The sequence below is a fragment of the Mesorhizobium sp. 131-2-1 genome (assembly GCF_016756535.1).
Classification (GTDB): Bacteria; Pseudomonadota; Alphaproteobacteria; order Rhizobiales; family Rhizobiaceae; genus Mesorhizobium.
In genome coordinates, this window is sequence record NZ_AP023247.1 from 2,751,203 (window position 1) to 2,806,783 (window position 55,581).

The 55,581-nt window shown below is 64.8% G+C and carries 54 protein-coding genes, 1 other RNA gene and 1 pseudogene (2 of these 56 only partly in view); 32 read left to right on the forward strand and 24 right to left on the reverse strand.

What is annotated here, in order from left to right:
• The 8 genes from ftsZ to JG743_RS13240 form a co-directional block, all read left to right on the forward strand.
• Window positions 1-361, forward strand: partial view of a cell division protein FtsZ gene (ftsZ, locus tag JG743_RS13205; protein ID WP_202300791.1) — the end only. It extends 1,301 nt beyond the left edge of the window; the window shows 361 of its 1,662 coding nt (coding positions 1,302-1,662); its start codon lies off the left edge, out of view; its stop codon occupies window positions 359-361.
• Window positions 362-699: 338 nt separating this feature from the next.
• Window positions 700-1,647, forward strand: a complete 948-nt coding sequence (lpxC, locus tag JG743_RS13210; protein WP_202300801.1) for a UDP-3-O-acyl-N-acetylglucosamine deacetylase — start codon at window positions 700-702, stop codon at window positions 1,645-1,647.
• 216 nt (window positions 1,648-1,863) lie between these two features.
• The gene (locus JG743_RS13215; RefSeq protein ID WP_202300803.1) at window positions 1,864-2,733 is read left to right on the forward strand and encodes an outer membrane protein assembly factor BamD; all 870 of its coding nucleotides are present in this window, start codon (window positions 1,864-1,866) and stop codon (window positions 2,731-2,733) included.
• A gap of 8 nt (window positions 2,734-2,741) precedes the next feature.
• Complete coding sequence (gene recN / locus JG743_RS13220; protein ID WP_202300805.1) at window positions 2,742-4,415, forward strand: DNA repair protein RecN; 1,674 nt, start codon at window positions 2,742-2,744, stop codon at window positions 4,413-4,415.
• Between the two features lie 288 nt (window positions 4,416-4,703).
• Window positions 4,704-6,911 carry an NAD-dependent DNA ligase LigA gene (ligA, locus tag JG743_RS13225; protein WP_202300807.1) on the forward strand — a complete coding sequence of 736 codons (2,208 nt, stop codon included), beginning with the start codon at window positions 4,704-4,706 and terminating at the stop codon, window positions 6,909-6,911.
• Complete coding sequence (locus JG743_RS13230; protein ID WP_202300809.1) at window positions 6,911-7,603, forward strand: DUF2461 domain-containing protein; 693 nt, start codon at window positions 6,911-6,913, stop codon at window positions 7,601-7,603. Before ligA ends, JG743_RS13230 begins: the two co-directional genes overlap by 1 nt.
• Window positions 7,604-8,043: 440 nt before the next feature.
• A complete protein-coding gene (locus JG743_RS13235; RefSeq protein WP_202300811.1) occupies window positions 8,044-8,772 on the forward strand; it encodes an AzlC family ABC transporter permease in 729 nt (242 codons plus the stop codon).
• Window positions 8,769-9,065, forward strand: a complete 297-nt coding sequence (locus JG743_RS13240; protein ID WP_202300813.1) for an AzlD family protein — start codon at window positions 8,769-8,771, stop codon at window positions 9,063-9,065. Before JG743_RS13235 ends, JG743_RS13240 begins: the two co-directional genes overlap by 4 nt.
• A gap of 3 nt (window positions 9,066-9,068) precedes the next feature.
• Here the strand turns inward: JG743_RS13240 and JG743_RS13245 are convergent, their stop codons facing one another.
• From JG743_RS13245 to JG743_RS13255, 3 genes are all read right to left on the reverse strand, one after another.
• Window positions 9,069-10,913, reverse strand: coding sequence for an aminopeptidase P family protein (locus JG743_RS13245; RefSeq protein ID WP_202300815.1), 1,845 nt, complete (start codon window positions 10,911-10,913; stop codon window positions 9,069-9,071).
• Window positions 10,914-10,998: 85 nt separating this feature from the next.
• Window positions 10,999-11,871 (reverse strand): 50S ribosomal protein L11 methyltransferase, encoded by an 873-nt coding sequence (locus JG743_RS13250; RefSeq protein ID WP_202300816.1) that lies wholly within the window; start codon window positions 11,869-11,871, stop codon window positions 10,999-11,001.
• Window positions 11,872-11,880: 9 nt separating this feature from the next.
• Window positions 11,881-12,459, reverse strand: coding sequence for an SCO family protein (locus JG743_RS13255; protein WP_202300817.1), 579 nt, complete (start codon window positions 12,457-12,459; stop codon window positions 11,881-11,883).
• 213 nt (window positions 12,460-12,672) lie between these two features.
• Between JG743_RS13255 and JG743_RS13260 the strand changes: the two genes are divergently transcribed.
• The 4 genes from JG743_RS13260 (at window position 12,673) to JG743_RS13275 (ending at window position 15,230) form a co-directional block, all read left to right on the forward strand.
• Window positions 12,673-13,170 (forward strand): cytochrome b, encoded by a 498-nt coding sequence (locus JG743_RS13260; protein ID WP_202300818.1) that lies wholly within the window; start codon window positions 12,673-12,675, stop codon window positions 13,168-13,170.
• Between the two features lie 79 nt (window positions 13,171-13,249).
• Window positions 13,250-13,738, forward strand: coding sequence for a CreA family protein (locus tag JG743_RS13265; protein ID WP_202300820.1), 489 nt, complete (start codon window positions 13,250-13,252; stop codon window positions 13,736-13,738).
• A gap of 121 nt (window positions 13,739-13,859) precedes the next feature.
• The gene (locus tag JG743_RS13270) at window positions 13,860-14,501 is read left to right on the forward strand and encodes a DapH/DapD/GlmU-related protein (RefSeq protein WP_202300822.1); all 642 of its coding nucleotides are present in this window, start codon (window positions 13,860-13,862) and stop codon (window positions 14,499-14,501) included.
• Window positions 14,502-14,771: 270 nt separating this feature from the next.
• Entirely contained in the window at window positions 14,772-15,230 is a 459-nt protein-coding gene (locus tag JG743_RS13275; RefSeq protein ID WP_202300827.1) for a low affinity iron permease family protein, read from the forward strand.
• Here JG743_RS13275 and JG743_RS13280 read toward each other — a convergent pair.
• Complete coding sequence (locus JG743_RS13280; RefSeq protein ID WP_202300829.1) at window positions 15,217-16,077, reverse strand: SDR family NAD(P)-dependent oxidoreductase; 861 nt, start codon at window positions 16,075-16,077, stop codon at window positions 15,217-15,219. The genes JG743_RS13275 and JG743_RS13280 overlap by 14 nt on opposite strands.
• Window positions 16,078-16,208: 131 nt before the next feature.
• Here JG743_RS13280 and JG743_RS13285 point away from each other — a divergent pair, with 131 nt between their 5' ends.
• The gene (locus JG743_RS13285) at window positions 16,209-16,490 is read left to right on the forward strand and encodes a hypothetical protein (protein ID WP_202300830.1); all 282 of its coding nucleotides are present in this window, start codon (window positions 16,209-16,211) and stop codon (window positions 16,488-16,490) included.
• 132 nt (window positions 16,491-16,622) lie between these two features.
• On the opposite strand, the gene JG743_RS13290 is transcribed toward JG743_RS13285, so the two are convergent.
• Window positions 16,623-17,198 (reverse strand): TMEM175 family protein, encoded by a 576-nt coding sequence (locus tag JG743_RS13290; RefSeq protein ID WP_202300831.1) that lies wholly within the window; start codon window positions 17,196-17,198, stop codon window positions 16,623-16,625.
• 157 nt (window positions 17,199-17,355) lie between these two features.
• Window positions 17,356-18,828, reverse strand: coding sequence for an MATE family efflux transporter (locus tag JG743_RS13295; protein WP_202300832.1), 1,473 nt, complete (start codon window positions 18,826-18,828; stop codon window positions 17,356-17,358).
• A 311-nt stretch (window positions 18,829-19,139) separates the two neighbouring features.
• Here JG743_RS13295 and JG743_RS13300 point away from each other — a divergent pair, with 311 nt between their 5' ends.
• Entirely contained in the window at window positions 19,140-19,946 is an 807-nt protein-coding gene (locus JG743_RS13300; RefSeq protein ID WP_202300833.1) for a L,D-transpeptidase, read from the forward strand.
• Window positions 19,947-20,024: 78 nt separating this feature from the next.
• On the opposite strand, the gene JG743_RS13305 is transcribed toward JG743_RS13300, so the two are convergent.
• Together JG743_RS13305 and JG743_RS13310 are read right to left on the reverse strand one after the other, a co-directional pair.
• Entirely contained in the window at window positions 20,025-21,491 is a 1,467-nt protein-coding gene (locus JG743_RS13305; RefSeq protein ID WP_202300835.1) for an esterase-like activity of phytase family protein, read from the reverse strand.
• Between the two features lie 323 nt (window positions 21,492-21,814).
• Window positions 21,815-22,840 carry a LacI family DNA-binding transcriptional regulator gene (locus JG743_RS13310; RefSeq protein WP_202300837.1) on the reverse strand — a complete coding sequence of 342 codons (1,026 nt, stop codon included), beginning with the start codon at window positions 22,838-22,840 and terminating at the stop codon, window positions 21,815-21,817.
• A gap of 196 nt (window positions 22,841-23,036) precedes the next feature.
• On the opposite strand from JG743_RS13310, the gene JG743_RS13315 reads away from it, so the two are divergent.
• The 5 genes from JG743_RS13315 (at window position 23,037) to JG743_RS13335 (ending at window position 28,027) form a co-directional block, all read left to right on the forward strand.
• Window positions 23,037-24,068 carry a Gfo/Idh/MocA family protein gene (locus JG743_RS13315; protein ID WP_202300848.1) on the forward strand — a complete coding sequence of 344 codons (1,032 nt, stop codon included), beginning with the start codon at window positions 23,037-23,039 and terminating at the stop codon, window positions 24,066-24,068.
• The gene (locus JG743_RS13320; RefSeq protein ID WP_244673134.1) at window positions 24,065-24,973 is read left to right on the forward strand and encodes a sugar phosphate isomerase/epimerase family protein; all 909 of its coding nucleotides are present in this window, start codon (window positions 24,065-24,067) and stop codon (window positions 24,971-24,973) included. The genes JG743_RS13315 and JG743_RS13320 overlap by 4 nt, the downstream gene beginning before the upstream one ends.
• Window positions 24,974-25,091: 118 nt before the next feature.
• Complete coding sequence (locus JG743_RS13325; protein ID WP_202300852.1) at window positions 25,092-26,099, forward strand: substrate-binding domain-containing protein; 1,008 nt, start codon at window positions 25,092-25,094, stop codon at window positions 26,097-26,099.
• Window positions 26,100-26,186: 87 nt separating this feature from the next.
• Entirely contained in the window at window positions 26,187-26,984 is a 798-nt protein-coding gene (locus JG743_RS13330; RefSeq protein WP_202300854.1) for an ATP-binding cassette domain-containing protein, read from the forward strand.
• A complete protein-coding gene (locus JG743_RS13335) occupies window positions 26,981-28,027 on the forward strand; it encodes an ABC transporter permease (RefSeq protein WP_202300856.1) in 1,047 nt (348 codons plus the stop codon). The genes JG743_RS13330 and JG743_RS13335 overlap by 4 nt, the downstream gene beginning before the upstream one ends.
• A gap of 9 nt (window positions 28,028-28,036) precedes the next feature.
• On the opposite strand, the gene JG743_RS13340 is transcribed toward JG743_RS13335, so the two are convergent.
• From JG743_RS13340 to JG743_RS13355, 4 genes are all read right to left on the reverse strand, one after another.
• Window positions 28,037-30,700, reverse strand: a complete 2,664-nt coding sequence (locus tag JG743_RS13340) for an ATP-dependent helicase (RefSeq protein ID WP_202300865.1) — start codon at window positions 30,698-30,700, stop codon at window positions 28,037-28,039.
• A 130-nt stretch (window positions 30,701-30,830) separates the two neighbouring features.
• Window positions 30,831-32,111: a flavin-containing monooxygenase gene (locus JG743_RS13345; RefSeq protein WP_244673135.1), complete on the reverse strand. Its 1,281-nt coding sequence runs from the start codon at window positions 32,109-32,111 to the stop codon at window positions 30,831-30,833.
• Between the two features lie 134 nt (window positions 32,112-32,245).
• Entirely contained in the window at window positions 32,246-33,886 is a 1,641-nt protein-coding gene (locus tag JG743_RS13350) for a helix-turn-helix transcriptional regulator (protein ID WP_202300867.1), read from the reverse strand.
• Window positions 33,837-34,106, reverse strand: coding sequence for a hypothetical protein (locus tag JG743_RS13355; RefSeq protein ID WP_202300869.1), 270 nt, complete (start codon window positions 34,104-34,106; stop codon window positions 33,837-33,839). Before JG743_RS13355 ends, JG743_RS13350 begins: the two co-directional genes overlap by 50 nt.
• 14 nt (window positions 34,107-34,120) lie before the next feature.
• On the opposite strand from JG743_RS13355, the gene JG743_RS13360 reads away from it, so the two are divergent.
• Window positions 34,121-36,433 carry a glucose/quinate/shikimate family membrane-bound PQQ-dependent dehydrogenase gene (locus tag JG743_RS13360; protein ID WP_202300872.1) on the forward strand — a complete coding sequence of 771 codons (2,313 nt, stop codon included), beginning with the start codon at window positions 34,121-34,123 and terminating at the stop codon, window positions 36,431-36,433.
• Window positions 36,434-36,441: 8 nt separating this feature from the next.
• Here the strand turns inward: JG743_RS13360 and JG743_RS13365 are convergent, their stop codons facing one another.
• The gene (locus tag JG743_RS13365) at window positions 36,442-36,879 is read right to left on the reverse strand and encodes a hypothetical protein (RefSeq protein WP_202300874.1); all 438 of its coding nucleotides are present in this window, start codon (window positions 36,877-36,879) and stop codon (window positions 36,442-36,444) included.
• Window positions 36,880-36,903: 24 nt separating this feature from the next.
• Entirely contained in the window at window positions 36,904-37,056 is a 153-nt protein-coding gene (locus tag JG743_RS13370; RefSeq protein ID WP_202300876.1) for a hypothetical protein, read from the reverse strand.
• A gap of 147 nt (window positions 37,057-37,203) precedes the next feature.
• Between JG743_RS13370 and JG743_RS13375 the strand changes: the two are divergent.
• A pseudogene (locus tag JG743_RS13375) lies at window positions 37,204-37,317 on the forward strand (dienelactone hydrolase family protein); the annotation flags it as partial.
• Between the two features lie 15 nt (window positions 37,318-37,332).
• Here the strand turns inward: JG743_RS13375 and JG743_RS13380 are convergent.
• Complete coding sequence (locus JG743_RS13380) at window positions 37,333-38,268, reverse strand: EamA family transporter (protein WP_202300878.1); 936 nt, start codon at window positions 38,266-38,268, stop codon at window positions 37,333-37,335.
• 89 nt (window positions 38,269-38,357) lie between these two features.
• On the opposite strand from JG743_RS13380, the gene JG743_RS13385 reads away from it, so the two are divergent.
• A complete protein-coding gene (locus JG743_RS13385) occupies window positions 38,358-38,843 on the forward strand; it encodes an Lrp/AsnC family transcriptional regulator (protein WP_202300880.1) in 486 nt (161 codons plus the stop codon).
• A 101-nt stretch (window positions 38,844-38,944) separates the two neighbouring features.
• Here the strand turns inward: JG743_RS13385 and JG743_RS13390 are convergent, their stop codons facing one another.
• Complete coding sequence (locus tag JG743_RS13390; protein ID WP_126053941.1) at window positions 38,945-39,142, reverse strand: hypothetical protein; 198 nt, start codon at window positions 39,140-39,142, stop codon at window positions 38,945-38,947.
• Window positions 39,143-39,289: 147 nt separating this feature from the next.
• Window positions 39,290-39,775 carry a thioesterase family protein gene (locus tag JG743_RS13395; RefSeq protein WP_202300882.1) on the reverse strand — a complete coding sequence of 162 codons (486 nt, stop codon included), beginning with the start codon at window positions 39,773-39,775 and terminating at the stop codon, window positions 39,290-39,292.
• Window positions 39,776-39,876: 101 nt separating this feature from the next.
• Here JG743_RS13395 and JG743_RS13400 point away from each other — a divergent pair, with 101 nt between their 5' ends.
• Entirely contained in the window at window positions 39,877-41,295 is a 1,419-nt protein-coding gene (locus JG743_RS13400; protein ID WP_202300891.1) for an FAD-binding oxidoreductase, read from the forward strand.
• Window positions 41,296-41,298: 3 nt separating this feature from the next.
• Window positions 41,299-41,856: a hypothetical protein gene (locus JG743_RS13405; RefSeq protein ID WP_202300893.1), complete on the forward strand. Its 558-nt coding sequence runs from the start codon at window positions 41,299-41,301 to the stop codon at window positions 41,854-41,856.
• 34 nt (window positions 41,857-41,890) lie between these two features.
• Here JG743_RS13405 and JG743_RS13410 read toward each other — a convergent pair whose 3' ends face one another.
• Window positions 41,891-42,859, reverse strand: coding sequence for a Dyp-type peroxidase (locus JG743_RS13410; protein WP_202300902.1), 969 nt, complete (start codon window positions 42,857-42,859; stop codon window positions 41,891-41,893).
• Window positions 42,860-43,080: 221 nt separating this feature from the next.
• On the opposite strand from JG743_RS13410, the gene JG743_RS13415 reads away from it, so the two are divergent.
• Entirely contained in the window at window positions 43,081-47,112 is a 4,032-nt protein-coding gene (locus JG743_RS13415) for an AsmA family protein (RefSeq protein WP_202300913.1), read from the forward strand.
• On the opposite strand, the gene JG743_RS13420 is transcribed toward JG743_RS13415, so the two are convergent.
• The 4 genes from JG743_RS13420 to JG743_RS13435 all read right to left on the reverse strand — a co-directional run bounded on the left by JG743_RS13420 (window position 47,109) and on the right by JG743_RS13435 (window position 48,898).
• Window positions 47,109-47,339 (reverse strand): ribbon-helix-helix domain-containing protein, encoded by a 231-nt coding sequence (locus tag JG743_RS13420; RefSeq protein WP_202300915.1) that lies wholly within the window; start codon window positions 47,337-47,339, stop codon window positions 47,109-47,111. The two genes, JG743_RS13415 and JG743_RS13420, sit on opposite strands and share 4 nt — an antisense overlap.
• 4 nt (window positions 47,340-47,343) lie before the next feature.
• Window positions 47,344-47,538, reverse strand: a complete 195-nt coding sequence (locus JG743_RS13425; protein ID WP_202300917.1) for a DUF4169 family protein — start codon at window positions 47,536-47,538, stop codon at window positions 47,344-47,346.
• Between the two features lie 18 nt (window positions 47,539-47,556).
• Window positions 47,557-48,090: an SspB family protein gene (locus JG743_RS13430; protein WP_202300919.1), complete on the reverse strand. Its 534-nt coding sequence runs from the start codon at window positions 48,088-48,090 to the stop codon at window positions 47,557-47,559.
• Window positions 48,091-48,208: 118 nt separating this feature from the next.
• The gene (locus JG743_RS13435) at window positions 48,209-48,898 is read right to left on the reverse strand and encodes a TetR/AcrR family transcriptional regulator (protein WP_202300922.1); all 690 of its coding nucleotides are present in this window, start codon (window positions 48,896-48,898) and stop codon (window positions 48,209-48,211) included.
• A 187-nt stretch (window positions 48,899-49,085) separates the two neighbouring features.
• On the opposite strand from JG743_RS13435, the gene JG743_RS13440 reads away from it, so the two are divergent.
• A complete protein-coding gene (locus JG743_RS13440) occupies window positions 49,086-50,291 on the forward strand; it encodes a multidrug effflux MFS transporter (protein WP_202300924.1) in 1,206 nt (401 codons plus the stop codon).
• A 184-nt stretch (window positions 50,292-50,475) separates the two neighbouring features.
• Here JG743_RS13440 and ssrA read toward each other — a convergent pair.
• Window positions 50,476-50,837, reverse strand: a transfer-messenger RNA (tmRNA) gene (gene ssrA / locus JG743_RS13445).
• Window positions 50,838-51,002: 165 nt separating this feature from the next.
• Here ssrA and JG743_RS13450 point away from each other — a divergent pair.
• Together JG743_RS13450 and JG743_RS13455 are read left to right on the forward strand one after the other, a co-directional pair.
• Window positions 51,003-51,314: a DUF2853 family protein gene (locus JG743_RS13450; RefSeq protein ID WP_202300926.1), complete on the forward strand. Its 312-nt coding sequence runs from the start codon at window positions 51,003-51,005 to the stop codon at window positions 51,312-51,314.
• 147 nt (window positions 51,315-51,461) lie between these two features.
• Window positions 51,462-52,256, forward strand: coding sequence for a thymidylate synthase (locus tag JG743_RS13455; protein ID WP_202302611.1), 795 nt, complete (start codon window positions 51,462-51,464; stop codon window positions 52,254-52,256).
• A gap of 97 nt (window positions 52,257-52,353) precedes the next feature.
• Here JG743_RS13455 and JG743_RS13460 read toward each other — a convergent pair whose 3' ends face one another.
• A complete protein-coding gene (locus JG743_RS13460; protein WP_202300928.1) occupies window positions 52,354-52,560 on the reverse strand; it encodes a TOBE domain-containing protein in 207 nt (68 codons plus the stop codon).
• Between the two features lie 159 nt (window positions 52,561-52,719).
• Between JG743_RS13460 and modA the strand changes: the two genes are divergently transcribed.
• The 4 genes from modA to JG743_RS13480 form a co-directional block, all read left to right on the forward strand.
• The gene (gene modA, locus JG743_RS13465; protein WP_202300938.1) at window positions 52,720-53,514 is read left to right on the forward strand and encodes a molybdate ABC transporter substrate-binding protein; all 795 of its coding nucleotides are present in this window, start codon (window positions 52,720-52,722) and stop codon (window positions 53,512-53,514) included.
• Window positions 53,515-53,530: 16 nt separating this feature from the next.
• Entirely contained in the window at window positions 53,531-54,235 is a 705-nt protein-coding gene (gene modB, locus JG743_RS13470; protein ID WP_202300949.1) for a molybdate ABC transporter permease subunit, read from the forward strand.
• Entirely contained in the window at window positions 54,232-55,344 is a 1,113-nt protein-coding gene (gene modC / locus JG743_RS13475; protein WP_202300951.1) for a molybdenum ABC transporter ATP-binding protein, read from the forward strand. The genes modB and modC overlap by 4 nt, the downstream gene beginning before the upstream one ends.
• A 79-nt stretch (window positions 55,345-55,423) precedes the next feature.
• A protein-coding gene (locus JG743_RS13480) for a winged helix-turn-helix domain-containing protein (protein WP_202300953.1) crosses the window boundary here: on the forward strand, window positions 55,424-55,581 show its start. The gene runs 184 nt beyond the window's last position; the window shows 158 of its 342 coding nt (coding positions 1-158); the start codon lies at window positions 55,424-55,426; its stop codon lies off the right edge, out of view.

Genomic DNA, 55,581 nt, shown 5'->3' on the forward strand with positions numbered 1-55,581 from the left:
CGCGCCCCAGCGCATGCCGCGCGTCGAGGACTTTCCGCCGGTGGTGAAGGCCGAGGTGGAGGCCAAGAGCCGTCCGGTCGACCATGAGAATGGCGGACCGATGGGACTGCTGAAGCGCCTGACCAACGGGTTGACGCGCCGCGAGGAAGAGCCTGCCCGGCTGCAGCCGGCGCAGCCGCGCGAGCCCAAACTGCGCCAGGCCGCACCGGAAGTGCGCCGTCTCGCCAGCCAGGATCCGCAGCTCTACGCGCCGCGCCGCGGCCAGCTCGACGACCAGGGCCGGCTGACGACGCAGAGCCGGGCCGTGCAGGAAGACGACCAGCTGGAGATCCCGGCATTCCTGCGCCGCCAGGCCAATTGACCGTTAACGGTTCGTAACAGTTGTTAACAGGCAGACAAGCGATTGTTTGCCTGTTAATATATTAAGTGCTGTAAAAACAAGATGTTGCAAGCGCTTCCTTGCGTCCGATCGCGGTTACAGAGGGTAAGAAACCGTGATTTGGACTCTCCCAGCCGGGCCACTATCTTCGCCCGGAGCACTATCGGCTTGCCGGGATTCGGGGAGTTGGCCCTGCCTGCCGATCATATCAAGAGCCGCACGGCCTTGTTTATTTTGCCGCATTCATGCGCACGCCAGGTGATCCATTTGGCCGCAAAATACTCGGGGAGCCGATAAAGCGGACGCAGGCAGTATGGGCCATGGGGTTTGTCTTGCACGACTATCAGACGACACTTAAATCGCGCGCGACTCTTACGGGGACCGGCGTTCACAGCGGCAAGCCCGTCACCGTCAATTTCCTGCCCGCGGATGCCGATACCGGCATCGTCTTCCAGCTTTCCAATGGCGGCGAGAGCCGCGAGTTCCGCGCGCTGGTCTCGGAAGTCGGCGCGACCGACCTCTGCACCATGCTCGGCGATCCGGCGGGCGACCACATCGGCACCGTCGAACATCTGATGGCCGCGGTCTTCGGGCTTGGCGTCGACAATCTCGTCATCGAGATCGACGGCCGTGAGGTTCCGATCCTCGACGGCAGCGCCGTGCCCTTTGTCGAGGCCTTCGACCAGGCGGGCATCGAGACGCTGCCGGTCAAGCGCCGCTACATCCGGGTGGTCAAGCCGGTCCGCATCGAGAATGGCGCCTCATGGGCCGAGTTCAGGCCCTATGACGGCACGCGCTTCGAGATCGAGATCGATTTCGAGAGCCCGGCCATTGGCCGCCAGCTCTTCGCATCCGACATCAACCCCGACATTTTCCGCCGCGACATCGCGCGGGCCCGCACCTTCGGCTTCATGAAGGACGTCGAGCGTCTCTGGGCCGCCGGCTATGCGCTCGGCGCGTCGCTGGAGAACTCGCTGGTGATCGGCGACGACAACCGCGTCATCAACATGGGCGGCCTTCGCTACACCAACGAATTCGCGCGCCACAAGACGCTGGATGCCATGGGCGACTTGGCGCTTGCCGGCGCCCGCTTCATCGGCTGCTTCCGCTCCTATCGCGGCGGCCACAGGATGAATGCGGCGGCCTTGCGTCGGCTTCTGTCCGACCGGTCTGCATTCGAGATCGTCGAAACCACACGTCGCGAGCGTGGCCGCAGCGCCGAAATGATTGCCGTGAGCGCGCCACTCTACGCGCCCTGGATGATCTGATTCTTAACGATTTTCTGGCTTTGTGGCGCCCGACCGGTGTTGCATGGATGCATCATCGGTGGGTGAAATCGTCCCATTGCGGCGCCAGCGCCAAACCGCCACAAAAATGTGCGATTGGCCGGAGATAGCGTTGCCGGGCACGGCGGTTATGGTTTATGGCTGCTGCCCCAGAGCGAAATGACGACTGAAATGACGCCGAAAGGGCGGAATCCAATCATGTTCTTCAAGCGAGTTGGTCAATCGAAAGCGCCGCACCGGGCTGTTTTCCTGGCGCTTTCGGTGGTTGTTCCATCGCTCTTCCTGTCGGCCTGCATGTCCTCCGAGAAGGACGTCGACCTGTCGACCTATGTCGATCAGACCGAGCCGGCCGACGTCCTCTACAATCAGGGCCTCGCCAATCTGAACGCCGGACGCCTGCAGGAGGCGAGCCGCAAGTTCGACGCCGTCGACCGCCAGCATCCCTATTCGGAGTTCGCCCGCAAATCGATGGTGATGGGCGCCTTCGCCGACTACCGGCAGGGCAACTATGACGAGGCGATCGGCTCGGCCAAGCGCTATCTCACGCTCTACCCGTCGACGGACGACGCCGCCTATGCCCAGTACATCATCGGGCTGAGCTACTACCGTCAGATCAAGGACGTCACGCAGGACCAGAAGGAAGCCCGTCTCACCGTGCAGACGATGCAGGATCTGGTGACGCGCTGGCCGACGTCGGAATATGTCGACGACGCCAAGGAGAAGATCCGCTTCGCCACCGACCAGCTCGCCGGCAAGGAGATGCAGATCGGCCGCTACTATCTCGAGCGCCGCGAATACATCGCCGCGGTCAAGCGCTTCCGGACCGTGGTCGAGAACTATTCCAACACCCGCCATGTCGAGGAGGCGTTGGCGCGCCTGACCGAAACCTACTACGCCATGGGGCTGACCTCGGAAGCGCAGACCGCCGCGGCGGTGCTCGGCACCAACTATCCCGACAGCCAGTGGTACAAGGATTCCTACAAGCTCCTGCAGAGCAACGGGCTTGAGCCGCGCGAAAATGCCGGGTCGTGGATATCCAAGGCCGGGAAACTGATCACCGGCGCCTGACGTCCGCGATGCTGTCCAGGCTGTCGATCCGCGATATCGTCCTGATCGAGAAGCTGGACATCGACTTCTTGCCCGGTCTCTCGGTGCTCACCGGCGAGACCGGCGCCGGCAAATCCATCCTGCTCGATGCGCTGTCCCTGGCGCTCGGCGCGCGCGGTGATGCGTCACTTGTTCGCCACGGCGCCACGCAGGGTCAGGTCATTGCTGTGTTCGATGTGCCGCGCAACCATCCGGCCCGCGCGCTGCTTGCCGACAACGCCATCGAGGATGATGGCGACATCATCCTGCGCCGGGTGCAGACGGCCGATGGCCGCACGCGCGTCTTCGTCAACGACCAGCCGTCCAGTGTCACGCTGATGCGCGATGTCGGCCATGCGCTGGTCGAGATCCATGGCCAGCATGACGAGCGCGCCCTGGTCGATCCGGGTGCGCATCGCGAATTGCTGGACAGTTTCGGCGGCCATCTCGGCGCCGCGCGCGCGGCCGGCGAGGCCTGGCGCTTCTGGCGCGGCTGCGAGCAGGATCTGGCAAAACACCGCGCCAAGGTTGAGGCCGCCGCGCGCGAAGCCGACTATCTGCGCGCCTCGGTCGCGGAACTGGCGAAGCTCGATCCGCAACCGGGCGAAGAGAGCGAGCTTGCCGAACTGCGCGCCCAGATGATGCGGGCGGAGAAGATCGCCTCGGAAATCCATGACGCGCAGGACGTGCTTTCGGGACCATCCTCGCCGTTGCCGCAGTTGGCCAGCCTGCTACGGCGCCTGCAGCGCAAGGCGGGCGAGGTGCCGGGGCTGCTCGACGACGTCGTGAAGTCGCTTGACGAGGCGATGCTGTCGCTCGATGCGGCGCAGTCCGGCGTCGAGGCGGCACTGCGCGCCACCGAGTACGATCCGCAACGGCTGGAGAAGGCGGAGGAGCGGCTGTTTGCGCTGCGCGCCGCCTCGCGCAAGCACAGCGTCGCGGTGGACGATCTGGCGCAGTTGCGCGATACGATGGCGGCTGATCTCGCCGATCTCGATGCCGGCGAGGAGCGCCTGCATGGGCTGGAGAAGCAGGCGGCCGCGGCGTGCGAGGCCTACGACATTTCCGCCGCGCAACTGTCATCGCTTCGTCACGCGGCCGCGGTCGGGCTGACCAAGGCGGTGATGGCCGAATTGCCGGCGCTCAAGCTCGAACGCGCCGAATTCATCGTCGAGATGGCGAGCGATGCCGAGAGCCGCATGGAAGAGGGCATCGACCAGGTCGAGTTCTGGGTGCGTACCAATCCGGGGACGCGGCCCGGCCCGATGATGAAGGTCGCTTCCGGCGGCGAGCTGTCGCGCTTCCTGCTGGCGCTGAAGGTGGCGCTGGCCGATCGCGGTTCGGCGCCGACGCTCGTCTTCGACGAAATCGACACCGGCGTCGGCGGCGCCGTGGCCGATGCCATCGGCCAGCGGCTGGCTAGGTTGTCGAAGCGCGTGCAGGTGCTGTCCGTCACCCACGCGCCGCAAGTGGCGGCGCGCGCGGCAACGCATTTCCTGATCTCCAAATCCGGCGGCACCGACAAGGTCGCCACCGGCATCGCCGAGATGGACCGGCCGGCGCGCCAGGAGGAGATCGCGCGCATGCTGGCCGGCGCCACTATCACCGACGAGGCGCGCGCGGCGGCCGAGCGGCTGCTGCGCGAGAACACGGCGGCAGCCTAGCTAGGCTGTGCTGATATTCAGGTGAGGCCGGCCTGCGAAGGGCGGCTTCCTGCGCTTCCGGTGCTCACGTACCCAAAAGTACGCTCCGCTCCGGTTCTCGGAATCCACCCTTCTCGACTCGGCCTGACCTGAATCTCAACACATCCTAGGTGCTTGATTCTCCGTGCTTGGAATCTGAGTCAGGATATGGCTGCATCTTGCTGTTCGGGAATGATTTTGACGCAACCCGACTCCCGATCGGCGAATCCTGATTTATAGTGGCGCGCCACAACTCAGGGACTGCCAAGCATGTCGGAAAAACAAGTCGATTCGCTCAGCGAAAGCGAAGCCGCAGACGAGCTGAAGCGGCTGGCCGAGGAGATCGCCGAGCACGACCGGCGCTATCATACCGAGGATGCGCCGACAATTTCCGATGCAGAGTATGACGCGCTGACGCGGCGCAATCTCGCCATCGAGCATCGTTTCCCGGACCTGGTGCGTGAGGATTCGCCGTCGCGCCGCGTCGGCGCGCCGCCGGCGGAAGGCTTTGCCAAGGTACGTCATGCCGTGCCGATGCTCAGCCTCGCCAAGGCCTATACCGATGAGGACGTCGCCGACTTCATCGAGCGCGGCCGGCGGTTCTTCGACCGCGACAAGGATCTGGACATCGCCTTCACCGCCGAGCCGAAGATCGACGGGCTGTCGGCCTCGTTGCGCTACGAACGCGGCGTGTTCGTGCAGGGCGCAACGCGCGGCGACGGCGCCGTCGGCGAGGACATCACCGCCAATCTCAAGACGATCGCGGATATACCGAAGACCCTGAGGGGCTCAGGCTGGCCCGAAAGCATCGAGATCCGTGGAGAAGTCTACATGACCTATGCGGAGTTCGAGGCGCTGAAGGAACGCTCGGCGGCTGCCGGCGGCCAGGACTACGTCAATCCGCGCAACACGGCGGCCGGGTCGCTGCGGCAGAAGGATCCGTCGGTCACCGCCAGCCGCAACCTCAAATTCTTCGCCTATGCCTGGGGATACACGACAGAGGATCCGGCTCCGACCCAGTACGATTCGGTGCAGAAATTCGCCGAGTGGGGGTTCAAGATCAGTCCGCTGATGGTGCGCGCCAGGTCGGTCGAGGAATTGATCGCGCATTATCACCGGATCGAAGAGCAGCGCTCGTCGCTGGGCTACGACATCGACGGCGTCGTCTACAAGGTCGACCAGCTTGAATTGCAGCGCCGCTGGGGTTTCGTCACCGGGGAACCCCGCTGGGCCGTCGCGCACAAGTTCCCGGCCGAACAGGCGATGACGACCGTACAGAAGATCGACATCCAGGTCGGCCGCACCGGCACGCTGGCGCCCGTGGCGCGGCTGGCACCCGTCACGGTCGGCGGCGTCGTGGTCGAGAACGTCACGCTGCACAATGAGGACTATATCAAGGGCCTGGACAGCAACGGCCTGCCGATCCGCGACGGCATCGATGTCCGCATCGGCGATACCGTGGTGATCCAGCGGGCAGGGGACGTCATTCCGCAGATCGTCAGCGTCGTCATCGACAAGCGTCCGGCCGATGCCGTGCCTTATGAATTTCCGCATACGTGCCCGATCTGCGGCTCGCCGGCGACGCGCGAGATCAACGAGAAGACCGGCAAGGAGGATTCCCGCCGGCGCTGCACGGGCGAATTGATCTGCGCCGCGCAGGCCGTTGAGGGACTGCGCCATTTCGTGTCGCGCGGCGCCATGGATATCGAAGGGCTGGGCGCGGAAAACATCGACCTGTTCTTCAACTCCGGGCTGATCAAGACCGCCGCCGACATTTTCACGCTCAAGGATCGCCGCCCCGACGTCACAAGGGCGCTGGCCGAGCGGCGCGAGGAGCAGGCGAGGCAGCGCGAGGCGGCATCGGGCAAGACGCGCAAGAATGTGCGCAGTGTCGAGGAGCGCAACTATGAAGGTCTCGACAAGCTCTTCGCCGCCATCGACGCACGCCGCGAGCCGGAACTCGACCGCTTCATCTTTGCGCTCGGCATCCGCCATATCGGCGAGACGACGGCCGCCGTGCTCGCGCGCACCTTCTCGACCATGGAGGAGCTGATCCGCGCCGGCAAGGAGACGGCCAAGGCCGACGACCCGCACACCGTCTTCCCGTCGATCAATGGCATCGGCGACACGGTGATCGGCGCGCTGCGCGATTTCTTCGGCAATCAACGCAACGACGACGTGCTTGAGAAGCTGCTCAAGCAGGTCGAGCCGAAGCCGTACGTTGTGGACATCTCGGCCGGCAGCGAAGTCTCCGGCAAGACGGTCGTCTTCACCGGTTCGCTGGAGAAGATGACGCGCTCCGAGGCGAAGGCGATGGCGGAACGCCTGGGCGCCAAGGTCGCGGGCTCGGTTTCGGCGAAGACTGATCTGGTCGTGGCCGGGCCGGGCGCTGGCTCGAAGCTGAAGGATGCCACCGCGCTTGGCATCGAGGTGATCGACGAGGACACCTGGCTGCAGCGAATCGGCAGGGGCGGCTGATGGCCGGCACGTTCAAGGGCTTCGGCCAAAAGGCCATTCCATTCCTGAAGGCGCTCGACTTCCACCAGAACCGGGAGTGGTTCCAGGAGAATCGCGACCTCTATGAAAGCGAGTTGCACGAGCCGTTCTGCGATCTCGTCGAGACGCTGACCGAGCGTTTCGCTGCTGCCGGTCTCGGCTTGCGCGGCGACCGCAAGAAGTCGCTGTTCCGCATCAATCGCGACGTGCGCTTCTCCAAGGACAAGCGGCCCTACAACCGGCATCTGTCGGCCATCCTGTCGCCCGACGGCACCAAGATGGAGCAGGGCGTCTTCTACGTGCATATCGGGCTCGAACGATGCTTTTCAGGCGTTGCCTGGTGGCAGCCCGGTCCCGAACTGCTGCTCGCCATGCGCAACGCCATCGCGACGCGGCCGGACAAGTATCGCGCCCTGCTGGCGGCCTTGAAGAAGAACCGTCTCGAATTCGAGACCAAGGACCGCATGAAGCGCATGCCGCGCGGCTTCGAGCATGTCACCGACACCGACTTGGCCGAAGCCATCCGCAACCGGCACTTTTACGTCCAGCAGGCAATCGACCCGGCGGGAATCCACTCGGCCGCGCTGGTCGACGAGCTCGTCGATTTCACCTTGCGCGCCAAGCCGTTGCTCGACTGGGGCAGGGCGATCCAGGGCAAGCCAGTGCAGGCCTAGTTTCGCCTTTCAGCAGGTGCGGAGCCATTGTGATTCCGGGTCGATATATTGTTCTGACAGCAGCGCTATTCGGCCTCGCCGGCTGCTTTGTTGGCGAAACTTTTGATGCCGTTTACCTGCACCGGGGCGCAGACGGCGCCAATGCCGAGTGCTCAAGCGGCACCTATGGCGTCAACATGTTAGGACGAAGCAAGAATCCACTACTGAATGTCACGCGATGTGTGGCGGCTTGTGAGAAAGCGGGTTTTGTCGTTGTCAGGAGCTTTCCGCGACTTGATCTCTTGATCGAGACAAAGGAGCTTGGCGACATTCCGGAAAGTGAGTGCACGATATCGCATAAATCCTAGCGCCAATCAGTTCCGCTGATCGTTGCGCTCAAGCGAATTGGTGTGACAAGAAAGGCGGCGCTCCCTACATCTGGCCCTCCAAGGGAGCGAACGATGTCGGCGGAAGCGATCTCCGAAAGCAACGTGAAGAGTGATTTCTGGGACGGCGTGCGGCTGAGCATGCCCGTCGTGGTCGCCTCGGCGCCATTCGCCCTGCTGTTCGGGGCGATCGCCGTCGACAATGGTTTTTCGGTGCTCGAAGCCTTCCTGATGAGCGCGCTGATCTTCGGCGGCGCCAGCCAGATGGTCGGTATCGAACTGTTCGGCCAGCATGTCGCGCCATGGCTGATCGTGCTGTCGATCTTCGCCGTCAATTTCCGCCACGTGCTCTATTCAGCCGGCCTCGGCCGGCGCATTTCGCATTGGCCGGTGGTGCAGCAGGCGCTCGGCTTCTTCATCATGACCGACCCGCAATATGCCGTTTCCGAGGCCAAGGCAGTGTCCGGCGAGACGGTGGGCTTTGCCTGGTATCTCGGGCTCGGCCTGCCGGTCTATGTGTTCTGGGTGATCGAAAGCGCGCTCGGCGCGGTGTTCGGCAAGCTCATCCCCGACACGCACGCGCTGGGCATCGACTTCCTGCTGCCGATCTATTTCCTCGGCCTCGTCATGGGCTTCCGCAAGCGGCCATTGTGGCTGCCGATCGTCGCGGCAAGCGCAGTCGCCTCGATCGTCGCCTACAAGACGGTCGGCTCGCCCTGGCATGTCTCGATTGGCGCCATCGCCGGCGTGCTGCTCGCCGTCATCCTGCCGCCGCACCACAGCGGCGTGGGGGAACGGCCATGAGCGCCACCTTCTGGATCATCATCGCCGGCGCGATCGCGACCTATCTCACCCGCGTCGGCGGGCATCTCATCATCTCGCGCTTCGATAGCGTTCATCCGCGCGTCGAGGCCGGCTTGAATGCCGTGCCGGCGGCGGTGCTGACAACGCTGGTGGCGCCGGCCGTGCTCGGCGCCGGCCCCGCCGAATGGGCGGCGCTGATCGTCACCGCGGTCGTGTCGTTGCGCGGTGGGTTGATGTCGATGTTCCTAACGGGCGCCGCCGTGCTGATTCTTGCCAGGCAGTTCGTCGGATAGAAATCAGATCTTGGCGTCGTGCGGCAGCGGCGCGGTCGCTTTCTCCAGCCAGGCCAGCGTCTCGCCGTCGAGCATCGGTCCGATCTCGGCCAGCACGCGCGCATGGTATTCGTCCAGCCAATGCAATTCGTCGCGTGTCAGCAATTCGGTGCGCACAAGACGCTTGTCGATCGGCGCCAGCGTCAGCGTCTCGAAGCCGTGCATGGCGATGTCGCCACCCTCCAGCGGCTCGGCCGGCGTCACCAGCACCAGGTTCTCGATGCGGATGCCGTAGGCACCTTCCTTGTAGTAGCCGGGCTCGTTGGAAAGCATCATGCCGGCGAGCAGCTTCTCGGTGCCGGTGCGGGCGATGCGCTGCGGGCCTTCATGGACGGCTAGATAGGAGCCGACGCCGTGGCCGGTGCCGTGGGCGAAGTCGCAGCCATGCTTCCACAGCGCCATCCGCGCCACGGCATCGATTTCGGAGCCACGTGTGCCGGCGGGGAAACGCAGCATGGAAATGCCGATCATGCCCTTCAGCACCAGCGTGAAGCGCTCGCGCATCTCCTCGGTCGGCTGGCCGATCGGCACGGTGCGGGTGATGTCTGTGGTGCCGTCCTGATACTGGCCGCCGGAATCGAGCAGGAACAGCTCGCCATCGGACAGCTTGCGGCTGGTGGCGCGGGAGACGCGGTAGTGCATGATGGCGCCGTTCGGGCCGGCGCCGGAGATCGTGTCGAAGGAGACGTCGCGCAGCGGCATCTGCGTTTCCTCGCCGGTCTGCCGGCGCACCTCCTCCAGCCTGGTGACGACGGCGATCTCGTCGAGCGTGCCCGGCTTTTGCCGGTCGAGCCAGCAGAGCAGCTTGGCGATAGCCGCACCGTCGCGACGGTGCGCGGCGCGGCTGCCGTTGATCTCGGCCTGGTTCTTGGTGGCGCGCGGAATGCGGGCCGGATCGGGCGCGGAAACCACCGTGCCACCATTGGCCTCGACGAGCATCCCAAGCTTCTCGGCCGCCAGAACGGGGTCGAGCGCGATTCTGGCGCCACCCTTGGCCAGCGTGACAACAGCCGCTTCGAACTCGCCGGGCTCGTGCAGATCGGCAAGCTGCGTCAGATAGGCGGCAACCATGCGCGGGAACTTGCGCTGGTCCATGAACAGCTGGTGCTTGCCATCGGCGGCAAGGATCGCGAAGCCGAGCGCCAGCGGCGTGTGCGGCACGTCGCCGCCGCGGATGTTGAAGGCCCAGGCTATCGAAGACGGGTCGGTGAGCACCGCATGCGTCGCGCCTTCCTTGTCGATCGCCGCCGCCAGCCGCGCCAGCTTGTCCTTGGCCAGTTCGCCGGCGAAGCCGATGGGATGGATCTCGACCGGTGCCAGCGGCAGCTCGGGCTGGTCCTTCCAGATAATGTCGATCGGGTTCTTGTCGAGCGGCACCAGCGTCGCGCCGGACTGCTCGGCCGAAGCTTTCAGCGCCTTGATCTCGCTCAGCGTATGCAGCCAGGGATCGAAGCCGAGCCTTGCGCCCTTACCGAGATTGTCCTTGATCCAGGAGGCGGGCGGGTTGTCGACGAGGCTCTCGATCGAGAAGATGTCGAGATCGACTTCGCTGCGAACCTGCAGCGTGTAGCGCCCGTCGACGAAGACGAAGGCGCGGTCGCTAAGAACGATGGCGACGCCCGCCGAGCCGCTGAAGCCGGTCAGCCATTTCAGCCGCGCCGAGCGGTCGGCGACATATTCGCCCTGATGCTCGTCGGCGCGCGGCACGATGAATCCGTCGAGCCCGTTTTCTGCCAGCCATTGCCGCAGCAGCGCCACGCGCGGCTTGCCGACAGACGGATCGCCCGCCGAATCGAAGGTCTGGAACATGATGGGCCTCCTCTGTTCGACGCGACCGTAACGCATGGCCCCCAAAACCGGAATCGATTTCCGGCAGGGTCAGATTGGTCCAGTTTCAGCGCTTGAGATGGATCGTCACCCAGCCTTCGCGGTGGAGGGTGCGGACGTGGCGAAAGCTCTGGCCGACATAGGCCGAGACAACGGCGTCGCGCTGGCGGTCGAGGATGCCGGACAGCACGATCGAGCCGCCCAGCCTGATGTGCTTCGCCATCTCCGGCGCCAGCCGCATCAGCGGCCGCGCCAGTATGTTGGCAACGATGAGGTCGAAGGGCGCGCGCTTGCCGAAGATCGGGTGGTGGAAGCCCGGCGCCGTTACCGTTTCCACCAGCGCCTTGACGTGGTTGAGGCGCGCATTTGCGGCGGCGACCTTGACCGCGACCGGGTCGATGTCGGTCGCCAGCACCGGGATATGCGCGAGCCTGGCCACCGCGATCGCCAGCACGGCGCTGCCGGTGCCGAGGTCGAGCGCGTTGCGTGGATGCTCGCGTCGGACGACCTTTTCCAGCATTTCGAGGCAGCCGGCGGTGGTGCCGTGGTGGCCGGTGCCGAAGGCAAGCCCAGCCTCGATCTCAATGGCGAGGTCGCCGCTGTGGCGCTTGTCGCGGTCATGCGCGCCGTGGACGAAGAAGCGGCCGGCGCGCACCGGCTTCAGCCCTTCAAGCGAGCGCGCCACCCAGTCGACGTCGGGAAGCTGCTCGCGCTCGATCTGTTTCTTCAGCGCCAGGCCGGCCAGGATGGCTTTGACCCGGTTCTCGACCGCATCGACGTCACCATCGGCATAGAGCGAGACTTCGTGGATGTCGCGATCCTCGTCGATCTCCAGCACGGCAAGCGGCAGGCCCTCATCCTCGAAGGCCGCATCGAGCGCGGCAAAGATGCGGTCGGCATCGATCTTGCCGGCGGTGAAATGGAGCCGCGTCTGCGCCATGGGATGGTGTCAGCCTTCGTTCGCCAGGCGCTTCAGCTTGGCAACAGCCGTTTCGGCGCTTTCGCCATAGGCGATGGTGCCGGAGAATTCGCCCTTCCCATTGAGCAGCAGCACCGAAGCGGTGTGGTCCATCGTGTAATCGCCGTCGCCGGTATCGACCTTCTTCCAGTAGATGCCGAAGGCTTTGGCCATGGCATGGACCTTGTCGGGGTCGCCGCTGATGCCGACGATGCGGTCGGAGAAATTGCCGACATAGGCTTTCACAACTTCGGGCGTGTCGCGCTCGGGGTCGACGGTGACGAAATAGGCATTGAGGTTCTTGCCTTCGTCGCCCAGCGTCTTCAGCCAGCCGGTCATCTCGAAGAGCGTGGTCGGGCAGACCTCGGGGCAGTGCGTGAAGCCGAAGAAGACGACGCTCGGATGGCCCCTGAATGCGGCTTCGGTGATCGGCGCGCCCTTCTGGTCGACCAGCGCGAAGGACCCGCCGTAGGGCTCGCCGCCATAGTGGCCGCGATACCAGTCGAAGGTGAGCCAGCCGATGCCCGCCGCCATCAGGACGAGAATGCCGACCAGGATTGAACGCATCATCAGGAAATGTCCGTCGCGATCTTCCATTGGGCGCCCAATCGGGCACCTTGCCCGAGCAGTCTTAGCGGGTAGAGGCGGCCGTGGCAAAGATGCCGCGTTGCCGCAACCGGCCCGATGCGGGCCGTGGCCGTGGATGCATATTACCAATCCTTAATTTGACCGGTTTTTCTCCCAGCCTATCTTCGCGATAGACAATTCAGCGATGGACCGGACATGCAGGCAGCCTCCTATTCGAAGACCCAGATCTGGCTGCATTGGAGCATCGCCGTGCTGATCCTGGTTCAATTCCTCGCCCATGACGGCATGGAGCATGTCTGGCGCGCCTTTCGCCGGGGGCAGGAGGCGGCCGCCGGAGATATACCGTTGGCCTACATGCATGTCGTGCTCGGCCTCGCGGTGCTGGTGCTGGCGGCGTGGCGGCTTTGGCTGAGGGCGACGCGCGGCGTGCCGCCGGTCTCGGGCATGGAGCATCCGGCGTTGTGGCTGCTGGCCAAAGCCGCGCATCTGGTGATCTACGCCCTCATCTTCATCGTACCGCTTTCCGGCGCCGCCGCCTGGTTCTTCCAGGTGCCAGGAGCCGGGCTGGTGCATGTGCTTGGCAAGGACATCCTGCTCTATGTCGTGCTGCTGCACGTCGCCGGCGCGCTGGTCCAGCACTTCGTCCTCAAGACCGACGTGCTGCGACAGATGCTGAGGTTCCGCCAGGCCTAGCGCGTCGCCCGTCGGTCGCCTTGCAAACGGCGCGCTTCCATCCCACCTGAGACCGGCAACTCGAACCGAGGAGGCTCTCTTGCAAAAACTGATCGGCGGCGCGCTTGCCGCATGCCTCGTTCTTGGCGCTGGCGCCGCGGCGGCAGAGGAAGTCGGCAAGGTCGGCGTCGACTGGGTCGGCAACGACATCATGGTCGAGGCGATCAAGGATCCGAAAGTGGAGGGCGTCACCTGCCACGTCGCCTATTTCGATCGCAGCGTCATCGATCGCCTGCACAAGGGCAACTGGTTCGAGGATCCGTCCGATTCCTCGATCTCCTGCCGCCAGACCGGGCCGATCACCATCGGCGACATCGACATGGGCGAAGGCGGCGAGGAGGTGTTCAAGCAGGGCCTCAGCCTGATCTGGAAGAAGCAGGTGGTGAACCGCATCTACGACAAGAAGAACGAGACGCTGATCTACCTCTCGCATTCGCGCCAGGTGCAGAACGGCTCGGCGAAGATGTCGGTCACAACGATCCCGCTCTATGGCCAGAACGTGGTGTGGACCAAGGGCAAGCCGCAATAGCCGGTTCGCACTCTCTGGGCGTGTTTGACCACGCGACAATTGCTTCCGCCTTGCGGCAGCAATTGCGCGGGACAATTGCTTCCGCCTTGCAGGAGCAATTGCGCGGGGGTAAAGCCGCCTTGTGGACCATGCCGAAAACCTTGTGCTGAAAGATCCGGAGCCGCGTATCCATCCGACCGCGGAACTGAAGGCGTGCAAGCTCGGCCGCTACGCCTCGATCGGCGAGCGGGTGATCCTGCGCGAAGTGACGGTCGGCGACTTCTCCTATTTCGAGCGCCATGCGGAAGCGATCTACACGACGATCGGCAAGTTCTGCTCGATCGCCGCCAACAGCCGCATCAATGCGCTCGAGCATCCGATCGAGCGGCTGACACAGCACAAGGTCAGCTACCGGCCGAACGAATATTTCCGCTGGCTGGGCGTCGACGCCGGGTTCCGGGAGCGGCGGCAGGCAAGGTCGGTCAGCATCGGCCACGATGTCTGGATCGGCCATGGCGCAGTGATCATGCCGGGCATCACCATCGGCAATGGCGCCATCGTCGGCGCCAATGCGGTGGTCACGCATGACGTGCCGGCCTACACGATCGTCGCCGGCGTGCCGGCCAGGCCGCTTCGCCAGCGCTTCAGCGCCGAGATCGCGGCGCGGATCGAACGCCTTACCTGGTGGGACTGGCCGCCGGAGAAACTGGCCAGGGCGGTTCCCGACATGCAGGCCCTTCCGATCGAAGAATTCCTCGACCGCTGGGAAAACAACGCTTCCTGATTCGATTGGAGGCTGCCGCGCGCGATCGTTTTCCGCGCAAAACGAACCCCTTCCGCCATGCGGGGGTGGCGCAGCGGAAGGGGTCGGAGGTAAACCGCCGTGAAGCGGAAGGAACAGGCTTTCCTGCCTGCTCCGGCACTATCGCAACAAACCCATAAGGTGTTTTTTCCCAAGCCTGCGCTTTCCGCGTGTGCCCGATTGCACGCCGTGGGGAACCGGGAGCGTGTGTTGGCTGTTTCTTTCGCAGTTCGCGACTGCCGAGGAATTCCGATGATCGAGAGGCTCTTCACCAGGATTGCCAATTGGGTGGCTCATGTGGCCGGCATGCCGCCGACCTTCGCCGCCTGCGTGCTGATCGTCGTCGTCTGGGCGCTGAGCGGGCCGTTCTTCGGATTTTCCGATACCTGGCAGCTGGTCATCAACACCGGCACCACCATCGTCACCTTCCTGATGGTGTTCCTCATCCAGAACACCCAGAACCGCGACGGCGCGGCTATCCAGGCCAAGCTCGACGAACTGATCCGGGCCGGCAAGGCGCACAACACCTTCATCGGCATCGAGCACCTGACGGAATCGGAAGTCGAGGAGATTCGCGACAAGTGCGAGCGGGCGGCGAAACGGCATGACCGCAAGATCGCCGAACTGGCCGCCAAGAAGGCCGTCGCGTCGAAGCCCGGGCCGAAGAAGCAGGCTGCTGCTTCGGCCGGCCGCCAGACTAGCGGTTCATGAAAGCCGCGAAAGCATCCTTGTGGTCCGGATGCCAGCGCGACAAAGCGGGGCGGTTCTCGATGATGTCGCCAATCGCCCAGGCCATGCGTTTTTCGTCAGTCGTCCGCGCCACCTCATTGTCGGGGCACAGGATGTAGAAGTCGCTGCGTAGCAGCGAAGAAAGCATGAAGTCGATGACCTGCTCGCCTGTCCAGGCGCCGGCCGGCTTTTCCGTCGCGCCTTCGGTCAGGCCGGTATAGGTGAAGCCCGGAATGAGCAGGTGGGCGGAGACCTTCGCGCCCGGCTCGTTGCGCAGGGCGTGTGCAAGGCCCTCGGTGAAGGTCTTAACGCCGGCCTTGGAGACGTTGTAGGCGAGGTTGCCGGGCGGCGTGGTGATGCCTTGCTTCGAGCCGGTGTTGATGATCAGACCGGGCTTGCCGGATGCCAGCATGCTTGGCGCGAACGCCTCGACGCCATGCACGACGCCCCAGAAATTTATGGCGAGCAGCCGCTTCCAGGCATCGCGGTTTTCCCACGGCTTGCCGGGATTGTTGCCGACGCCGGCATTGTTCATCAGCAAGGATACGGCGCCGAAGGCTGCTCCAACCTTTTCCGCCAGACGGTCGACCTCGTCAGCCTCGGAAACATCGGTGGCGACGGCAAGCACGTCGCCGCCGATCGCGGCGACCGCCCGACCTGCTTCGTCGAGGCGTGCGCCGCCAATATCGGCCAGCACGATCTTCATGCCCATTGCCGCGAACCGCTTGGCGGCGGCGAGGCCGATGCCGCTGGCGCCGCCGGTGACGACGGCGACATTGCCGGAGGCGAGGGCGGGCAGGGCGGTCTGGATTTCGGCGTCGGTGGTCATTGCGAGGTCCTTGTTTGGGGTGGCGCCGAACTTAGCGCCGGATGGCGCCCTGGCAAGTCTGCCTGGCGTCTTCGGGTTGACCGGGCGGCGGCGGCTGCGCATGCTGGCGTCTGCAAACGGAGGTTCGGCGATTGACCGACTGGGTCGAAATCCTGAAGGAGCAGACCGCCACCGGCGACCAGATGGGTCGCGAGGTGCCGAAGATGCTGGCCAATCCCGACATCAACGAGGCGCAGGTCAAGACGCTGTTCTCGGCTTTGGAAAAGCAGGCGGAGTTCGTCGAGAAGCTGCGCATGGCGCTGGAGAAATTCGACCATGACTTTCCGGTCATCAAGGCGGCCGAGCGGCTGGAGGAGCGCTATGCCGACCTCGCCGCGTCGGTCGCCGAAAAGCTGAAGGCGATGCGGACGTAGAGCGGTTCACCGTTTCACGGAAACGGCGAGCCGCTCTATCTCTTTGTTTTTCCGCAATTCCGGACAGGAGGCTACGGCGAAGTCGCCGAGCCCAACCGTTTCACACTTTTCCTGGAATTGCTCTTGCAACGCCTATTTTTCGATAAGCCTCTCGAACCGCCTGTCCGGCACGAACCAGGTTATCGCCACCGCCACATAGAGCGCAACGCCGATCCACTGGTTGACGAAGGTGAGCAGCACGCCCGCGATATAGACCGCCAGCGAGATCTTGCCTTTTGTGTCACGGCCGACCGCCCTGGTGAATGTCGTGTCCGCGCCGTGCAGGTGGCGCAGCTTGGTGACCAGGATCGTGTAGGCGACGGCGCACAGCGCCAGGTCGATGCCGTAGACGGCGACAGGAACCGGCGCGAAATGGTTCTCGCCCATGAAGGCGGTCGTCGCCGGCATCAACGACAGCCAGAACAGAAGGTTGAGGTTGGCCCACAGGACACGTCCATCGACGCGCTGTACGGTGTGGAACATGTTGTGCAGGTTGTTCCAGTAGATGCCGACATTGATGAAGGAGAGCACATAGCTGAAGAAGACCGGCCACAAGGGCGCGAGTGCTGCAAAATCCTCGCCATGCGGCACCTTCAGCTCCAGCACCATGATGGTGATGATGATGGCGACGACGCCATCGGTGAATGCTTCGACCCGTCCTTTTCCCATCGATTCTCCCCCCTCTGGACCAAGCGAAGGGTACGAGAGGATTTCGCGCGACGCCATACTGACCATCCTGTCAGGAGCGCGATGACGGCAAGCTGCCTTTGCCGGCATGATCACGATCTTCGCGGTGGAGGCACCAGCCTTGTGGACACGCTTGTCTTCAGCCGTTCGGCGTCTCGGGCGCCATGTTCGCGCGCTGGCGCGGCACGCCGAGGCCGGTGTCCGGCGGCTCGCCGGCGGCCGGCCTGCCCTCGATCATGTGCATGGTGCGCCAGCCGCCGAAGCGGTAGTAGGCGGCGGCCAGCGCCAGCGAGGTGACCGAGCCGGCCGGAAAGCTCCACCACAGCGCCTCCTCGCCGATCACGCTCCTGAGGAAATAGGCAAAGCCGGTGCGCACGATCAGTACCGAGATCACCAGGATGATCAGCGGCGGCATCACCGCGCCGGTGGCGCGCACCGTGGCGAACAACACGATGGTGACGCCGAACAGGATGAACGACCAGGACGCGACGTTGTTGATGTGGGCGGCTATGTCGATGGCCGCGCTGTCGGTGCTGAGGAACAGGCTGAGGATCGAACGATCGAAGAGGAACAGCAGGAAGACCAGCGCGCCGGTCAGCGCCAGATTGAAGCCGACGCCCGAAGCGGCGACCTTGCCGATACGGTCCCAGCGCCCGGCGCCGACATTCTGCGCCGCCATCGAGGAGACGGCGGCGCCGATGGCCAGGGCCGGCATCTGGATATAGGTCCAGAGCTGCGCGGCAATGCCGTAGGCGGCGGCGACCTGCGAGCCGTAGGAATTGACGATGCCCATCACCGTCAGCGCCGCGACCGAGATGACGATCATCTGCAGGCCCATCGGCACGCCCTTGAAGACGACGATCCTGAGCAGCGTCGGGTCCGGCCGCAACAGGGCCAGGTTGGCACCGGCGAGCCTGAGTGGATGCTTGCGCGCATAGAGCACGACGAGGATGGCGATGACGCTCACCGTCTGGCCGATCAGCGTCGCGGTGGCTGACCCGGCAATGCCGAGTTCGGGGAAGGGGCCGATGCCGCGGATGAGCAGCGGGTTGAGCACGATGTCCAGCAGAACGGCCAACGCCATGAATACGAACGGGGTGCGTGAATCGCCGGCGCCGCGCAGGACCGTCATGACGAAGGACAAGAGGTTCATCATCGGCACGGCGACGAAGATGATGCGCAAGTAGGAGCGCGCCAGCGGCAGCGCGTCGGCCGGCGTGCTGAGCGTGTTGAGTATGGCGTCGACCCAGACCCAGCCGCAGACGGCGAACACCACCGAGACGAGGAAGAAGAAGGTGGCGCTGGTGCCGACGATGCGGCGCGCCTCCGGCAGGTCGCGGGCGCCAACCGACTGCGCCACCAGGATGGTGGCGGCCATGCCGATGCCGAACACCGTGCCGAGGATCAGGAACAGCACCAGATTGGCGTTGGAGGTCGCGGTCAGCGCCGCTTCGCCGAGGAAGCGGCCGACCCAGACGGCGTTGATCGAGCCGTTGAGCGACTGCAGCACGTTGGAACCGAGCACGGGCAGGGCGAACAACAGCAGCGTGCGCGGGATCGGGCCGCTGGTGAGGTCGCCGGTGCGCCGGCGGGCGTGCGTCTTCTCATCCATGGTGGGCTGTTTGGCAAAGGCTGGTTTTTGAGTCCGGTCGGTGGATGATTGCCGATTTAACGGGACAGGTCGATCCGGCATCGGAAATTCGCCTGGAGCCGGATGATTTCAGGTCGAAACGACCTGAAATCTGAATCCGTCTCCAAATCAAAGAGATAGAGCATGATGTCACCCGAAAACCGCTTCACACTTTTCGGCATCATGCTCTGACGTGTCCTGGCTCGGTCATGTTCTCAAAGCTTCCCGAATGGGATATTGATCCCGGGTGCGTGGGGACGCACTCGTTAGATCTTATGGATAGCTGGGGGATCATGTCCGATAGTCCGCTGTTTCTTGAGCGCCTGAACCGGCGTGTGTTTCTCGGTGCATCCGCCTTGGGCGCGGCCTCCGTTGCGCTTTCGGCATGCACCACGACGGACGTGGCACCGTCGCCAGCGGCGCCGCCAGTACCCGCGCCGCCGCCGCCAAGCGAGTCGGCTTTCGGGGCTGCCGAAAGCATGTATGCGGCGCGTGTCGACGAGGGCTATCAGCTGCCGGCAATTCCGGTAGCCAAGCTCGATCCGAAGTTCGTACGCCAGATCGTGCCCGACCCGACCGGAGAAAAACCTGGCACGATCGTCGTCGATACCTCCGAGCACTTCCTCTATCTGGTGCGCGACGGCGGCCAGGCCATCCGCTATGGCGTCAGCCTCGGCAAGGCCGGTTTCGGATGGACCGGCAGCGCCGTGGTTCAGGCAAGGAAGAAATGGCCGGTCTGGACGCCGCCGCCGGAAATGATCCAGCGCCGGCCGGAACTGGCGAAATACAAGGACGGCATGCCGCCCGGCCCGCAGAGCCCGTTGGGCGCCCGGGCGCTCTATCTTTTCCGCGATGGCAAGGACACGATGTACCGACTGCACGGCACGCCGGAGTGGGATTCCATCGGCAAGAACGCTTCGTCCGGCTGCGTGCGCTTCATGAACCAGGACATCATCGACCTCTACAGCCGGGTCGACGGCGTCGCGCAGGTCTACGTGCGCCCGAACCTGTCGCCCGCCGGGAAGATCAGCGCCGTGTCTAACCGGACGGCCGAGCCGATCGATGCCGGCGTGCCAAGGGACGCCGAGTTCTTGAAGTAGGCACCTTCACGGCATCGGTGATCGTCGACAAGAGTTTGGAGGCGAACGCGCTCGGCGGGTCCGCTTCCCTGTCTCGTGCTAGTTCGTCGCGAGGTTCGGCAGCGTGACCTGATAGACCAGGAACATGGTGTCGACGTCGGCGCCGTCCTCGGCCTTGTAGGGCGCACCGACCTGGAAGCCGTCCTGGGTCAGGAAGTCGTTGTCATTGGCGACGAACAGGAAGTAGTCGTCGGGCAGCTTGGGATCGAGCACGCTGACCAGCGACATCGCCTCCCACTTCTCCGAGAGGTTGTCCTTGTCGTTGGGCTTGCCGTTGTGCAGGCCGAAGCGGCCAAGCTGGGCCTTGTCGTTGATGTCGATGAACGGCGTGACCTTGGCCGGTGTCACCGATGGATCGAGCACGCCCTTCGGCGCCACCGGCTTGTCGGCGGCGTCGAACGGACCGCCGGCGATGTCGGTCGCGCCGGAGAGGTCGACGATATTGATCTTGCGATAGAGCGACTCTTCGCCCTTCACACCCTGGCCGTTGCCGCTGTCGCGGGTGAGCATCAGGAAGCTGTTGCCGGAGAGCGCCACGATCTCGCTCTGCGCCGCCACCTTGGTCTTGTCCTTGGCGTCCTTGAACACCGGCAGCGGCACGACATATTCGTGCGCCAGCTTGAGATGGGCGAGGTCGGAGGCGTCATAGACCAGCGCCCTGGTGTTCTGGCGGGTCGATCCGGAATCGCCGCCATCCTGGCGCGGCGCCGACTGCAGCACGGCGATAAGCAACTTGCCGTCCGGCGTCAGCGACATGCCTTCCAAGCCCTGGTTGTTCTGGCGGCCGGTCTCGGGATCCTTCGGATCGGGCTCGGCAGCATCTGGGCCCGGATTGTCGGAGGCGAAGTTCGGCTTGCCGTGGCGCATCGGCACCAGGGCCGCCGGCGGTTGGGTGGCCGACATGAGGCGGCCTTCAGCCGAGAAACGATAGATGTTCGGACCGTATTCGTCGGAGATGAACATGGTGCCGTCGGGCAGCCGCACAATCGCCTCGTCGTCGAGCGACAGCTTGCCATTGTCAGCCTGCGGCAGGATCGGCATGTCGCCGGCGGCGGGACGCACGCCGTTCAGCGGGTCGAGACCGGTGGCATCAGTGCCCTTGTCGTCGGTCAGGAGCATGGTGTCGGCGAGCGTCGCCTTGACGCCCGACTGCTCCTGTCCGGCGGCGGGCGCGGCGCCCGGGGCGGTCGGGGCCAGATCGATCGAAATGGTGTTGAGGCGGGCCCGGTAGTCGGTGGTGCCGACGACGTTGTAGCCGCGATCCGGCAGCAGCCAGAGCGAGCCCTTGTACGCGTTACCCTCACGCGACCAGCCCTTGACGTCGATCGCCATGCCGGAGCCGGAGCCGAAGGTCTCGCCGAACTTGTCCTTCTGGCTGGCGGGGATGCGGCCGACGCCGACCAGCCCCTTGTTGACATAGGCGACGCCATCGGCGAGCGCCGGTGTCAGGGCAGTGAACAAAGCGAGCGCGACGCCGAGCGAGACAGTTCGGTGCAGGTTTTTCATCGATATCCCCTTGTGACGAGCAGAACGGCCAATGGCTGAAAGGGCGCGGCATCGACGATGCGGCCCCGGGTCCGTTGCGTGGTCTAGGACCTGAACGTGATGGTTGCGTGACAGGAGGGGTGCACTTGCCTTCTCCCCTTGTGGGAGAAGGTGGCCGAGCGAAGCTCGGACGGATGAGGGGTGCTGGACGGAGCGCTACCTTGAAGATGCAAACGCTTAAAATCTCTAGTATCTTTTGACGCCGCGTTTCTTCCAGCACCCCTCATCCGTCTCGGCGCTACGCGCCGATCCACCTTCTCCCACAGGGGGAGAAGGGAAGGGCACTAGTCACTCTCTCTTGCGATCAGCTCCAGCGGCCAGACCTCGCGCATGATGCGCGCCCCTTCCGAGCCGGCGAAGGCGGGCAGCGAGGCGAGCAGCATTTCGGCCAGCCGCCGGCCCATCGGCTCCAGCGCCGGGCGGAAGGCGGTCAGCGCCGGCGAGAAATAGCGGCAGAGCGGGGTATCGACGATGACGATCACCGCGATGTCGTGGCCGGGCCTGATACCCATCTCGGCGAGCGCCTTGCAGCCGCCGAGCGCCATGGCGTCGTTGTTGAAGATGATGGCGGTCGGCCGGTCCTTTGCCAGCATCACGCGCGGCGTCACCTGGTAGCCGCCGGCCTCGTTGATGAAGCCGTCGGCGATCAGGGCGGGGTCGACCTCGATGCCGTGTCGCTTCAGGGCCTTGCGGTAGCCATCGAGGAACAGGTAGCCGAAATTGAGGTTGAGGGCAGGGCGGATGGCGGCGATGCGGCGGTGGCCGCGCGCCACCAGCCGGTCGACGGCGTCGCTGCCGGCCTTCTCGAAATCGAGATCCAGCGAAGGGTATGACTTTCCGCCCGAGCGGCTGCGGCCGAGCGTGGCGAAGGGAAAGCCCCTCTCGGTCAGGTAGTCGATGCGCTCGTCCTCGCGCCGCGTCCAGGCCAGCACCACCGCGTCGGCCCGGCGCGTCTCGACGACGCGGCGCAGGCGTTCCTGCTGGTAGTCGCCGGGCGCGCCCATCACCACGGTCAGGTCGAGCCCGCTTTCGGCGAGCCTGCCCTGCAGCCCGATCAGGAGCGGGATGAAGAACGGTTCGCCATATTGCTGGTCGCCCGGATGCGGCTGCAGCATGAAGGCGATCGAATGGGTGGCCCCTTGCCGCAAGCTGCGGCCGGACTGGTTGGGGGCGTAGTTCAGCTTCTTGGCCGCTTCCAGCACGCGCTGGCGCGTGTCGGCATTGACGTCGGCGCGGCCGTTCAGCGCGCGCGACACGGTGCCGATCGAAATGTTCAGATGACGCGCAAGGTCGTGGATGCTGGACGCCAAGGACGGTTCTCCCCCTGCCTTGGCTAGCACTGGCTGCCGCTCAGGCCAAGACTTCGGGACGATTTTTGCAAGCAGCCAGTTGACATTCTACGTCATCGGGTGTGTTCTCGTAAACGTTTACGGAAAAACGTTTACGGTGATGCCGTGGATGCCGTGACGATCGGCCTGGAGGGGCCGAGCGGAGGAGGAACACTGGGTGATGAAGGTCGTCCTGGCCGGCTGCGGAGCGATGAGCAGGCAGTGGCTCGATGCCGCGAGGCAGATCGACGGGCTCGCGATTGTCGGCCTTGTCGATCTTGACGCCGAGCGGGCGCAGGCGAGAGCGCGCGAATACGCGCTTTCCACCGCCGTCATCGGCACCAATCTCGACGCTGTCCTTGATCAGACCAAGCCCGATGCAGTGTTCGATGTCGTCGTTCCCGCCGCACGGCGCGAAGTCGCCTTTGCAGCCTTCGCCCACAATTGCCATCTGCTCACCGAAAAGCCGCTGGCCGACACGCCGGAGAATGCCCGCGCCATCATCGAGGCCGCGAGCCGGGCAAAGCGCATCCATGCCGTCGTCCAGAACCGTCGCTACGTCGCCAATGTCAGGCGCATCCGGCGCTTTCTCGACTCCGGCGCCATCGGCGCGGCAACCAGCATCCATGCCGATTTCTTCGTCGCACCGCATTTCGGCGGTTTTCGCGAGGAGATGGCGCATGTGCTGCTGCTCGACATGGCGATCCATACCTTTGATGCCGCCCGCTACATGGTCGGCGGCGAACCGGCTGGCGTCTACTGCCAGGAATGGGAGCCTGCCAGTTCCTGGTACCGGCAAGGGTCGTCGGCCAATGCCGTGTTCGAATTCGCTGATGGCAAGGTCTTCACCTATGCCGGCTCATGGTGCGCCGACGGTTTCCGCACCAGCTGGGAGGGTAGCTGGCGCATCGTCGCCGAGCGCGGCAGCCTGCTCTGGGACGGCTTTGATGGGCTAAAGGCAGAGGCGGTGGTGCCGGGCCGCGACGGCCTGTTCGACAAAACCCAGCCAATTGAAGTGCCGCCGCTCGACGCCGCCGACCGCGTCGATGGTCATCTCGGCATCATCAAGGATTTCATGCATGCGGTCGAGACCGGCACCGAGCCGGAAACGCGCGGCGCCGACAACATCAAGAGCCTGGCCATGGTTTTCGGCGCGATCGAAAGCGCCGAGACCGGGCGGCGCGTGGCCATCAGACAGGAAGCACAATGATGCCAAACCCGCTCCTCGACATCAGGATCGGCACCATGGTCCGGGCCAATCTCGACGAACCGGCGGCCTACATCAAACAGATCCTGCCGCTCGGCTTCGAGAGCATCCAGCCCTTCTTCTGGCAGACGCTGGGCGGCAAGGATTTGCCGCGGCTCGCCGGCCAGATCCACGAGGCGATCGGCGATGCCGACGTCAACGTGTCCTCGATCGGTGTGTTCGGCAATCCGCTGGAAAGCGGCGAGGTCGATCGCGGCGTGCTCGCGGCCTGGGAAACCGTCATCGACAATGCGCATCTGTTCGGCGCTTCCACGGTCAGCGGCTTCACCGGCCGCATTCGCGGCAAGCCGCTGACCGACAGCCTGCCGCGCTTCCGCGAGGTGTGGGGGCCGCTGGCAAAGCGTGCCGCCGACAAGGGCGTGCGCATCGCCTTCGAGAATTGCGCCATGGACGGCAACTGGGCCAGTGGCGATTGGAACATCGCCCACAATCCCGACGCCTGGGAGCTGATGTTCAACGAATTGCCGGACGACAATCTCGGCCTCGAATGGGAGCCCTGTCACCAGCTCGTCTATCTGATCGATCCGATCCCGCAGATCCGCAAATGGGCGTCGCGCATTTTCCACGTCCACGGCAAGGACGCCACGGTGCGCTGGGACGTGATCCGCGAGCACGGCGTGTTCGGCCGCCTGCCATTCGTGCAGATGCGCAGCCCCGGTTTCGGCGACAGCGACTGGACGCGGGTGATCAGCGAGTTGAGGCTGGCCGGTTACAAGGGCGCCATCGACATCGAGGGCTGGCACGACCCTGTCTATCGCGACGACCTGGAGATCACCGGCCAGATGAGGGCGCTGGACTATCTCAAGCAATGCCGGGGAGGTGCCAGCTACCTGCCAAATCCGATGTGAGGCCAAATTTGATGTGAGGATTGGCCGGCGGGAGGAGCCGGCCGGCCAGGACTACGGCGCACTGCCGAAGGCAATGTCGAAACCCTCGCTTAGCGAGGAAACAAAGGGAGGAACGTGCATGAGCATCGCGAAGAGAACGACACTTCTGCGCACGACCGTCGTGGCTGCAACCACGGCGCTCTGTGCCGCAATCTCCACCTTGCCGGCCAACGCGCTCGACGCCCAATGGTGCAAGGACGTCCACATCCGCTTCTTCGTCGGCGGCGCCGAGGGCGACGCCTTCGGCACCATCGTCTATAATGGCGCCAAGCAGGCAGCGGCCGACCTCGGCCCGAAGGTCGACTACATCTTCTCGGGCTGGGACGTCGAAAAGATGGTGCAGCAATTGCGCGAAGCCGTCGCCGTGAAGCCCAACGGCATCGCCATGATGGGTCATCCAGGCGACGCCGCGATCATGCCGCTGGCCGATCAGGCGCACAAGGATGGCATCAAGATGATGTACCAGAACGTGCCGGTGCCGACGGTGGTGGCGGCGTTCGGCGGCGGCTATGTCGGCGCGCAGCAGGAACAGCAGGGCCGCGCGCTCGGCGCCGAGGCGTTCAAGCTGGCCGGGCTCAAGGCCGGTGACAAGGCGATCATGATCGGCCCATTCGAGAACGAAAGCCGAGGCGCACGCGAGCGCGGGACGGTCGCCGCATTGAAAGAGGCCGGTATCGATGTCGTTCAAATCAATTCCCAAACCGAGTGGGCAGCCGATCCGAATCTGGCGATCCCGTTGATCACCGCTGCGCTGCTCAACAATCCCGGCGTCAAGGCGGTCGGGTATCCGGGCGGGCAGATGCTCGGCAATGTGCCGACATACATGCAGGCCGCAGGGCGGAAGCCCGGCGACATCTTCAACTTCGGCTTCGACACCAGCCCGCAGATCGTCGAGGCCTTCAAGGGCGGCTGGGTGCAACTGACCGCCGACCAGCAGCCGTTCATGCAGGGCTATCTGCCGATCCTCAGCCTCTGCCAGCAAGTCGTGCTGGGCCTGGCGCCGATGAATGTCGACACCGGCGCCGGCTTCGTCACGCCGCAGAATTACGAGATCGTCTCGGAGCTCGCCAAGCAGGCGCTGCGCTGACCTCCCAAGGCTGCCGGCCGGGATTTCGCCCGGCCGGCAGGGCCGTCGGCAACAGGCCGGCGAATCGACAATTCAAGCGAGGATACGATGGCCGAACGCATCATCGAACTGCGCGACATCAAGAAATCCTACGGCCAGGTCTATGCGCTGGGAGGGGTCAATCTCAGCGTTGACCGCGGCGAGGTGGTCGGCCTGATTGGCGACAATGGCGCCGGCAAGTCGACGTTGATCAAGATCCTGTCCGGCGTGGTCAGGCCGACCAGCGGCGACATCCTCGTGCGCGGCAAGTCAGTGACCGGATGGAGTGCTGCCCGCTCGCGCGACGCCGGCATCGAGACGGTGTTCCAGGACCGGGCGCTGGCGGTGCAGCAGACGATCGTGCGCAACATTTTCATGGGCCGCGAACTGACAAGCTTCATGGGTTGGCTGAAGGTCAACAAGGAGATCGAGGAGGCAAGCCGGTTGATGCGCGAGATCGGCTTCACCTCGAAAGTGTTCACGCCGCATTCGATCGTCGGCCAGCTCTCCGGCGGCGAACGCCAGGGCGTGGCGATCGCGCGCGCCATCTACAAGCAGGCGGAGCTGATCATCCTGGATGAGCCGACGACGGCGCTGTCGCTAACCGAGACCGCCAAGGTCTTCCATTTCGTGCGCCAGGTGCGGGCGAGCGGCCGCTCGATCCTGTTCATCGGCCACAACATCCACCACGTCTTCGACATCGCCGACCGTTTCGTGGTGCTCGATCGCGGCAAAGTGGCGCTGACTGCCGACCGCAGCGAGGTCAAGTCGGCAGAAGACCTCATCAATTTCATGGAAGACGTTGCGCATCCCGGCGGGTTGCCTGGACTGCACGAGGCCGGCGTAGCGGAGCAGGGAGCACGATGAGCAAGACCATGGAACCCGATATCGACGGCCCGCTCGGCGCGTATAACCAGCCCACCCCCAAGGAGTGGAAACACCCGTCCGACCAGTGGCTGCGCGGCTTCGTCCTCGACAACCGGGCCGCGCTCGGCACGCTCGCCGTGTTCATCGTCATGATGGCGGTGTTCATGATCGCCAACCCGACCGTCTTCACCACCTGGTATCTCTACAGCTCGGTGCTGACGACGCTGCCGGTGGCGCTGTTCGTGGTGGTGCCGCTGGTCTTCGTCGTCACCTGCGGCGAGATCGACCTGTCGTTCCCGGCGACGATGGGTTTTGCGTCCTGGGTTTTCGCGCTGGTGGTGCAGGCCGGCTATGATCCGTTCCTCGGCATCATCGCCGCGCTCGTCACCGGCACGCTGCTCGGCTTCCTGGTCGGATCGCTCGTCGTCTATGGCGGGCTGTCGTCGCTGATCGCCACGCTCGGCATGAATTTCCTGCTGCGCGGCCTGATCCAGATCATCAACGAGGGCAAGTCGACGGCGTTGACCAACCTCGCCGACAGCTGGGCCTACAAGATCTTCTCCAGCCAGCTCTATGGCATCCCGGTGCAGATCTTCTGGGCCGTCGCCTTCGTGGTGCTGTCGGCGCTACTCTACAACAGGCACCGTTTCGGCGCGCAGGTGAGGGTGGTCGGCGACAATCCCGATAGTGCCCAGCAGATGGGCATCGACGTCAAGCGCGTCAGGGTCAAGGTGTTCGTCTTCGTCGGCATCGGGGCGGCGATCGCCGGCACCTTCTCGGTGATGATCAACTTCACCTGGTGGCCGACGGCGGGCGACGGCTATCTGCTGCCGGTGCTGGCCTCGGTGTTCGTCGGCGGCACGCCGACCTGGGGCGGCATCGGCACGGTGGTCGGCGGCGCGATCGGCGCGGTCACGGTGTCGTTCATCCAGACCGGTGTGGTGGCGGCGGGGTTGAGCGGCTTCTACGTGCAGTTTTTCAACGGGCTGATCATCATCCTGTCGCTGCTCGGCCACAAATGGAACCAGGCGCGCTATCGCTAGAAGGACTGCTCACACCGCCGCGACGAACCCGTCCAGGACGCGTTTCTGGCCGGCCTTGTCGAAGTCGATGGTCAGCTTGTTGCCTTCGATGGCGGCAATGTTGCCGTTGCCGAACTTCTGATGGAAGACGCGGTCGCCGACGCTGAAGGCGGATGGCGTGTCGGCGACCGATTTGGCGACCAGCTCGCCGTCGATGGTGCGGCCTTTGACCGAGGTGCGGCCGGCGCCGTAGCCGCTATCGGTCTCGCCATAGCCGATGCGCTCGACCTGGTGGCCGGAGCGCGTGCCCCAGTTGCGGTCGGTCGCCTCGGTGCGGTTGGCCTGCGCGCGCTGCCAGCCCGGCGTCGAATAGGTGTTGGAGAAGCTTCCCGATTTCTCGGCGCCGATATTGTCGAAGCGCGAGGCGCCATAGGGGTTCTGCCTGCCGCCACGTCCCGAGGCAAACGAACCGCCGCCATAGCTGTTGCCGTAGCCGCCATAGGAGTTGCCGCTCTCGGCGACCTCGACATGGGTATTCGGCAACTCGTCGAGGAAGCGCGACGGGATGGTCGATTGCCAGAGACCGTGGATGAGGCGGTTGGAGACGAACCAGATGTGCAGGTTCTTCTTGGCCCGCGTCAGCCCGACATAGGCGAGGCGGCGCTCTTCCTCCAGGCCGGAGCGACCGCCCTCGTCCAGCGCTCGCTGATGCGGGAACAGGCCTTCTTCCCAGCCGGGGAGGAACACGGTCTCGAATTCGAGGCCCTTGGCCGAATGCAGGGTCATTATGCTCACCGCATCGAGCGACTCGCTCTGCTCGGCCTCCATGACCAGCGCAACATGCTCGAGGAAGGAGCGCAGCGATTCATATTCCTCCATGGAGCGGACAAGCTCCTTGAGGTTCTCCAGACGGCCCGGCGCTTCCGCCGAGCGGTCGTTCTTCCACATGTCGGTGTAGCCGCTCTCCTCGAGGATGGTCTCTGCGAGTTCGGTGTGCGGCGTGGTCTCCAGCGCCTTCTGCCAGCGCTCGAAATTGGCGGCGACCTCGCGCAAGGCGGCGCGCGGCTTCGGCTTCAGCTCGTCGCTTTCGGCGAGGTTGCCGGCCGCTTCCAGCATCGGGATGCGCAACGCGCGGGCGGTGTCGTGGAGCTGGCGGATGGTGGCTTCGCCGAGCCCGCGTTTCGGCACGTTGACGATGCGCTCGAAGGCGAGGTCGTCGCCGCCGTTGGCGACGACGCGGAAGAAGGCCAGTGCGTCGCGGATTTCCATCCGCTCGTAGAAACGCGGGCCGCCGATGACGCGGTAGTTGAGGCCAAGCGTGATGAAGCGGTCCTCGAAGGCGCGCATCTGGAAGGAGGCGCGTACGAGGATGGCCATGTCGTTGAGATTGTGCTTGCCCCGCTGGTAGGCCTCGATCGTCTCGCCGACGGCGCGCGCCTCTTCCTCAGAATCCCAGGCGGCATGGACATGCACCTTGTCGTCCTCGGGATCGTCGCGGTCGGTGAACAGCGTCTTGCCGAAGCGGCCCTCATTGTGGGCGATGAGATGCGAGGCGGCACCCAGGATGTGCGCCGTCGAGCGGTAGTTGCGCTCCAGCCGGATAATGGTGGCGCCGGGGAAATCCTTGTCGAAGCGAAGGATGTTGTCGACTTCCGCGCCGCGCCAGCCGTAGATCGACTGGTCGTCGTCGCCGACGCAGCAGATGTTGACGGTAGCACGAGTTTCGGTCGAGCGCGCCTTACCCTCCCCTCGATGGGGAGGGTCGTCGCGAAGCGACGGGGAGGGGTGACTGGCGCCGGCGCTATCACCCCCGCCCGCGCCGCTGCGCGGCGCGACCTCCCCCATCGAGGGGGAGGTAGGTCTTTGCGCCAAGAGCCGCAGCCACATGTACTGCGCGGTGTTGGTGTCCTGGTACTCGTCGACGAGGATGTATTTGAAGCGCTTGTGGTAGTCCTTGAGCACGTCCGGATAGGCGCGGAAGATGCGGATCGGGTGGCAGAGCAGATCGCCGAAGTCGCAGGCGTTCAGCGTCTGCAGCCGCTCCTGATAGGCCTTGTAGAGTTCGCGGCCCTTGCCGTTGCCGAAGCTGCGGGCATCACCCTCGGGGATATCGGCTGGCACAAGCCCCTTGTTCTTCCAGCCGTCGATCATCTGGCCGAACTGCTTGGCCGGCCACCGCTTGTCGTCCAAGCCTTCGGCCTGGATGAGCTGCTTGATCAGGCGCACGACGTCATCGGTGTCCAGGATGGTGAAATCGGATTTCAGCCCGGCAAGCTCGGCGTGGCGGCGCAGCAGCTTGACGCCGATCGAATGGAATGTGCCGAGCCAGGGCATGCCCTCGACATTGCCTTCGCCGATCAGATGGCCGATGCGCTGCTTCATCTCGCGCGCGGCCTTGTTGGTGAAGGTGACGGCGAGGATCTGCGAGGGGAAGGCCTTGCCGGTGGCGAGGATGTGGGCGATGCGGGTGGTGAGCACCCGCGTCTTGCCGGTGCCGGCGCCGGCCAGCACCAGGACCGGGCCTTCCGTCGTTTCGACCGCCAGCCGCTGCTCGGGGTTGAGGCCGTTCAGGTAATCGGGCGTATCGTTGCGACCGCTGCGGGCGGCCATGGCGCGCGCGGCAATGCCGGACGGGGCCGTGGGCCGCGCATTCGGTTCGTCAAAGAAGGGCATGTCTTCCGAAAACCCGGACATTGTCCCCGAATGTAGTGATTCGGCAGCGAAAGACCAGAAGTGTCTCCGTTTTGTTCCGGTTTGGCGACAGGATTTGCCGGGCGCCGTGTCTCTTCGGCGCCCGGCAATTGCCTAAAACCCTTGTCGCGCCTTATCCGATGGTTGCCCGCATGCGCTCGCCGATCTTATCGGCGACGTAGCCGGCATCGCGCGCCGCGCCATGGATCATGGTGGAAGAAGTCGAGTGTTGGAAATGCAGGCCGCAGACATACAGTCCCGGCTCGCCTTCGACAGCACCGCGATATTGCTTCACCCGGCCGGTGCCGTCGAAAATCGGCAGCTTGATCCAATCCAGTCCGGCCCGGAACCCGGTGCACCAGACGATGTTCGAAACGTCGAGAATCTGGCCGTCGTCGAGCAGCGGCTTGCCGTCGCGGGCACCGGCGACGCGGGCGACCCGGCGGATACCGGCGGCGTCCAGGTCCTGCGGCTTGACCCGGATCAGCGGCAGGCCATGCGACAACTGCTCAGGCTTGGCCTTGCGGCCCATCGGCGTGTCGACCGTGAGCAAACGGTGGAAAACGATGCGCAAGACGACCGGCAGGACCAGACGCATTGCGAAGTAGCCATTGTAGGTGACCGGGATGTGGCCGGGATGCCGGCCTGACAGACACACCTGGTGCGTGCGCGCCAGATCCATGGCGATTTCCGCACCGGAATTGCTGGCGCCGACCAAAAGCACGCTGCCCGCCTGGAGCTGTTCCGGGTTCTTGTAGGCAACCGAATGCAATTGCCGGATCGACGGGTCGAGCGACGCCGCGAAATCCGGGATCTTCGGCTTCTGGTAGCTCGAGGCCGCGGCGACGACGTGCTTGGCGATGTAGCGGGTCTGGCCCGATGTGACGATGTAGCGCTCGCCGGAACGGGTCACCTCGTCGACCTTGACGCCGGTGCGCACCGGCAAGCCAAACCTCCTGGCATAGGCCTCTAGATAGTCGGCCATTTCGTCCTTGGTCGGGAACGAATAGCGGGCAGCGGGGAAGGGCATGCCGACCAGTCCGTCGAAGCGCGCCGGCGTGAACAGGCGCAGCGAATCCCAGCGCGAGCGCCAGATGTCGCCGACGCGTTCGCGGGCCTCGAGGATGACGAACTTCACGCCCTTGCGGGCGAGGTGATAGCCGACGGAAAGGCCGTTCTGTCCCGCGCCGATGACCACGACGTCGAAATGTTCTTCTCTCGGCATTGGCAGCGTGTCGTCGTCGGCTGGCGCCGCCGATGCCCGCAGCGCACCGGCCTCCAGTTGCATGAAGGCCGCTCCCGGTTCCAGCAATGCGCCGGCGCGCGCTCTGGTTTCGGCGATGCGGATGTTGCGGGGGCCGCGCAGGTTCATTCCCTCAATCGCGGCCGGCCCGGATGTCGAAATCGGATTCATGATCGCTCCATTTGGTTCGTCAGTCGTGGACCAGAAATTAGTGGAACGGCGCGGCGGCGCTTCGGGGAGACACCTCACGGGACAGAAAAATGCGATGGGGATTTTTCCCCATGTCCTCAGGTCGGATGACCGGATCAGACGAGCCGGTTCTGGAAGGCGTAGGCGGTCGCTGCGGCGCGTGAGTTGACCGCGAGCTTGTCGAAAATGTTGCTGACATGCCGGTCGACGGTCTTCTCGCTGAGGCCAAGCTCCGTCGCTATCGACCTGTTGGTCCTGCCGGTGGCGACAAGGCCAAGGACCTCGATCTCGCGCCCGGTCAGGCGGTGCGGGCGCGAATTGGCCGTCTCGATCAGCGCGCTGACGCGGGCGAGTTCGGGCGCGGCGCCCAGTGCGGCGAAAACGGCGCGGGCGGCATCGAATTCGAGCTCGGCGCCGTCCTCGTCGCCAAGCAGGCGGCAGGCTTGTCCCGAAAGCACGCGCAGCCGAGCTTCCAGATAAGGGGCGCCGGCGCGCTGCCAGGTCTTCAGCGCGGCGCGGAAATGGCCAAGCGCCGCCGCGGCGCTGCCTTCATGCAGGTCGATCTCACCCCTGGCCTGCGCCGCCATAGCGGCCAGGACATCGGTTGCGAAACGGCCCGCGATCGCCTCCAGATCCTGGCAGGCTTCGCGCGCCTCCTCGATGGCGCCTGAGGCGATCATGATCTCGACCAGCGCCGGGAGCAGGCGGGCGCGGCCAAGTGGAGCCTTGGTCGTGGCGAGCACGCGGCGAATGGTTGCCGCGGCCTGTTCGGCGCGGCCCTGCATCAGGCGCAGCAGCGCCATGCCGGGCTGCGGTTCGAACCCGAGCCGGCTGGCGGCGCGGTAGAGCTCCTCGGCGGCGGCAAACTCACCGCGCAGGCGACGGATTTCGGCCTCCTGGTAGGCCGCTCCCGCCGCTGCTTCGCTGGCCGTCGTATGGGCCAGCGACTTCGTCGCGCGGCGTGCCTCGGTGATCGCATCCTGCCAGGCACCGTTCAGTTCCATGATCTCGGCGCGGTGCAACAGGCAGACGCCGTTGAACTGAACGAGTTGCGGCTGCGTTCCGCACCAGTTCGACAGCGCCTCGGTCCATTCGCGCGAGCGGTCGAGCGCGTAGACCTGCCGGCACGCGGCGATGAGGTTGCAATAGATCAGGCCGGTGACGATGGGCGAAAGCTTTCCGTCGACGGCCGGCAGCATGGCCTCGTCGAGCGAGGCGATGCCTTCATCGATCCGGCCCTGCCGCACAAGCGCGCGGCCGAGATAACATCTGGCGAAGGCGACAAGGTCGACGTCGCAACAGCGCTCGCCGATCGCCAGCGCCTGGCCGGCCAACGGCTCCGCCGCCGGATCGTTGCCCGTCATGAGCTCCTTCTGTGCCGCGAGCAAGACCAGATAGCCATGCGCCGCGCATTCGCGCCCAAAGCTGTCGGCCAGGCGCTGGGCCTGCTGGATGCAGGCGGTCGCGTGGCCCTGCTCGCCCAGGGCCAGGAGTCGGAAGCCGCGGAAGAACGCCCAATACGCCGCGCGGTCGTAACGGCCCGCTTCGACATAGGTCTCGAACAGGCGGTCACCGGCGGCCATGCTGTCCTGGTCGCGGTCCAGCATGGCCGCCGACCAGAGTACCCGTTCCAGATCGTCCGGGCCCAGCGGCGCGAGCTCGTCCGTTGCGCGCAACAGCTCGAGTGCATCCGCCCATGCCCGTTGCTCATAGGCGCGGCGGGCCTGTTCCAGAAGCGAAGCGGCGTCGGCTTTCATGGGCAAAGCATAGCATCGCCAAATAGCTGGCAGAAGAATGGCAGATGCCAGGCTCTGTCATTTCGGCGTGACCGGCAGCGGCGATGCTTACTTTATGCCGTGCTGATTTGACACCGCGCGCAGGGGGGCCGAAAACTGCGGCGGCGAGATGAAACAGAATCGAAAGCGCGTTACGGTTGTGCTTCGTGACGCGGTTTTCGATCGCCAGTCTGCTGCGCATGAAGGAGTGTCGTTATGGCAACCGTCCTTACCGCCGTGGTCCTTGCTCTCATCGGTCTGGTTCTTGGCGGAGGCGGCATCTGGTTGGCTTCGCTTGGCGGCAGCTGGTACTACGTCATCGTCGGCCTTGCCTTCCTCATCGCAGCCTTGCTGCTCTTCAGGCGAAATTCCCTTGCGCTCTGGCTCTATGCGGCGATCGTGATCGGCACGTTGTGCTGGGCGGTCTGGGAAGCGGGCTTCGACTGGTGGGATCTGGGCCCGCGCGGCGGCGTCATCGTGCTCCTGGCGCTGTGGCTTTTGACGCCATGGGCGAGGCGAGGGCTGAGCGGTCCCGACGGGCGCGCGCCGCTGATCCTGGCGGTGCTGGCCTCGCTGGCCGTGGCCGGCTATTCGATGACGGCCGATCCCAGGGACATTGCCGGCGAGCTCAGCGCCGACAAGGTGACGCCGACCGCCGATCTCGGCGGCAACGTCCCGGAAAGCGAGTGGCACTTCTACGGCCGCACGCCCTATGGCCAGCGCTATTCGCCGCTCAACCAGATCACCGTGGACAATGTGGCTTCGCTGCAGCCGGCATGGACCTACCGCACCGGCGACGTGAAGGGTCCGGACGACATCGGCGAGACGACCTATCAGGTGACGCCGCTGAAGATCGGCGACGCGCTCTACATCTGCACGCCGCACAATTTCGCCATCGCCATCGATGCCGCGACCGGCAAGGAGAAATGGCGCTACGATCCGAAGATCAAGCTGGACCCCAACCGCCAGCATCAGACCTGCCGCGGCGTGTCCTACTATGCCGACGCCAAGATCGCCGCCGGCCAGCCTTGTGCCGCGCGCGTTTATCTGCCTACCTCCGACGCGCGGCTGATCGCGCTCGACGCCGCGAACGGCCAGGTCTGTCCGTCCTTCGCCGAAGGCGGCACGCTGAACCTCATGGCCAACATGCCGTACCCGAAGTCGGGCTATTACTATTCGACCTCGGCGCCGCTCATCGTCGGCGGCAAGATCATCGTCGGTGGTGCGGTCAACGACAATTATTCGACGCAGGAGCCGTCGGGTGTCATCCGCGCCTACGACGCAGGCAGCGGCGCACTGCTGTGGAACTGGGATTCGGGCAATCCGGACCAGACGACGCCGCTGCCGGCCGACCAGACCTACACCAACAACTCGCCCAACATGTGGTCGACACCGAGCGCCGACGAGAAGCTCGGTCTGCTCTACGTGCCGCTCGGCAACCAGACACCGGACCAGCTCGGCGCCGGGCGCAGCGCCAATGTCGAGAAATTCTCGTCCTCGATCACCGCGCTCGACCTCAACACCGGGCAAGTGCGCTGGGTGCGGCAGACCGTGCACCATGATCTGTGGGACATGGACGTGCCGGCGCAGCCGACGCTGGTCGACATCACCACGTCGAGCGGCGTCGTGCCGGCTTTGGTCGGGCCGACCAAGCAGGGCGACCTCTATGTGCTCGACCGGCGCAGCGGCGAGCCGATCATTGCCGTCAAGGAGATGCCGGCGCCAGGCGGTGCGATCGAGGGTGACCACGCGTCGCCGACGCAGCCGGAGTCGGACCTCTCCTTCAATCCGAAACCGCTGACCGGAGCCGACATGTGGGGCATCACCATGTTCGACCAGCTGGCCTGCCGGATCGAGCTCAAGGGCCTGCGCTATGAGGGCCGCTACACGCCGCCGTCCGTACAGGGTTCGCTGATCTATCCAGGCAATTTCGGCGTCTTCAACTGGGGCGGCGTCGCGGTCGATCCGGTCAGGCAGGTGATGTTCGGCATGCCGACCTATCTGGCGTTCAAGTCGCAGCTCATTCCCCGCGACCAGGTGCCGCCGCCGGATGGAGGACGCGGCAGCGAGCAAGGGCTCAACCGCAACGAGGGCGCGCCTTACGCGGTGGTGATGGGGCCGTTCCTGTCGCCGCTTGGCATCCCGTGCCAGGCGCCGCCATGGGGCTATGTCGCCGGCGCCGATCTCAGGACCGGCAAGATCGTCTACAAGCACCGCAACGGCACCGTGCGCGACATGACACCGCTACCGCTGCCGTTCAAGGTGGGCGTGCCGGGCATAGGCGGGCCGATGATCACCGCCGGCGGCGTCGCCTTCCTGGGGGCTGCGGTCGATGATTATTTGCGCGCCTATGATCTGACGACCGGCAAGCAGCTTTGGAAAGCCAGGCTGCCGGCCGGCGGGCAGTCGACGCCGATGACCTACACGGTCGGCGACGGCCGCCAGTTCGTGGTCATCGTCGCCGGCGGCCATGGTTCGGTCGGCACCAAGCCCGGCGACTATGTGATGGCTTACGCTTTGCCGAAGTGAAAGCTCGTTCAGAGCCCGAGATGGCCCTTGAGGCCAGGCACCGAGCCAAGCACCTGGTTGGTGAGATCGGGGCCGGCGGCGGCTTCCGCCTGCTGGATCAGCGTCGCGCCGGCCTTCTGGATCTGCGCCATATCGAGGCCGGAGGCCTTGAGCGCGGCGACGCCGTTGATCAGCGCTCCGGTCTTTTCGCCGAGCATGCCGCCGAGCGCGCCCTGCAGTGACGACAGCAAGCCGCCGCCCGAGCCGCCGGAAGCACCGGCGGCCATGACATCGTATTTCCGGGCCAGCGCATCGGCGCCCGGAATCCTGGCAAAGAAGTTCGAGGCGCTGGTGCCTTCCGCTTCGTGCTCGAGCACCGAAAAAATGGTGCCGACGACCTTTTCCGTCACCGCCTGGTCGAGGCCGGCTTTCGCGGAGACGGTGTTCACGATGTCCTGGACGTCCATGGTCTTCCCCCTCGGTGTTGACGCTCAGTTGCCGGATTTCGCGCGGCCTTGCCGGCGCTGCTCGCTTCTGACCTTGACCGGCGCCCGGCTGGCTGTGAGCGCCGCGGAGCGCAGCGCCAGGAGGGCCGCGCCGGCGAGCACGAGCGCGCTTGCGAGGATCGGAGCGGACAAGGTCATGAGCGTTGTTCCTTCTTGTCGGGCACCGCCGTGACAGGCGAAGCCAGGGTCAGCTTCCCTTGATATCGTGGCATTCACCATCAAGTTTTACCGAAATGACCAAAATGTGATGAGAGCCGTGCGGCGGCTGGCCTTCGCGGCCGGCGTGAGGGCGCCAATCATGCCTTCAACAACGACACCTCGGCGGCGCGCTACGACAAGAAGGCGGCCGACCTCGCCTGGGGCAGGACCGTCGCCTTCCTGAAGGAGAAACTGGCCTAGTCGAACGAGGGCGGCTCACTCCGGCGCCGGCTTGTGGACGGCGACGCCGGCGACCACGAGCGCAATGCCCAGGCAGTCGCTGAGACTCGGTATCTGTCGCAGCACGATGACGCCGATCAGCGTCGCGGTGAGCGGCAGAAGCGACAGCATCAGCGCGAAGCTGGCGCGCGGCAGCCGCGCCATGGCAAGCTGATCACATATGTAGGGGATGACCGAGGAGCAGATGCCGACGCCGATGGCGGCGAAAAGCAGCGATGGCACCGAGAAGGCCGGCAGCGCCTCGGTGAAGCCGACGGGCAGCACGACGAGGAATGCGATCGTCATGGCGGCACCCAGGCCGGCAATGCCTGCGCCGGCGCCGGACGCGGCGAGGCGGTGGCCAAGCACGATGTAGCCGACGAACAGCGCGCCGTTGAGGAAGGCCCAGAACAGGCCGACCGGGTCGTCGGACCATTTGACGTCGATCAGGAGCAAGGTGCCGGTGACGGCGATGGCGAGCGCCGCGAGGTTGCGCGGACTGCGCAGGCCGACCAGCGCGACACCGATGGTGCCGACGAATTCGATCGCCGCGACCAGCGAGATCGGCAAGCGGTCGAGTGCGAGGTAGAAGGAACAGTTCATCACCGCCAGGCAGGCGCCGAAGGCGACGAGGAGCAGGCGCGTCGGCCGATCGGCGCGGGCAAGAACGGTCCATGGCCGGGTCAGCGGCGCAAAGACCAGAGCGGCGGTGGCGATGCGCAGCCAGGCCATGCCGAGCACCCCGACATGGGCGAAGAGCAACACCGCGAAGGCCGGCCCCAGATAGTGGAACACGGCGCTGACGCCGAACCACAGATGCGGCGGCAGCGCGGTCGCCAAGGCGGAAAGGCCAGGGCCGGCAATGCCTTGGCTGGTATCGCTCGCGTTGTCGGAGGCAGGACTGACGGTCGAGACTTGCGCTTGATCTCTCATGCGATCATTATCGCAGGCGGAATTTACGGTTCATATAGGTGATCGTTGGCTGGATTCGCCAATATCGCAGCGAAGAGATGGAAAAACCATTGAAACGCCTTCGAAACGAAAATGCGAACCTTGATGCTGCGGACCTGAAGCTTCTGCGCATTCTGGAACAGGACGCACGCACCAGCACAGCCGAACTGGCGCGGGCCGTCGGGCTGTCGGCGCCCAGCGTGGCGGAGCGGATCAGGAAGCTGCAGGAGAACGGCGTTATCGAGGGCTACACGGTCAGGATCAATCCGGCGGCGCTCGGCATGAAGCTCTCGGCATGGCTGCGCATCAGGCCGGTGCCGGGGCAGCTTGCCGTCGTTGCCGAGATCATCCGCGACCTGCCCGAGATCGCGCAATGCGACCGCGTGACCGGCGAGGACTGCTTCATCGCGCTGGCACATGTCGGCTCGGTGAGCGAGCTCGAACGGGTGATCGACCGCATCATCCCCTACGCGATGACCAACACGGCGATCATCCAGTCGTCGCCGGTGGCGCCGCGCTCGCCGCTCGAGGCCGCGCCGAAAGCGCGTCGCCCCTAAAGGGTCTCATGCGTCGAGCTTCAGGTTGTTGTTTCGTGCATGTCGTTATCGCAAAACCGCTGCGCACTTTTGGGCGACATGCATGAGGAATCGTCAGTAAGTCAGAAATGCCCACGCTTCAGGCGCGCCTGCTTGAGGATGGCGCGCCAGCGGATCATGTCGAAGGGGATAGGCTCATTGTTGTTGGCGATGTGGAAGATCTCGTTGTTGACGTTCTTCAGCGAGCGCCAAAAATCGTAGTCGGTGATGCGCGGATCGGCGGCAAGCCTCTCCACCTCGACCTTGATGTCGGTTTTCATGCACGTTCCTCGAACCGCCTGTGCCCCGCCGCTGGGCATCGCACCCCGATGTGAACCGTTCTCGAACGCTCTGCTGAGTCGTTCAACGGCGCAATCGGCTTGTTCACGTTAAATCCTTGGTAAGGTTAACGCGGGCGGGTAAGTGCTTCAAGCGGTCTTGCGGCGAATGCCGATCGAACGGCCGGCGCGCTCCGGCATCGGCAGCGTGGCATGGGCAGCGCGCATCGCCTCGATCCTGGCGAGCACGTCGGCGGGGAAGGGCGCCACTTTCGGTCCGGACATGTCGACATGCAGCGAAAGCGTCTCGGAGGTGGCGGCCAGCCAGCCGTCGACATGGCGGATCTCCTGATAGGCTCTCAGCCGCTTCTCGTCATGGTCGATGAGCTGGAAGGAAACCTTGACCTTGTGCTCAAGGTGCAACTCCTGCACGTAGCAGACATGGACTTCCGCCGTGTAGATGGTGAGGCGGCGCTCCCTGGCATAGTCCGGCCCCATGCCCATCATTTCGAAGGCGTCGTCCGAGCAGCGGTCGAACAGCACGTTGTAATAGGCCATGTTGAGATGGCCGTTATAGTCGATCCAGTCCTTCTCGATATCCATGGCGCGGGAAATGAAGGGGGCTGGCATCGACATCTTGATTTCCTTCTTGATCGCTGGACAGGGCGTGGGTCGTGAGACTACGCATCCATAGCCGCACAGCAAGGGTGGCGGCTGGTCCATTCGCGGAGTGATTCATGGCTTTGAGCGACCTCAATCCGGTCGAGCGCAACGAGGAGGGCATCGCCGCGGTGCTCGGCATCCTCAAGCAGACGCTCGGCGAGCGCTTCCAGACCGGCCAGGCTATCCGTTCGCAGCACGCCCACACCACCACCTACATTCCGACGCAGGCGCCGGATGGCGTCGCCTTCGTGGAGAGCACGGCCGAGGTGCAGGAGATCGTGCGCGCCTGCGCTACGCACCGGGTGCCGGTGATCGCCTTCGGTGTCGGCTCCTCGCTGGAGGGCCACACCAACGCGCCGGGCGGCGGCATTTCGATCGACACCTCGCGCATGAACCGGATCCTGTCGGTCAATCCCGAGGATCTCGACTGCACCGTCGAGCCTGGCGTGACGCGCGAGGATCTCAACCGGCATCTGCGCGACACCGGCCTGTTCTTCCCGATCGACCCGGGCGCCAATGCCTCGCTGGGCGGCATGGCGGCGACGCGGGCCTCCGGCACCAATGCCGTGCGCTACGGTACGATGCGCGAGAACGTTTTGTCGCTGACAGCGGTCATGGCTGACGGCGAGGCGGTTACCACCGGCAAGCGGGCGAAGAAGAGCTCGGCCGGCTACGACCTGACGCGGCTGCTGATCGGCTCGGAGGGCACGCTCGGCGTCATCACGGCGCTGACGCTGAGACTGCAGGGCATTCCGCAGGCGATCTCGGGTGGCGTCTGCCCGTTCCCGAGCCTCGAGGCGGCCTGCAGGACGGTGATCGCCACGATCCAGATGGGCATTCCGGTGGCGCGCATCGAGCTGGTCAATGCGCTGCAGATGCGGGCGATGAAGAACTATTCCAAGCTCGACTATCCAGAGAGCCCGTGCCTGTTCGTCGAGTTCCATGGCAGCGATGCCGGCGTTGCCGAGCAAGCCGAGACCTTCGGCATGATCGCCGAGGAAAATGGCGGCGGGCCGTTCCTGTGGACCAGCGTCGCCGAGGAGCGGACGAAGCTGTGGAAGGCGAGACACGATGCCTATTGGTCGTCGCTGACCTTGCGGCCCGGCGCCAAGGGGCTGTCGACCGATGTCTGCGTGCCGATCTCGCGGCTTGCCGAATGCGTCACCGAGACCGAGGCCGACATTGCCGAGATGGGGCTGGTCGCGCCGATCGTCGGCCATGCCGGCGACGGTAATTTCCACGTGCTGGTGCTGATGGATGTCGACAACCCGCAAGAGATCGCGCTGGCGGAGAAATTCGTCGCCAGGCTGAACATGCGGGCGATCGCCATGGAAGGGACCTGTACCGGCGAGCACGGCATCGGCCAGGGCAAGATCGGTTTCCTGCGCCACGAACTCGGCCATGGCGTCGACATCATGCGCACGATCAAGCAGGCGCTCGACCCGCTGAACATCATGAACCCTGGCAAGATCCTGCCGGCCGTTGCGGAATAGGGCATGGGCGCAAGCGAGACACTTCAGCCAATCGATGTGCCGCCGTCATCGGCCGGCGCGCCCTTGCCGCATGTCTTCGCGGATGAAGAGCGATTGCTGATTGCCTATCTTGCCAACGTTCCGGACCCGGCGTTCGATGGCACGAACCCGCGCGCGGTTTCGCCAGCGACTGGCGACCAACCCCTCGCAATCCTGACGGTGGAACCATACTTGGCGCTTCAATTCGGTCCGCCGAACGATGAAGCCATCGGCGGGCATCGGCTCTATGGTCTCGGCCTGAAACCATATTCTGCGTTCGAAGTTCTCAATTCGTCCTGGATCGCTTCCCTGGAAAAGGCAAACCGGGTCCATTCATCCCATACGCCCGAGCTGTTTTCGGCCTATCGGCATTTCATCCTGACGTTCCATGACTCGACACTGGAATTCATCGCCAGGGATTTTCAGGTCAGCCTTCGCGAGGGAGCAGTCCTGGCCATTCTGATGGAGATTGCCGGGCGACGGACGCCGGTGCGCGATCCCAGGCCGGTTCGCCTCCTCGACAGGCTTCTGGGACGCAACTGACAGGCGAGAGCGGCATCCTATCGGGCGTCAGGCGCTACCCTTGCGCCTCCTCGGCAAGCTTCTGCAGCATCGGACGGGTCGGGGCAAAGAAGGTCGTGCCGGTATGCGGCGTGGAGAAGTCGAGCAGCCGGTCATAAGCGCCCGGCGGCTCGCCGACATACATGCGCTGCAGCATCTTCTCGATCACCCAGAGATAGCGGGTGTAGCCGATAAAATAGGTTCCGAACTCGTTTTGGCCGGGCCGGCCGAAAGGCATGTTGTCGCGCAGGATGTCGTATTCGTTGCCGGCGTCGTCCTCGATGGTGGCCAGCGACTTGTGCGATTTGCGCGGCGCGTCGTCGTCATCGATCTCGATGTTGTCGATCTTGGTGCGGCCGATGATCTCTTCCTGCAGGTGCGTCGGCGTTTTCGCCCAGGCGCCGAGATCGTGCAGGTACTTCTGGACGACGACGTAGCTGCCGCCGGCAAAGTCGGCGTCTTCGTCACCGACCAACGCCGAAGCAGGCAGGTCGAGGCCGGTGGGGTTGGCCGTGCCGTCGACAAAACCGAGCAGGTCACGCGCATCGAAGTAGCGAAAGCCCGAGACTTCGTCGACCACGGTCACGCTTGGGCCAAGGCTGTCGAGCAGGATGCGTTCGAACTCGAAGCACATATCGGAACGTTCGGCCCGGATGTGAAAGAGAAGGTCGCCCGGCGTCGAGGGTGCCGAATGAGCCGCCCCCTTGATCGGCGCGAACGGTTTCAGCTCCAGCGGCCGCCGGTCGGGAGAGAGGCGATCCCAGAAATCGCGGCCGATCCCGGCAATGCACGACAGCCGGCCCGAGAGATCGCGGAAGCCGACCGTCTTGACGAGATCGTCAAGTCCGCCGAGCACCGAGGCGACTTTCGAGAGGGCAGCCTGTTCGCCGGCGACGGTGACGACGAGGAAAACCGCGGCCAGCGACAGCGGCGCATCCACACTCTGCGCGTCGATCGGCACCCTGTCCCAGTTCTTGCCCGACATCCGAAATTCTCCATTTTTTCCGAGGGGTTGTTTCAGATGATCGCGAACCGGGGGGCGCGATGGCGGGAACCGGGAATACGCTCGAAGGATATCGTGATCGCGGGCGATGACGCAACATCGGATGCCGTTGTGCGCGGACGCCGAGTCAGCCGAATTGCCTCTTTATCGACACGCTGATGCGGGTAGAGTGCGGTTGACTTTCAACGCTCCGATCGGTGCTGATGCTCGCACGTCTGTTCGTGATATTCGGTGGCCTGTTCGTGCTGGTGCTGTGCGCGGCGCTGGTGGTGCCGTATTTCATCGACTGGACGGGCTACCGCGCCGATTTCGAGCGCGAGGCGAGCGCCATCCTCGGCCGCAAGGTCACCGTGGAGGGTGATGCGACGGCAAGGCTGCTGCCGTTTCCCTCGGTGACCTTCTCCAATGTCGCGGTTGCGGGCGGTCCCGACGGCCAGCCGGCGATGACCGTCGAGACCTTCTCGATGGATGCGGAGCTGGCGCCTTTCCTGCGCGGCGAGGTGCTGATCTTCGACATGCGGCTGGTGCGGCCGAAGGCGACGATCGACATCGCCGCCGACGGCACTGTCGACTGGGCGATGCGGCCGTCCTCGCCCTTCGACCTCAACCAGATCGCGATCGAGAAGCTGACGGTGACGGAAGGCGAGGTCGCCCTGCGCCATGCCGCCGGCGGGCGCAGCCACCTGATCTCCGAGATCAATTCGACAATCTCGGCGAAGTCGCTTGCGGGCCCATGGCGCATGGATGGAATGCTCAAGCTCGACGGCCTGCGCACCAATGTCACGGCCTCGACCGGCAAGGCCGAAGGCAATGGCCAGATGCGGCTGCGGCTGAAGGCCGATCCGGACGCCTATCCGCTGGTCATCGAGACCGACGGCAATGCCGGCATCGTCAAGGGCGCCGTCGCCTATTCCGGCCAGTTCAAGATCTCCGGCAATGACAAGAATTCGGCCGAGCTGCGCGGCACCGACGGCGAGACGGTGAAGGTCTCGGCCGGCAAGCCCGATCCCGGTTTTCGGCTCAACGGCAAGTTCTCGCTCGATCACCAGAAGCTCGCCTTCGACGAGTTCCGCTTCGAGACCGGACCGCTCGACAATCCCTACACCGCCGACGGCAAGGCTTCCGTCGATCTCGGGCTGAACCCGCGCTTCTCGATCGAGGCCAACGGCGCGCAGGTGCAGTTCGATGAAGCGGTCGGCGCCGCCGCCATCGCCGGCGTCACGCTCGACCAGCGCGTCAACGCGCTGGAGCAGGCGCTTCTGCACATGCCGAAGCCAACCATTCCCGGCACCGTCGAGGTGAGGCTGCCGGCCGTCGTTGCGGGCGACACGACGGTGCGCGACGTGCGCCTTTCGGCGGAGCCGGCCGAAGGCGGCTGGTCGGTGAAGTCGCTTGCCGCGACCTTGCCAGGCCGCGCCACGCTGGAGGCCAACGGAATGCTCAGCGTCGAGGACCATTTCGGCTTCACCGGCTCGCTGCTGCTTGCCGTGGCGCAGCCTTCGGGCTTCGCCGCCTGGCTGTCCAAGGATGTCGACGAGGCGATCCGCAGGCTGCCTGCCGCCGGCTTCAAGGCCAAGGTCGATCTCAGCGAAAAGCGCCAGGCCTTCAGCGATCTCGAACTGATCCTCGGCAAGGCGAAGTTTTCCGGCCGCATCGATTCCAGCCAGCCGGACGACGCCCGGCCGTCGGTGCTGATGCAGCTGGAGGGCGGCGAGCTCGACGTCGACGGGCTGGCGGCCTTCGCCTCGATCTTCGTCAGCGACAAGGGCGCCAACCGGTTTTCGGACCGCGATCTCGACTTCCAGATCAAGGCCGGGCCGGTCAGTGCTGGTGGGCTGACCGCCGACACGGTCGACACGGCATTGAGGCTGCGCAAGGGATTGCTCGAAATCGACCGGCTTGCGGTCGGTGGACTGGCCGGCGCCTCGATCAGCGCCACCGGCCGCGTCAAGGATTTCCCGGAGAGCCCGACCGGCAAGCTCGACGCCTCGGTGGTCGCCGTCGATCTCAAGCCGCTGGTCGACGTGGCGGCGCAGCACTATCCCGACAATGAGCTCCTGAAGGGGCTGGCGGCCCGGGTGGCCGCCTATCCGCAACTGCTCCAGGATGCCCGCATCGATCTGGTGACGAGCGCCGCCGACAATGGCGACGGCACGACGGGACTGGCGGTGAGCGCGCAAGGCAAGGCCGGCGGCTCGGCCTTTTCGGCATCGCTGTCCGGCAAGGGCAAGGCCGATCAACTGGCCGAAGCGCCGCTGGCGCTGACTTTCAATGCCAGGAATCCGGATGCCGCCGCGCTGCTTGCGCTCTACGGCCTGCCGGCCTTGCCGCTCGGCATGCTGGGTGAGGCGACCACCGATATCTCCGCCAAGGGCTCGTTCGGCGGCGGCCTGGCGACTGGCTTCAGCCTGGCTGCCGACGACTTCAAGGCGGAGTTCCAGGGAACCGTTGCCGATACGCCGCAACAAGGCGTGTCCGCCAAGGGCAAGGTCAGTCTCGAAGGTTCCGACATCGAGCCCTGGCTGATGACGACCGGCGTCGGCCTGCCGGGCATGGGGACCGGCACCTCGGCTTCTCTGGCTGCCGACGCCGATTTCGGCAGCGGTCTGCTGGTGCTGAGCGGGCTGAGCGGCGCCATCAACGGGGCGGCGGTTTCCGGCGACGTCAATGTCGACGTGAAGGATGGGATGCCGCACCTTGCCGGCGCCCTGGCGCTCGACGAGCTCGATCTCGATCCGACGGTGGTGGCGCTGTTCGGCGATCAGTCCTTGCTGGCCGGCAAGGGTGGCTGGCCGACGGCGCCGTTCAGCCAGAAGTCCAGCCTGCCTTTCACCGCCGACCTCGATCTGACCACGGGGGCGCTCGCCGCCGGGCCATTCGTCACCGCCCACGACGCGTCGCTGTCGCTGAAGCTCGACCAGGAGGGCATCCGCGTCTCGGACCTCAAGGCCAGGCTCTTCGGCGGCGCGCTGACCGGCCTGTTCGAGCTGAAGAACAATGACGGCACCGGGCTTTTCTCCGGCCAGATGAAGCTCGCCGGCGCCGATCTCTCGGCCTTGCTGCCGAATGCCGGCCTGAGCGGCAGCGGCGATGTCTCGATGGCGCTGTCGACCAGCGGCAAGTCCGTCGATGCGATGGTGGCCGCTTTGTCCGGCTCCGGTACGGCGGCGCTGAGGGGGCTCACCGTGGCCGGCGTCAACCCGGACGCCTTTCCCGCCTTCGTTGAGAAGGCCGATGCGATCGGGCGCGATATCGACGCGGCCAAGACCGCCGGCTTCGCGCCGGAGATCGCCGCCAACGGCAGTTTTGCCGCCAAGGACACCGACATTGCCTTCACAGTGGCCGGCGGCATGCTGCGTGCGCCGCCGATAAGCCTCGACAATCCGGCGGCGACACTGTCCGCCGACGTCACGGCGGATATCAACGCCAGCACCGTCTCGGCAAAGGGCGCCATCACCTATCGGCCCGACGACGAGGCGCTGGTCGGCTCCGAGCCGGCGGTGAATTTCAGCGTCGAGGGCCCGCTCGGCGCCGCCGACCGCCAGTTCGACAGCGAGCCGCTGGCGCAGTTCCTGACGCAGCGCGCGCTGGAGAAGGAGCAGCAGCGGGTCGAGGCGATGCAGGCCGCGCTGCTGGAGAAGCAGCGGCTGCGGCGCGAGGTGCGCTACTATGCGGCGCTGCAGACCGAACGCGACCGGGCGGCCGAGGAGTTGCGCCGGCAACAGGAAGAGGCGCGGCTGCAGGCCGAGGCTGAGGCCAAGGCAAAGGCTGAAGCGGAGGCGCAAGCCAAGGCGGAAGCCGAGGCCAAGGCGCAGGCCGAGGCCGAAGCGAAAGCCAAGGCCGAGGCGGATGCGAAGGCGCAAGCCGAGGCGGATGCGAAGGCGCAAGCCGAGGCGGACGCGAAAGCCAAGGCCGAGGCGGATGCGAAGGCGCAAGCCGAGGCGGACGCGAAAGCCAAGGCCGAAGCCGAAGCGAAAGCCAGGGCGGAACAGCAGGCAGCTGACGCGGCGGCCAAGGCGCAAGCCGAGGAAGAACGCCGCAAGGCCGAAGAGGCGTTGCGCATCGCCTCGGAAGAAAGGGCCAAGCGGGACGCCCAACGCAAGGCCGCCCAGCAAGCGCCAAAGGTCGACGGGTCACTTCCTGGCGTCAATGACGGTTCGGCTCCACCGCCACCGAAGCCCAAGTCCAACCCGTTCACGATCGACAACCTGCTGAAGTCGCTGGATGGCGGCTAGGACGAGCCGTTCTTCCCACGCTTCGCCCAATCCAGCACAAAGAGCCTGAGCGCCGATGAAAGGTTGGCGTCACGCGGGCGGGTCTCGTCGATCTCGGCAACGAGAGCGGCAAGCGTCATCTTGCGCGCCGCCGCGATGGCAACGAGATCGTCATAAAAAGGCTTTTCGAGCGAATAGCTGGTGCGGTGGCCGCGGATCGTCACCGAGCGTTTCTCGACCGGGCTCATGTGCTCAGGCGTCCGGGTCGCCCGGCTTTTCGCGGCGATGGCCAGCAATGAACTTTTCGGCCTGGTCGGCGGTCAGCCGGTCACGGTTTCTTTCGGCCTTGGAGCGGCCATGCAAAGCCCGGTTCTCGCCGGCCAGCCGTTCCTTCTCGGCGCGCGCTTTCTGCTTGCGTGCCTGGCGGAGGTTGACGACATCGCCCATGCCGCGCCGCCCGTCCGGCTACTTCTTGCGGAAGGCGTCGAGGGATACGACGTCGGCGCCCTTGCCGCCGGCTTCGGCCGGCGCCGACTTCTTTTCGGTCTCGGCGGCGGCCTTCTTCTTTTCCGACTTCTTCTCGGTGACGACGGCCAGTGGCTCGGGCGCGGCCTGGACCGGCTCGTCTTCCGCTGCCCCGTCCGTCTTGACGTCGAACTCGAGCTCGAAATTGACGGATGGATCGTAGAAGCCGCGCACGGCGGAGAAGGGGATTTCGAGCTTCTCCGGCACATCGGAGAAGGAGAGGCCGACCTCGAAGCCGGTGTCGGACACTTTCAGGTCCCAGTACTGGAACTGGATGACGATGGTCATCTGCTCCGGATAGCGTTCGCGCAGCCGCGAGGACACGCGCACGCCCGGCGCGCCGGTGAGGAATGTGATGAAGAAATGATGGTTGCCTGGAAGGCCGGTGCGCGCGACTTCGGCCAGGACCTTGCGCATAACGCCGCGCAACGCCTCCTGGGCCAGAATGTCGTAGCGGATGTGGTCGTCGGCCATGTAGCGGTCGGGTTCCGTTGAATCGTCCGCATAGCTGTAATGAAGCTTGAGCGCGGCGTAAACCGCATATAGATCGCAGCCCTGCCGAAGCGAGGGCCATTGCCGGTGTTTTGATGGCTCAGGCGCCGACGAGCACGCTTTTCCTGGCCGCGTGGGCCGCGGCCTTCTGCCTGCCGAAGGCGCGAAGGAAGGTGCGCACGCCGTTGCTGGCGGATTGCGACACTTCTTCCTCCGTCGGCGAGCCGCCGAGCATGAAGGTTATCTGCAATTCCGCGTTGACGAGCGCCTGGAACTGGCGCGCCGCCACATCGGGGTCCTCGATCGCGAGATAGCCGGCATAGGCGAGGCGGGCGAAGCGGGCGGCAAGCGCCGACCAGGTGCGGCCCGGACCCTGCTCGCGCCATTCGGCAAAGAGCTCGGGATAACGCTCGCCCTCGGCCTGGATCAGCTTGCGAAGGAACCTGCCGTCGCGGTTGCAGATGCAGTTGCGGTTCATGCGCACGGCGAAGCCGACAAGATCGGCCTCGAGGTCGCCGGGCTGGTCGGGGAAGGTGGCAATGGTGGCGAAGATGCCGGCGTTGCAGCGTTCGGTCAGGTCGCGCACGACGGCGATGAAGAGCTTTTCCTTGTCGCCATGATGGTTGTAGACGGTTTGTCGCGACACGCCGGCCTCGGCGGCGATCAGGTCGATGTTGGCGCCCGCAAAGCCTTCCCGGCAAAAGACAGAAGCTGCGGCCTCGACCACCGAAATGCGCTTTGCCTCGTGGCTGCGTGGCGGGAAAGTGTCAGGAGAAACGCCGGGCTTCATAAAAATCTATATAGCGGCGATTGACGATTTGGACAAGAGTGTCTAATTTTGTGGACATAACAAAGGCATTTCGCTCCGGAGAAACGGGCAAGTTCGCTCTGGGCTGTCGAAACGCCACGGGATGGAACGTCCTGAGGTTAGACGCCGCCTTCGCGGCGGCAACCGGAATTCGAAAGAAGCCATTATCATGAGTCCCAAATTCCTCCGCATCGCGGTCGTGCTCGGCCTGTTGTCCGCCATCGGCCCGTTCGCTATCGACATGTATCTTCCGGCCCTGCCGTCGATCGGCGAGGACCTGCATGCCGGCACCTCTGCAGTGCAGATGAGCCTGCTGATCTTCTTCCTGTCGATGGGTTTCGGCCAGATCCTGGTCGGGCCGATCTCCGACATGGTCGGCCGCAAGCTGCCGCTTTATGGCGGCCTCGCATTGTTCATGGTCGGCGGCATCGGCTCGGCCATGGCGCCGACCATCGAGTGGCTGATCGCCTTCCGGTTCCTGCAGGGCCTCGGCGCCAGCGCCGGTATGGCCATTCCGCGCGCCATCGTGCGCGACCTGCACACCGGCAATGAGGCGGCCAAGCTGATGTCGTTGCTGATGCTGGTGTTTTCGGTGTCGCCGATCCTGGCGCCGCTGACCGGCAGCCAGATCATCGAGAGCTTCGGCTGGCGCGCCGTGTTCTGGACGGTGACGGGCGCGGCGGTGCTCGCCACCATCCTGCTTGCGACCTCGCTCAAGGAAACACGGCCGGTCGAGGAGCGCGCCGGCTCATCCTTCGGCGCGGCGTTGTCGGGCTACCGCTTCCTGATGGGCGACCGCAACTTCCTCGGGCTGGTGTCGATCGCCGGCTTCGGCATCGCCAGCTTCTTCGTCTACCTGTCGAGCTCGTCCTTCATCCTGATCGACCACTACGGCCTGTCGCCGTCGGTCTACAGCGTGTTCTTTTCGATCAACGCGGTTGCCTTCATCGGCATGTCGCAGCTGACCGGGATGCTGGCGGACCGCTTTGGCTTGAAGCGCGTCGTCTGGGTTGTGGTAACCGGCTATGCGACGACGATGGTGGCGCTGTTCGCGATCATGGCCTCCGGCGTCGACCGGCTCGACATGATGGCGGCGCTGCTGTTCGTCGGCTACGGCTTCCTCGGCCTGGTCATCCCGACCACGTCGGTGCTGGCCATGGAAGAACATGGCGAGATCGCCGGCACGGCCTCGGCGCTGATGGGCACGCTGCACTTCGCCATCGGCGCGGTGGCCATGGGCATTGCCGGCCTGTTCTTCGACGGCACGCCGCTGCCGATGGTGGCCGGCATCGCGCTGTGCGCGGTCATCGCGTTCAGCCTGGCCAAGGTGACGCTTGGCCGGGCGCGCGAGGCGGTCGAAGCGCCGGCGGAATAAGCAACGTCAAAATCGTCGAAAATGGCCGGGTTCGCCCGGCCTTTTTCATGTTCAGTATAAACCGGCTGCATTGAAGCGCAGCTTGACCGGCGCGAGCGGCAAAGGCGCCAGTTCGCAACCGGTGCCAGGCGCAAAGACCCGATCAGGCTTGCTGCTGCAGAAACTGGAGGAGGAGGAGGGGAGAAGTGGAGGTTTCTGTTGCCAGGTACCTCCGAACCCCGCCTAGAAGTGCGAACCCCTAGGACTTGATTTGAAGCGTTCGCGCTGCATTACGCAGCGAGACGAGCTTCCGCATAGTTGTCGTTGGCAACTATAAGTTTAGCCCGATGACGGTGGTACAATGCCGGGCAAAAGTACGATCTTTACACCTTCGTCGATCCTATTTCGCCCCCAGCAAAAGCCGCTCCCTTCGAAAAGAGCGGTTTTTGGTGGAGGCGCCGGGTACCGCCCCCGGGTCCGAACGGCTTATTGCATCGCCTGTTTATCGCCATAGTCGGTCAAGCCGACGAAGCGAATATAGGGGCCGATCGTGGAAATTGAAAGGCCGAATGGGACTTTGTCCCTATGTCAAAATGGACCGTCGAGGGTTGACTTGCTCGCACGCTCAACCGAAGCTTTGCACCGGTGAGGAGTTACACCCAGCGCACAGATTGCGTGGCGCGCCACAAGCCTCATCGACCGGATCCGTGGCGCCGACGAGGGGATTTTGTGATGGCCGACTATCTTGCGGATGTGAAGAAATACGACGCCGGCGCCAGCGCCGACGCGGTCGAGAAGATCGTCAAGCACCTGGGCATCGCGCTCAGGAACCGAGATTCCTCGCTGGTGTCCTGCACCGACCCGAAGGAACTGGAGCGCGTCCGGGAGAACTGGGCCGCCAAGAAGCTCGGCGTCGCCGACGCCAAGAAGGCCGATGCCGCGATCGAGAAGGTCTGCATGGCGATGGCCGCCGACAACACCAAGAGCCGGGTGACTTTCTATTACCTGGTGGCGAAGGATCTCGGCAAGCTCGGCTCCCTGTGAAGCTTGACCACAGCGCGGCAGCCAGCACGACCTGGTGCCGGCGCCGTCGACATCTGGCGCGCGATCCACTTCTGTGTCGGGCTTTGTAGTATTCGACCGACGGTCAGTCGGTTATGATTGCCTGAGACCCGAATCAAGGCCAAGCCGATGCGCCAGTATCTCGACCTTTTGAAGCATGTGCTCGAAAACGGCGCCGACCGTGGCGACCGTACCGGCACCGGCACGCGCTCGGTATTCGGCTACCAGATGCGCTTCGACCTGTCGCGCGGCTTTCCCGTCACCACGACCAAGAAGCTGCATCTGAAATCGATCATCCACGAACTGCTGTGGTTCCTGGCCGGCGACACCAACATCAAATATCTCAACGATCACAACGTCTCCATCTGGGACGAATGGGCCGACGAGAACGGTGATCTCGGGCCGGTCTATGGCAAGCAATGGCGCTCGTGGCCGGATGGGCACGGCGGCGAGATCGACCAGATTGCGGGCCTTTTGAAGGAGATCCGCCGCAATCCCAACTCGCGGCGGCTGATCGTCTCGGCCTGGAACCCGGCCGAGGTGGAAGCGATGGCGCTGCCGCCCTGCCACTGCCTGTTCCAGTTCTATGTCTCGGAAGGCCGGCTCTCCTGCCAGCTCTACCAGCGCTCCGGCGATATCTTCCTCGGCGTGCCGTTCAACATCGCTTCCTACGCGCTGCTGACGCTTATGGTGGCGCAGGTGACCGGACTGAAGCCCGGCGATTTCGTCCACACGCTCGGCGACGCGCATCTTTACTCGAACCATTTCGAGCAGGCGCGCGAGCAATTGCGGCGCACGCCGAAGGCGCTGCCGACGATGTGGATCAATCCGGAGGTGAAGGACCTTTTTGCCTTCCGGTTCGAGGATTTCCGGCTTGAGAACTATTTCGCCGATGCGACCATCAAGGCGCCGATCGCAGTCTAAGGTGCATTGATATTCAGGTGATGCCGGCCTGACCGGAATCTCAACACGCCTTGCGTTCGATGTCGGATTTTGCAGGCGCTTGACCGGACAATCGCCGTCAGTCGATGCCGACCATGACATCCGAGGCCTTGATCACGGCATAGGCCTGCTTGCCCTTTTCGAGCTTGAGGTCGGCAACCGCCTCGTTGGTGATCGAGGCCGTGACGACGGAACCGCCGGTGTCGATGCGGACATGCGAGGTGGTGGCTCCCTTGACGATCTCGACGATTGTTCCCTTGAGGATGTTGCGGGCACTGATCTTCATGAAGGGTTCCTTCGCTGTGTTTGCCAAAATCCATCGTAGGCCTAGAAAACCCTGTCGCACAACGACCGGGGTCTCGAAATGTCTTCCCTTGTTATATTCATGCGGATATATCGATCGGCAGGCATTGGGCCGACGGATTTCAAACCCGGGGAGAGTTTCATGACGCAGAAAGGTTTTGGATCGGGAGCGATCGCTATTGGCGCTTTCGCGGCCGCGCTTATGGTCGCCGCGCCGGCCGCCCGTGCCGAAGACAAGGTGATCGTGTTTGCCGCGGCCAGCCTCAAGGAGGCACTTGATGGCGTCAACAAGGCCTGCGAGGCCGATGTCGGCGAGGCGGTGACCATCTCCTACGCGGCGAGTTCGGCGCTTGCCAAGCAGATCGAGGGCGGCGCGCCGGCCGACATCTTCATCTCGGCCGACCTCGACTGGATGAAGTATCTCTCCGACAAGAAACTGACCAAGCCGGACACCGAGGTGAAGCTGCTCGGCAACCAGATCGTGCTGGTGGCGCCGACCGATTCCAAGGTCGAGGCCAAGATCGAAAAGGGCTTCGACCTCGCCAAGCTGATCGGCGACGGCAGGCTCGCCATGGGCGATGTCAAGGCGGTGCCGGCCGGCAAATACGGCAAGGCGGCGCTGGAGTCGCTGGGCGTCTGGTCCTCGGTCGAAGGCAAGGTGGCGCAGGCCGAGAACGTGCGGGCGGCGCTGAAGCTGGTGTCGACCGGCGAGGCGGGGCTAGGCATCGTCTATGCTACCGACGCGCACGCCGAAAAAGGCGTCAAGGTGGTCGGCACCTTCCCGGAGGATTCGCACCCGCCGATCATCTACCCGGTTGCCCAGACCGCCGATTCGAAGGACAAGGAGGCGCCGGCTTTCCTGAAGTGTCTTGAGTCCGCAAAGGCGGCCGAACTCTTCAAGGCGCAGGGTTTCACCATCCTGGCGCCCAGCAACTGAGGCAAGACACCAACGCATGAACTGGCTGCTGGACCTCACTCCCGACGAATGGAATGCGGTCCGGCTGTCCATAAAGGTGGCGACGGTGGCGATGCTTTTCAGCCTGCCACCGGGCATATTGATTGCGCTCGTGCTTGCCCGAGGGCAGTTCTGGGGCAAGACCTTGCTCAACGGACTGGTGCATCTGCCGCTGATCCTGCCGCCAGTGGTGACCGGCTACCTGCTTCTGCTTACCTTCGGCAAGCGCGGGCCGGCCGGCGCATTCCTGGCCGAGCATTTCGGCGTCGTCTTCTCCTTCCGCTGGACCGGTGCAGCACTTGCCTGCGGGGTCATGGGTTTCCCGCTGATGGTGCGGGCGATCCGGCTGTCGATCGAGGCGGTCGACCGCAGGATGGAGGCGGCGGCCGGCACGCTCGGCGCCAATCCGCTCTGGGTGTTCGCCACCATCACGCTGCCATTGATCCTGCCCGGCCTGATCGCCGGCTCGATCCTGTCATTCGCCAAGGCGATGGGTGAGTTCGGCGCGACGATCACCTTCGTCTCCAACATCCCCAACGAGACGCAGACTCTGCCGTCGGCGATCTACACATTCACGCAGGTGCCGGGCGGCGATGACGGCGCGCTGCGGCTGACGCTGATCTCGATCGTCATCTCGATGGCCGCACTGGTGGCGTCGGAGGTGCTGGCCCGGCGCGTCGGCCGGCGGATGGATATCGAATGACGCTTATTGTCGACATCGGCCACCGCCTCGGCGATTTCGCGATCGATGCGAGTTTCGAAAGCGCGGGCCGCCTGACGGCGCTGTTCGGTCCTTCTGGCTCCGGCAAGTCGACACTGATCAATCTGATCGCCGGGCTGATCAGACCGGAGAAGGGGCGCATCGCTGTCGACGGGCGCGTGCTGGTCGACACGGCCGCGGGCGCCTTCGTGCCAATGCACAGGCGGCGCATCGGCATGGTGTTCCAGGACGCGCGGCTCTTCCCGCATTTGAGCGTCGCCGGCAATCTGCGCTACGGCCGCTGGTTCACGCCGGCTTCCGAGCGCTATGCCGACATGGATGGCGTGGTCGATCTGCTCGGCATCGGCCATCTGCTCGACCGGCGGCCGGCCAAGCTCTCGGGCGGCGAGAAGCAACGCGTGGCCATCGGCCGGGCGCTGCTTGCCAGCCCGAAACTGCTGCTGATGGATGAGCCGCTGGCCTCGCTCGACGAGGCGCGCAAGGCGGAGATCCTGCCCTATGTCGAGCGGCTGCGCGACGAGACGAAGATCCCGATCGTTTATGTCAGCCATTCCATCGCCGAGGTGGCGCGGCTGGCGAGCGATGTGGTGGTGCTGGCGCAAGGCAAGGTCGCGGCGGCTGGTCCGACTGGAGAGATCATGCAGCGGCTCGACCTGTTGCCGGCGGAAGAGCGCGGCGAGGGCGGCGCGGTGCTGGACACCACGGTGCTGCGCCATGACGAGAGCTTCGGCATGACCGTGCTCGGCTCGCCGGCAGGCGAGATCCGCGTGCCGCGCCTGGCGCGGCCGGCCGGTGCGCCGGTGCGGCTGCGCATCCGTGCCCGCGACGTCATGATCGCGACCGAGCAGCCGCAGGGCCTCAGCGCACTCAACATACTGGCGGGGACGATTACGGCGGTGAGGCCGGGTGTCGGGCCGACGGTGGAGATCGCCATCGACTGCAATGGCGCGACGGTACTGGCGCGCATCACCGAACAGTCGAAACACACGCTGCGGCTTGCGCTCGGCCGCAAGGTCTTCGCGGTGATCAAGACGATCAGCTTCGACAGCGCGACGACGGGACCCGGGCTGCCGATCGAAGCCGATGGGTGACGAAAGGACAACATCGCTATGTTGGTTTGGAATAGCGACAGGTCAGCCAAGGGGCTAATCTGATGGCGGAGGACCAAGGATGCCATCGCTGAGTTTGCGGATAAACCTCGATCCCGACGGGCGCATCGGGCCGGGCAAGATCGAGCTTTTGGAGCAGATCGCCGCCTTCGGCTCGATCTCGGCGGCGGCGCGTGGCATGGAGATGTCCTACAAGCACGCCTGGGACCTGGTCGAGGA

What these genes read in the sequence shown, in the direction of transcription:
- JG743_RS13370 (WP_202300876.1), bottom strand. Translation starts at nt 37,056, where the DNA reads ATGACCTTGTCCGCTCCGATCCTCGCAAGCGCGCTCGTGCTCGCCGGC.
- JG743_RS13340 (WP_202300865.1), bottom strand. Translation starts at nt 30,700, where the DNA reads ATGTCCGGGTTTTCGGAAGACATGCCCTTCTTTGACGAACCGAATGCG.
- modA (WP_202300938.1), top strand. Translation starts at nt 52,720, where the DNA reads ATGACGCAGAAAGGTTTTGGATCGGGAGCGATCGCTATTGGCGCTTTC.
- JG743_RS13300 (WP_202300833.1), top strand. Translation starts at nt 19,140, where the DNA reads ATGTCCGATAGTCCGCTGTTTCTTGAGCGCCTGAACCGGCGTGTGTTT.
- JG743_RS13450 (WP_202300926.1), top strand. Translation starts at nt 51,003, where the DNA reads ATGGCCGACTATCTTGCGGATGTGAAGAAATACGACGCCGGCGCCAGC.
- JG743_RS13455 (WP_202302611.1), top strand. Translation starts at nt 51,462, where the DNA reads ATGCGCCAGTATCTCGACCTTTTGAAGCATGTGCTCGAAAACGGCGCC.
- JG743_RS13460 (WP_202300928.1), bottom strand. Translation starts at nt 52,560, where the DNA reads ATGAAGATCAGTGCCCGCAACATCCTCAAGGGAACAATCGTCGAGATC.
- JG743_RS13405 (WP_202300893.1), top strand. Translation starts at nt 41,299, where the DNA reads ATGGGCGCAAGCGAGACACTTCAGCCAATCGATGTGCCGCCGTCATCG.
- JG743_RS13235 (WP_202300811.1), top strand. Translation starts at nt 8,044, where the DNA reads ATGTCGGCGGAAGCGATCTCCGAAAGCAACGTGAAGAGTGATTTCTGG.
- JG743_RS13250 (WP_202300816.1), bottom strand. Translation starts at nt 11,871, where the DNA reads ATGGCGCAGACGCGGCTCCATTTCACCGCCGGCAAGATCGATGCCGAC.
- JG743_RS13295 (WP_202300832.1), bottom strand. Translation starts at nt 18,828, where the DNA reads ATGGATGAGAAGACGCACGCCCGCCGGCGCACCGGCGACCTCACCAGC.
- JG743_RS13275 (WP_202300827.1), top strand. Translation starts at nt 14,772, where the DNA reads ATGATCGAGAGGCTCTTCACCAGGATTGCCAATTGGGTGGCTCATGTG.
- JG743_RS13390 (WP_126053941.1), bottom strand. Translation starts at nt 39,142, where the DNA reads ATGAAAACCGACATCAAGGTCGAGGTGGAGAGGCTTGCCGCCGATCCG.
- JG743_RS13290 (WP_202300831.1), bottom strand. Translation starts at nt 17,198, where the DNA reads ATGGGAAAAGGACGGGTCGAAGCATTCACCGATGGCGTCGTCGCCATC.
- lpxC (WP_202300801.1), top strand. Translation starts at nt 700, where the DNA reads ATGGGGTTTGTCTTGCACGACTATCAGACGACACTTAAATCGCGCGCG.
- JG743_RS13410 (WP_202300902.1), bottom strand. Translation starts at nt 42,859, where the DNA reads ATGTCGGGCAAGAACTGGGACAGGGTGCCGATCGACGCGCAGAGTGTG.
- ligA (WP_202300807.1), top strand. Translation starts at nt 4,704, where the DNA reads ATGTCGGAAAAACAAGTCGATTCGCTCAGCGAAAGCGAAGCCGCAGAC.
- modB (WP_202300949.1), top strand. Translation starts at nt 53,531, where the DNA reads ATGAACTGGCTGCTGGACCTCACTCCCGACGAATGGAATGCGGTCCGG.
- JG743_RS13320 (WP_244673134.1), top strand. Translation starts at nt 24,065, where the DNA reads ATGATGCCAAACCCGCTCCTCGACATCAGGATCGGCACCATGGTCCGG.
- JG743_RS13440 (WP_202300924.1), top strand. Translation starts at nt 49,086, where the DNA reads ATGAGTCCCAAATTCCTCCGCATCGCGGTCGTGCTCGGCCTGTTGTCC.
- modC (WP_202300951.1), top strand. Translation starts at nt 54,232, where the DNA reads ATGACGCTTATTGTCGACATCGGCCACCGCCTCGGCGATTTCGCGATC.
- JG743_RS13345 (WP_244673135.1), bottom strand. Translation starts at nt 32,111, where the DNA reads ATGAATCCGATTTCGACATCCGGGCCGGCCGCGATTGAGGGAATGAAC.
- JG743_RS13360 (WP_202300872.1), top strand. Translation starts at nt 34,121, where the DNA reads ATGGCAACCGTCCTTACCGCCGTGGTCCTTGCTCTCATCGGTCTGGTT.
- JG743_RS13395 (WP_202300882.1), bottom strand. Translation starts at nt 39,775, where the DNA reads ATGTCGATGCCAGCCCCCTTCATTTCCCGCGCCATGGATATCGAGAAG.
- JG743_RS13330 (WP_202300854.1), top strand. Translation starts at nt 26,187, where the DNA reads ATGGCCGAACGCATCATCGAACTGCGCGACATCAAGAAATCCTACGGC.
- JG743_RS13215 (WP_202300803.1), top strand. Translation starts at nt 1,864, where the DNA reads ATGTTCTTCAAGCGAGTTGGTCAATCGAAAGCGCCGCACCGGGCTGTT.
- JG743_RS13365 (WP_202300874.1), bottom strand. Translation starts at nt 36,879, where the DNA reads ATGGACGTCCAGGACATCGTGAACACCGTCTCCGCGAAAGCCGGCCTC.
- JG743_RS13380 (WP_202300878.1), bottom strand. Translation starts at nt 38,268, where the DNA reads ATGAGAGATCAAGCGCAAGTCTCGACCGTCAGTCCTGCCTCCGACAAC.
- JG743_RS13280 (WP_202300829.1), bottom strand. Translation starts at nt 16,077, where the DNA reads ATGACCACCGACGCCGAAATCCAGACCGCCCTGCCCGCCCTCGCCTCC.
- JG743_RS13335 (WP_202300856.1), top strand. Translation starts at nt 26,981, where the DNA reads ATGAGCAAGACCATGGAACCCGATATCGACGGCCCGCTCGGCGCGTAT.
- JG743_RS13420 (WP_202300915.1), bottom strand. Translation starts at nt 47,339, where the DNA reads ATGAGCCCGGTCGAGAAACGCTCGGTGACGATCCGCGGCCACCGCACC.
- JG743_RS13350 (WP_202300867.1), bottom strand. Translation starts at nt 33,886, where the DNA reads ATGAAAGCCGACGCCGCTTCGCTTCTGGAACAGGCCCGCCGCGCCTAT.
- JG743_RS13425 (WP_202300917.1), bottom strand. Translation starts at nt 47,538, where the DNA reads ATGGGCGATGTCGTCAACCTCCGCCAGGCACGCAAGCAGAAAGCGCGC.
- JG743_RS13435 (WP_202300922.1), bottom strand. Translation starts at nt 48,898, where the DNA reads ATGAAGCCCGGCGTTTCTCCTGACACTTTCCCGCCACGCAGCCACGAG.
- JG743_RS13240 (WP_202300813.1), top strand. Translation starts at nt 8,769, where the DNA reads ATGAGCGCCACCTTCTGGATCATCATCGCCGGCGCGATCGCGACCTAT.
- JG743_RS13230 (WP_202300809.1), top strand. Translation starts at nt 6,911, where the DNA reads ATGGCCGGCACGTTCAAGGGCTTCGGCCAAAAGGCCATTCCATTCCTG.
- JG743_RS13355 (WP_202300869.1), bottom strand. Translation starts at nt 34,106, where the DNA reads ATGCGCAGCAGACTGGCGATCGAAAACCGCGTCACGAAGCACAACCGT.
- JG743_RS13255 (WP_202300817.1), bottom strand. Translation starts at nt 12,459, where the DNA reads ATGATGCGTTCAATCCTGGTCGGCATTCTCGTCCTGATGGCGGCGGGC.
- JG743_RS13415 (WP_202300913.1), top strand. Translation starts at nt 43,081, where the DNA reads ATGCTCGCACGTCTGTTCGTGATATTCGGTGGCCTGTTCGTGCTGGTG.
- JG743_RS13305 (WP_202300835.1), bottom strand. Translation starts at nt 21,491, where the DNA reads ATGAAAAACCTGCACCGAACTGTCTCGCTCGGCGTCGCGCTCGCTTTG.
- JG743_RS13260 (WP_202300818.1), top strand. Translation starts at nt 12,673, where the DNA reads ATGCAGGCAGCCTCCTATTCGAAGACCCAGATCTGGCTGCATTGGAGC.
- JG743_RS13430 (WP_202300919.1), bottom strand. Translation starts at nt 48,090, where the DNA reads ATGGCCGACGACCACATCCGCTACGACATTCTGGCCCAGGAGGCGTTG.
- JG743_RS13325 (WP_202300852.1), top strand. Translation starts at nt 25,092, where the DNA reads ATGAGCATCGCGAAGAGAACGACACTTCTGCGCACGACCGTCGTGGCT.
- JG743_RS13400 (WP_202300891.1), top strand. Translation starts at nt 39,877, where the DNA reads ATGGCTTTGAGCGACCTCAATCCGGTCGAGCGCAACGAGGAGGGCATC.
- JG743_RS13245 (WP_202300815.1), bottom strand. Translation starts at nt 10,913, where the DNA reads ATGTTCCAGACCTTCGATTCGGCGGGCGATCCGTCTGTCGGCAAGCCG.
- recN (WP_202300805.1), top strand. Translation starts at nt 2,742, where the DNA reads ATGCTGTCCAGGCTGTCGATCCGCGATATCGTCCTGATCGAGAAGCTG.